Here is a 54708-nt window from a genome sequence, read left to right as displayed (position 1 = left end):
TGCCGAGCAAGCCGCGCGCCTTGACCACTGAGGAGGTCAAGCGGGTCATCAAGGATTTCGCCTCATCGGCACGGCGGGCAATGGCGGCAGGTTTCGATGGCGTTGAACTGATGGCCGCCAACGCATTCCTGTTCGATCAGTTCCTGAGTAGCAAGCTCAATACGCGCACCGATCAGTACGGTGGGTCGATCGAGAATCGCCAGCGTCTACTGCTCGAGACCGTCGATGCACTGATCACGGAGTTTGGAGACGGAAAGGTGGGAGTGCGGGTTTCTCCATTTGGTCGCATCTACGACATGGAAGCCTTCGAAGGCGAAGCCGAGACCTGGAAAAGCGTTGCAGCGGCTCTAAATGAACGGAAGTTGGCCTACGTGCATCTGAATTACCAGACCACGATTTCGGCAGCCGGTACCCCCGCTGGCTTTGGCGCGTCGTTCCGGAAGCCCTACCAAGGCACGCTGATTGGTGCGGGTGGTTTCACTCAAGAAATTGCCGAAGCCGAGTTGGTAAAGGGAGAACTCGACCTAATCGCATTCGGCACCCACTTCATCTCTAACCCAGACCTGGTGGAGCGGATGAAAAATGGGTGGCCGTTGACCGAGCCAGACCGTTCGACGTTTTACGGCGTTATTGGCTCCAGGGGGTATACGGACTACCCGGTTTACCAACACAATGCCTGAGCGTGAACAGGGCACGAACGACAATGCACCACCGCACGCTGCGGCATTGGAGCGCCGCAAATGGCAGTAGGGGTGATCGACCCTGGGAAAACATACTCCCAGGGGCCCTAGGCTAGGGGTGTGAGTGTGTCTCTCGTGGTAATGGGTGCGGACACGCATCAAGGCCATGACAACTGGCGCGCTTCAGCTGATTGTTCCTGTGCTGAGCATGTTGAAGGGAGTGGCCTTGGTATGAGAAAGCATGCCCGTGGCACGGAGCGTTGACCTGGTTGATTTGTGCTTGCGGGTGCGTCGATATCCACGCTTGGCGGGGAAAAAGCGTAGTGTCCTGGTTGCGAGGCAGGGAGAAAGTCCTGAAAAGCTCGGGACCAGGGGCGTTTAGACGCCCCTGGTCTTATTTACTGAGCGAGTACGAACCGGCCCTTCATGATGGCCGAGTGGCCGGGGAAGGTGCAGAAGAACGCATAGTCATTGCCGCTGGCCAGCTTGTACATATCCACCTTAACGGTGTCCTTTTCGCCGCCGCCTAGCATCTTCGTGGCGGCAATTATCCGTGCGTCGCCTGATTTGAGATATTCGTTGGAAGGCCCGGCGGACATAGCGTCAGTCACGACGCCCAGCATATCGCTGGCGGCCGTAAGCACCCAGTTGTGCCCCATGACCGTCTTCGGCATTTTTCCGGTGTGATTCAGCGTCACAGAGAACTCTTTGCAATTTTTTGGCACCGAAATTTCCTTGGCACCGAACTGCATCTGATCATTGGCTGTGATTTCCACGGCGCAATCCGCGGCCATTGCCGAGGCGGACCCCAGCGCGAGTATCGCGCAGACGGCATATTTATTGAACTTCACAGGATGACTCCTTAATTCACGTTTGTGGTTTTGGACGTATTCATTGTTCGTTTTGCAAACAGTCCTTCATGCAACGCGGGTTCTTCGCGTCCGGGCGGTCATCGACGTAAAAGTTGTCCCGGTTGGGCATCTTCACTGCCGCAAGGTTTGAGGCATCGAGCTTGGCATCCGCCGAGACGATTTCATTCTTGTAAAGTAGATAAGCCGTGACGCTGTAAATGTCTTCGTGGGACATCGACTGTGGCGACTGGAACGGCATTGCACGTCTGATGTAGTCGAATAGCGTTGTGGAGTAGGGCCAATAGCTGCCAATCGTCTTCAGCGGTTTCGCGGTGGCCAAGGATCCTTTGCCGCCTGCCAATGCGGGACCAAGTCCCCCTTCGAGCTGCGAGCCGTGGCATGCCAGACACATAGTCTGATAGACCTTCTCGCCTTGCATGACCGTGCCTTGTCCGGGGGGAAGACCCTTGCCGTCAATGGCGATGTCGATGTTCCAGCCGGCCAACTCTTCCTTGGTCAGGTGCCGGCCCAAGCCCTCGTAGTCGGCGTATGTCGAGCCAGCCCAAAGTGTCGCGGCAAGCCCCAGAGCCCGCGCGTATGCAGTGAAGTTATGCGCGCCCATTTGTCACCTCGCCGCTTGCGGCAATCCGCCAGGGTTGAATTGCGTTGTTGTGATAGAACGAGTTCTTGCCACGCGCGGCGATCAACTGTGCGATTGACGGTTGCACGTAACCGGTTTCATCCATGGCGCGGCTCATGATCACCATTTCCTCCCCGTTCCAATCGAAGGGGGCTCTGAATGCTGTCAGCGCCTTTGAAAGAACAGGTTCCTGCAGCGCCGCGGGGTACCAGGTATTGCCGCCATCAACGGATACATCGACAGCCGTGACCTTGCCCAAGCCGCTCCATGCGATTCCCCGGATTTCGTGCGTCCCCTTCCGGGACAGGCGATGCGTTCCTGATGGGGAGGTGATGATGGACTTGCATTCCATGACAAATGAGAACTTGCGCGACTTTCCGTCCGCCATGAGGTCGGTGTACTTTGCTGTCTCTTCGCGGGTGTATCCGGCCTCTGCGGTGACATGTAGCCGTCGCAACCATTTAATGCTCATGTTGCCTTCGAAGCCCGGAACAAATAGCCGGATCGGATATCCCTGCTCTGGACGCAAGCGCTCCCCGTTCTGGCTATAGGCAACAAGCACGTCGTCCAGGCACTTCTCGAGTGGGATGCTGCGGTTCATGCCCGCGCCATCGGCACCCTCCGCGACGACCCACTTGGCTTTGGAATCAAGGCCGGCATGCTCCAACAGCGTTTTGAGTGGTACGCCGGTCCACTCTGCGCAACTCACCAGACCGGACACTTCGGCGGCAGTCTTTCCATAGGGCGGCAAGAATGAAGGATTGCCGGAACACTCGAGGAAGTAGATTTTGCTTACGCTGGGAAACTGGCGAAGTTCCTGCATGTCGAAAATCATCGGATTACGCACCAGCCCGTGAATCATGAGGCGATGCTCAGCCGGGTCGATCTCAGGAACGCCTGCATGGTGACGTTCATAGAACAGGCCATTGGGGGTGATAGTGCCGTCCAACTCCTGCAGTGGGGAAGTACTGTACGCCGACATGGGCTCCTTCACCCCGGGGTACATGTTCCGAATTACCTTTGTTTCGAACTTCGAGGGTTTTCCGTAGGGCGACGCGGTGGGCGCCCCGAGTGCCTTGGACCAGCTCGGAATGTTTGGAGGAAGATTGGATGGCGCTGCCGTGGCCGCCGGCGCGGTTTGCCCCCTGGCAGCGTCAGTAAAGCCAAGCGCCGCTATCGAAGATGCGACGACTGTGGTGCGTGCGAGAAAATTCCGGCGCCCACGGGTGGGCTGAATTCCAGCCCCGGCAGCATCCTCTCGCACTTGTGGGTTCTTCATGTTGTCTCCTCGTCATGGCAGAAAGATCGTTCTCTTTTTTGATCTAAAACAGACCGACCGATCGGTCGGTTTGCTTGGCAAGTGTACATGCCTGACGCCGCATGGCCTAGACTGATCTTCGTTACACTTGTGCCGTGCGCGGATCACGCAGTCAGAGGTGCGGGTGAACAAGACGAAGGAAGAACTTTTGGCCAATCGGCTCCGGATACTCACCGGCGCTGCTTCGCTATTTGCCCGGCGTGGGTTTCACGCCGTTGGCATGGCTGAACTCTGCGACAATTTGGGGCTGAGCCGCGGGGCCTTCTATCACTACTTTGCGAGCAAGGAAGCTCTGCTGGATGAGATCTGTCGGCAATACGTCACTCAACTGCTGCAAATGGCGCGGCAGGCGCAGAAGGACATTCCAGATCCCAAAGAACGTCTCCAGCGCCTTGGCAAGGACCTCATTCAAGTGATTGGCGAGCACCGCAACGAGCTTGCGGTTTGCTTCAGAGAGACGCTATCCCTTGGTGACGATCGCCGCCAGGCGGTGCTTGCCATCCATGCGGAATACGAAAGGATCTGGAAGCAGACGTTGATTGAGGGAGAGGAAGCGGGCGTGTTTCCGCCGTTCTCGCGAGATCGGCTAAAGGCAATGCTGGGGATGTATTACTACAGCTATTTGTGGCTCGAACCGGAGTCCGAGTCCAGCATGCGGCGCGCACACGAGGTGTTCGACTCGATCCTTTTGGCGGTTAACCTGCCGGAACACGGCGGACGGCGATAGGTCGATCACTAAGATCGAAGTGTCCAAGCAACCCAAGCGGATCACAAGCTCATTGCCATTTGCTCGATGATGCGCATTTGTAGTCATCGCAGGTAAGCTGCTTCCCAGAAGGGGGAATAGCGGAGCATACGACGTTCCCGCATCGGGCGGATACGCAGTGACCGAGATTACCTTTCATTATGTTTTCAGGGGTCTCACTCTGATGAAGAGGCGGACTTCCTCCCCGTTGATGTTTAAGGTCACGACGAAATATTCAGAGGAACGCTTTCTGAGACTAGCGTGTATCGACGCGAAGTCGTCAAGGCGGCGATTCGGCATAACGCGCATTCCATCTTGATTGCCCATACCCACCCCTCCGGCTCATCGCAGCCGAGCAGGGCGGAGGTTGAGCATACTCGGCGCTTGAAGGAAGCTGTGGCTCTGGTGAATGTCTCATTCGTCGACCACGTGATCGTGGCGGCCGGTAGCGACCACTCTATGGCCAATATGGGCTGGATCTAGACTTGCCCGTATGCGCCCAACAGCCGAAGACCGAACGGTCTTCGTTTTTTTTTACGCGGCTAGTAGAGGTGCTTGGCGGTTAGCCGCTTCTAAAGCTCGGCCGGCACCACGGCTCCCGAAAGCAATCTTTCCAAATATTCGCCTACCTTCGCCCATGCCGCTCGCTTCTCATCGGCGTAGTCGTAGAGCAGGTACTGCCGCCTGACCCGCTTTTTGCCTGTGTGAATAACGTGTTTCTGGCAGCGGTGCCGAGCGTAGTAGGCACAGCCGTCGTGGAACGGTGTTGCGTCGTCGACTCAAACATCGCTGAACGCCTAGCTCTTATTGCAAGCTGGGTTATTGCGAAGCGACGAGACCGTGGCAGCCTGAGTTCAGCTCCTGCTATACAGGCCCTTCCCAAAGCGAAGCGCATTGCTCTTCAGCTCAGCGTTGAGGTCTACGCCGCTACGGCGTGACTTCGGAGGCGCTTTGAGTGGAGCTTTTGCCCGCGTTGCGCTGGGGCTGTCCCTTGTTGGTGGCAGAAATTCCAATGATGCACGGCGGGCATGCGAGGCATCTGTCTGTCGGCACTCGCTGTGTCGCTTATGGAAAACGCGCTGGCAGAGAGCCTGCCGCATCTGGGCGTCGTGGTACTCGATTCGCCGCTCAAAGCCTATGCCGACCCGAAGTCGGCCGAGGTCAAGGATGTTCCGTCAGCCACTGATGTCGACCGCTTCTACAGATGGCTGTCGATGTGGAACGGTTTGGGGCAGATAATTGTCCTAGAGAACGAGGAGGTCGAGCCCGTCACCAGCGCAACGTTGAACCCGACTGTGTTCACGCGCATATTTGGTTACGGCAGGTACGGTTTCTACCCCCTTCGAGACGACGTGCGCACAAAGCCGCCGATCAACGACGCACAGCTGTAGCTCATCCCAACTGAGGATCGCGAGGAATCTGTTATTGGTTCTTCGCGGCCGTCTGCCGACACGGTATGTCAACAGTCAGAACGAGGGTGGCGAGTTGCGAGCGAAAGGATTTACTGCTCAATGACCTTTGGTTCTCTGACTTACTATCGACCATTTACGGTATGAACCGGACGTTCGTCTTTATTGCCGAGACGACCGCCTCTGGCCGGGATCTGTCCTTGATGACAGACCGCACCTGACCCATGTCAGTCGGTTGATTAAGCAAGCCACGCTCGTCAAATGATCAGGCACAACGGACGTTCGTCAGCGACTACGTTGTTGATGGCCCATTGGGCCCCGCTGGACAGCTGTGGCAGTTCTTCCCAAGAGATCGGCACGGAGACACCGAGTCCCGGCCGCGCCCTTGCTGACCACGCCGAAGCGGTCGTGGCGCTAAATCCGATGCGAAGGTAATCGACAAAGATTATACCTATTCGGATTTTGGGCCCGCTCTTAGCAACGAACAGTTGTGGCAGCGTCTGCGACAAAGGGCGGTCGCCAGCCAAGGCTGGGGATGCGTTGCTTCAGCGTGGGGGCGACGAGAAGTGCTTCCGGAGCGCGTCGACGGAAACGCCAACTTCCTTTACGGCCTGCCTAAGCTTGTCCTCGGTGACGTCGAATTCACGCGTCCAATATTTGAGCTCGTGAGCCTCATTGACGTTCACCCGGGCGCGGTCTTGCGGGCCGCGGTTACTCAGATCGTCAGACATTGCCGCTCTTTGAGAAAGTGGAACCGAGTCAAGTCAGCAAATGGCGTGCCCGGGAAAGCTGGCTTGTTAGGCGTGAACTCTAGGTATAGCCCAATGTCCATTGGTAAGAGCTGACTGCGCATGGCGAGTTCCCAAGTCTGACACCCTCCATTGTTGACGACCGATCATTAATGGGTTGGTAGGCAACCCTTGCTATTGGAGAGAGCAATGCAACTAAGTTTCAGTCGCGCCTGGGCAGGAGAAAGGCAGGTGCCGCAGGATGTCCAGGGCACCCCGGTTGTATGCGAGGCGGGCGGCCTCTATCGAGCCGCAACCCCGGAAGAGCTGCTACGTGCGGCTGCACAGCAATTGGAGGGGGCGCTGGGTAGTCGCTTGCCAGTGGATAAGCCGTCCGCCGCCATCGACTATATCGTGTCGCGCCTGGCGCTGTCGGACGTGGAGGTGTTCGGCGTAATGTTCCTTGATGCGCAATTGAGAATGATCGCTTTCGAGGAAATGTTCAGAGGCACGCTGTCTGAGACGAGCGTGTATCCACGCGAGGTCGTCAAGGCGGCTATTCGGCACAACGCGCATTCCATCTTGATTGCCCACAACCATCCCTCGGGTTCGTCGCAGCCAAGCAGGGCGGACGTTGAGGTTACGCGCCGCTTGAAGGACGCCGTGGCTCTGGTCAATGTGACATTGGTCGACCACGTGATCGTGGCGGCAGGTAGCGGCCATTCTATGGCCAAGATGGGCTTGATCTAGGCTTGCCCGCCTGCGTCCAGCAGCCGAAGACCGAACGGTCTTCGGCTTTTTTTACGCCGCGAGTAGTTGCTTGGCGGTTAGCCGCTTTTGAAGCTCGGCTGGCGCCACGGCCCCCGACAGCAGTCTTTCCAAATAGTCGCCGAGCTTCGCCCATGCTGCTTGCTTCTCGTCGGCGTAGTCGTAGAGCTGGTAGTGCCGCCTGACACGGTTCTTGCCCGTGTGAATGACGTGATTTTGGCAGCGGTCGATGATGTTTGGATCGATTCCCAGTGATTCCATGATGGTCGACCCCGTTCGCCGTAAATCATGAGGCGTCCAATTGCCGTTTTGGCCTTTGCTGAGCACCAGGGAGTTGTCCGAAGCGCGGCGTGCTTTGGGCTTTCCGTTGAACATGGCTTGCCGATCTTTGATTTGCTTAGTAAAGGCCTGCTTGTACATCGGTTGGTCTACCCCCGCGTCATCATTGTCGCGCGAAGGTAGGAGCCAGCGGGACGATCCTGCCAGGCTGACAAGGGTCTCGAAATGCTTGACTGCGAAGGGTGACAGAAAGACCAGGTGGTCGCGCTTCTGTGATTTTCTGCCCTTGACGTTCGCCTTGGGAATGAACCACGTACCCTCTCGGAGATCGAGATGCGTAATTTCGGTTAGGTGCAGTTCCCCTATCCGGCACAGCGTGCTCAAACAGATCCAGGAAACTGCCTGCAACGCCTTGGATGGAGGCTTCCTCTTTCGCTTGTCATCCGAAGCGAGATACTGCTCCTCCAACTCGCGGTATCGAGTCTGGAGCTCGACAATCTCAATAGGCGGGAGAACGCGTTCGCGCGCGTTATCCGGGTCGTAATCGTCCGCCAGGAGCACCCCGAGCTCAACCAGCTCAACCGGGTTTCCTTCCGAAAGCAGCTTTCGCCATGGTTGGCGCTTTTCTGCCCAATGGAACATCTGGCCCAGTATTTGGTAGGTCACCTCGGCAAGCCGATTGCAACCGCGGCCGACAATCGAGCGGATCACTCGCTCGATATCCTTCTCGCGAATTGATCGCGCGGGAGTATCACCGATCAAGGGAAGCACGTCTTTTTCAACGATGCGCTTCACCTCGGTGTTGCCATCTGCTCGCTTCACTCCCGATTCCAGCCAGCTTTTATACATCTCTTGGAACGACAGGGCGTCGGTCGTGGCCTCTTCTTCAGCGGCGGTTACAGCGGCAGATTCAGCTGCCATAGCTTCCCGCACCTGGGCTTTTTCCAAGTCGCGGACGGCTGACGGATTGCGGCCCGCCTTAATGTCCGCCCGCGCTTTGTTCCTGGCGGAGCGGATCTCGTCGAGTGTGCGCTCCGGCCATGAGCCGCAGTAGAATCTCTTTACCTTGTCGCCCATGCGATAGGCGTATCGCCACACCACGGCCATCGTGCCGCGCTGAATGCGGATTTCTCCTGTCAGGCCGTCCCCATCAGCCAGGTGATCACCGACCCATTCCGCCGGTACCGCTTCCAGTTCTTTGACGGTCCACCGCGCACCTTTTCCGCGTTTTGGGTATCTCGTCATATTTCCTCGAATCTTTCCGTTCTTCTGCCTCATGCGCCATATGGGACAACATATGGGACAACATTTTTGCGGCTGTCAGCGTATATTAGCGAACGTCGACGAACAAGGAAAATTTTATAAAGCCTTATGAATCAGTTGGTTATTCGTTCGCTGACGTTCGCCGACGTTCGCGCGTTTCTAATTTGGGAGCAGAGGGTCGTGAGTTCGAATCCCACCGCCCCGACCACATACGGCAAGGCCGCTAGCGATAACAGTCGCTAGCGGCCTTTGTTCTTGTGGTGTTCGAAGAACGGCAGGAGATGCGCAGAGTCGGTCGGGTTGTGGACGCAATCGTCAGTCTTCCGTCGGCCGCAACCGCGGCCATTGCCGCAGGCAAGCTGTGGGGGGATGCCAACCAATCAGTCGGGTTGCGCCAGGGTTTCCTTTTCATCGCAGTGAGGATGTTCCTGGGCTACCTCATCCTGGCTTTCAAGAGGCAGTGTTGGCCAGGCCGCCATACGTCCGCCGAAGCGATTCCCCCAGCGGTGTGATGAGGTCGTCCAATCGCCAGCACTGTAACGCTTCGCGCTTTAAGACCAAGTGAACGATCTGCGGTGTCTGCGGGCCGCCGGGCTCGAGCGCGAAGGGGTATCGCATTGCCACGATTGCCGTGCCGGGAGATTCGGTTTCGGTGTCGAAGACGGGCCTGGCCGCCATATCGCCGTCTTGGGCGCCAAGCCAGGGGTTGTAGTCCAGATGACCCACCTCGCCCTTGGCGTAGTCCCATTCCTTGCGCAGCGCCTGGTCGAACTCGGGAGTGAACAGCGACGGGTCATGGCTATCCGGCTTCCAGTAGAAATCGGCGTGCCTTTCATGAAAGGTGCGCGTCCACTGCGCCGGTGCCTGGCAGTCGGCATGTGCAGGCCAGGCCAAGATGGACAGCGCGAACAGTAAAAGAGCCTTCATGCGTGGGGTTCCTTGTGCGAGTTGCCAGGCGGGGGGAGTGTTGCCTGCCAGATTCCCGATTCGATCAGACTGCGGCATTCTTCGATGACCTCATCGGCGACCAGTTTGATAGGAGTCGAGGCTTTGCCCACCTTACGGTGGGCCAGGCATACGGTGCGGGCCAGCGGCGGTTCGATCGGTCGGGCCACCAACAGCCGCGCTTCGATTTCGTCCCTGACCGCGCAGGGGGCCAGCACGCTATGGTACCGGCCACTGGCGACGAGTTTGACCAGTTGGTGTCCGGCGTCGATTTCCAGCGCGACATCCAGGGCGGCGCCGTACTTTTCGGCATGCGATTCCAATGCCGCGCGAAAGCCGTTGGCACGTGACGGCATGGCCAGGGGATAAGCGCCCAGCTCGGCCATTTTCACGGGCGCATGGCGGGCGCGGGTACCGCGGCGGCTGACCAGGTGCATGGTTTCCTGAGCCAACGGCAGGCAATGCAGGTCGACCGTGGCCGAGCGGTCGAACACCACGGCCATATCGATCTCGCTGTTCTGCAGCCATTTCCACAGGTACCCGGAAAAGGCTTCCACCACGCGCAGCTTGATTTTCGGGTAGCGGCTGGACAGCCGCTCGATGATGGGTAGCGCTGCCACCGCCGCCGTCGAGGACGGCAAGCCGATGGCCACGTCACCTTGCGGTTCCTGGCGTAGCCCGTCCAGCTCGCGCAGACTGGTCTGCGCCAATTCCAGGATGTCGTAGGCGCGCGCAAGCAGCAATTGGCCGGCCTGGGTGAGCTGGACGCCACGGGGTTCGCGATGCAGCAACGCCATGCCAAGCCTGGCTTCAAGTTTGGCGACGGCAATGCTCAGCGCGGGCTGGGCCATGCCCAGGCGCTGTGCAGCGGCGGTCATGCTGCCCGCCTCGCTGATGGCAATCAGCGAGGCCAGGTGCTGCATCGTCAGCGGAAGCTTGCCGATCTCATCCATTGATTATTTATATGGAAGAATAAATTTGGCATATTTTACATTTATGGGTTGCCTGGATACAGTCGCCGCTTCCTCGCATAACAATAAGGACGCGCAATGAGACAGGCTGAACAGGCGGCCGCGCCGCCGCTGGCGGTTGACGGCTCGCAAGACAGGGCGGGCAAGCCCTGGCTGCGCGGGTGGCTGAAGCTGATGAGCATCGAGATCGGGGTGGTGCCGCTGCCGATTTTCCTGGCGTTGCTGGGCGTGATCGGCATCATGACGCTGAAAGGCAAGGTGCCCTCCGACCTGTCGATGTCGATCGGCGTACTGGCAGTCGGCGGCTTCATCTTCATGGAGCTGGGCAAGCGGGTCCGCCTGATTTCGGTGACGGGCGTGGCGGCGATCATGGCGTTCGTCGTGCCTTCTGCGCTGACATTCCATGGCGTGATTCCGCCGCAAGTGGTGGAGTCGGTGCAGACCTTTACCAAGGTTTCCAATTTCCTGTACCTGTACATCGCCATCATCATTGTCGGCAGCATCATGAGCATGCCGCGCGATGTGCTGGTGGCTGGATTCCTGAAGATCTTCGTACCGCTGGCGGCCGGGTCGGTCGTGGCGGGTGGGGTCGGCACGGCGGTAGGCATGGCGATGGGCTTTGACTGGATACACAGCCTGTTCTTCATCGTCATTCCCATCATGGCGGGGGGATTGGGCGAGGGGGCGATTCCCTTGTCGCTGGGGTATTCGATACTGATGGCGCAGCCGCAGGAAGCGCTGTTCGCCCAGATCATCCCGGTAGTCATGCTGGGCAGTTTTACCGCGGTAATGCTGGCGGGGCTGTTGAATATGCTGGGCAAGCGATATCCGCACCTGACCGGCGAAGGGCAACTGCAGCCCGGGGCGGATCCCATGCAGGCCGCAGCGGACCGCAAGCCGGTGCCGTCGGTGTTCGACCCGATGGCGCTGGGCAGCGGCCTGGTGACGGTGGTGGGCCTGTATCTGCTGGGTACGTTGAGCCAGAAGCTGTTCGATTTCCCGGCCCCCATCGCCATGCTGATCCTGGTGGTGGCAATGAAGCTCCTGCGCATGATTCCTCCGAAGATCGAAAGCGCGGGCAAGGACCTGTATGCCTTTACGTCCAAGGTCGTGACCTATCCCTTGCTGTTCGCCATGGGCGTGGCGTTGACGCCGTGGGACAAATTTGTCAGTGCGTTCAATGTGCCTACGCTGGTGACGGTCTTCGCCACTGTTTTTTCGATGATCGCGACCGGCTTCCTGGTGGCGCGTCGGCTGCGCATGTACCCCATCGATGTCGCCGTGGTGAATGCTTGCCATAGCGGACAGGGCGGTACCGGTGACATCGCCATCCTGACGGCCGCCAACCGGATGTCGCTGATGCCGTTCGCGCAAATCTCCACGCGGATCGGCGGCGCCATTACGGTAACGCTCGCGCTGGTGGCGGTTCGCTATGTCGTGTGACCTGCTGACCGTGCCGCCCGCTGCACCTGATGAAGTGATTGCGCTGCGTCGCGTGCGTGGCTTTCACGTCGGCGGACGGGCGGTGGACCTGCACGGCCTGCCCCGGAAGACGATCGAGACCGTGCCCGGCGAGCCGCCACGCCGGTCGGATCCCAATGGCCGCTATCAGGTCGGCCAGCTGTACGCGCAGCATTTCGAACTGGCCAACGCAACCCGCCAGACGCCCGTGCTGTTCTGGCACGGCGGAGGCATGACGGGGGCGACCTGGGAAGAGACGCCGGACGGCCGGGCGGGCTGGCATGAGTGCTTCATGCGGCGCAGGTTTCACACCTGCGTCACCGACGCGGTGGAGCGCGGCAGGGCTTCCTGGGCGCCGTATCCCGACATTACTCCCGAGGCGCCGGAGCATCGGACGCTGGACCAGGCGTGGTCCATCTTCCGCTTTGGTCCACAGGGCGGGTACCGATCGGCGTTGGCCCATGCCGGGATGCGCTTTCCGATTCATCGCGCGGACCAGTTCGCCAAGCAGTTCGTGGCACGCTGGACCTGCAACACCGAGGCGACGCTGGCGGCCTATGGTGAGCTATTGCAGCATTTCGGGCGTAGCATCGTCGTGGCCCACAGCGAAGGGGCGCGCCACGCGGCGCAACTGGCGGCCCGAATGCCCGCGGCGATCGCCGCCGTGGTCCTGGTGGAACCTGCCGGTGCGCCGGCGTTGGACGCGGCTGCCGCCTGCGCTGCCGCAAGCGTGCCGCACCTGGTCATCTGGGGCGATCATTTTGCCCACAGCGAGTTGTGGCGTCGGTACCGAGCGGGGGCTGATGATTGGCTGGTGCGGATTCGGGCTGCGGGGGGACGTGCGGACGTGTTGGATCTGCCTGCTGCGGGTATCCACGGCAATTCCCATTTGCTCATGATGGACGATAACTCCGCGGACCTCGCGGCCCTGGCGGCCGATTGGGTTCTGGCCCGGGTGCCTCAAGGCTGACGGCAACCGGGGGCCACGTGTCGCCGGGGCGGACAAGGCCCGGCGCATCATGGCCCAGCACGCAACCCGGTTCTTGGATCTATCGAAAAACGTCGTCGGGGCGCACCATGGAGGCTTCGATATCCCTCCATCAGGACCCATCATGAGCAATCGCATCGACTACGCCCAGGCCTCGCCCGAGGGCTACAAGGCCTACGGCGCCGTCTACACCTATCTGCGCCATTGCGGCCTGCCGGAAGTGCTGGTCAATCTCGTGTATTTGCGGGTGTCGCAGATCAATGGCTGCGCCTATTGCATCGACATGCACTCGCGCGACCTGCTCAAGCAGGACGTGGCCGTGGACAAGCTGGTGCTGGTGCCCGTGTGGCGCGAAGCCGGCGCGGTGTTCAGCGCGCGTGAACAAGCCGCGCTGGCCTGGGCCGAATGCGTGACGCGGGTGGCTGAAACCGGCGTGCCGGACGCCGACTACCAGGCGGCTGCCGCGCAGTTCAATGACAAGGAACTGGCGGACCTCACCTATGCGATCGGCCTGATGAATGCCTTCAATCGGCTGGGCGTGACGTTCCGCAATGTGCCGGCCGCCGCGAAGAAGGCGGCGCAGGCGCAGTAAGGGGCCGGCGGGCTCCGCGGGATCGGGTCCGCGCCCGCCTCAGGGCCAGATCAGCTTCAGCGCGATCGCCAGCATGGCGACGCCGACCAGCGCATCCAATACCCGCCAGGCGGTCTGGCTGGCAAACACGGGCCGCAGCAGTCGGGCGCCGAAGCCCAGCGTGAAGAAGAACAGGAACGACGCCGTCATGGCGCCCAGGGCGAAGGCGGTCTTTTGCCCTTCGTATTGGCTGGAAATCGATCCCAGCAGCACCACGGTGTCCAGATACACGTGCGGGTTCAGCCAGGTGAAGGCCAGGCAGGCGGCGAGCGTGGCGCCCAGCCCGGCGGCTTGCCGCGAGGACGGGGTGAGGCTGCCGTGGTTGCGCAGGGCCGACCGCAGGCTGCGAGCCGCATAGACGAACAGGAACAGCGCGCCGCCGTAGCGCAGCACCGGTTCCAGCCAGGGCAGGGCGTTGGACGCCAGGCCGAAGCCCGCAATGCCCGCCGCGATCAACAGGGCGTCCGAGACCGCGCACACCAGGCAGACGGCAAACACGTGTTCCTGGCGCAGGCCCTGGCGCAGCACGAAGGCGTTCTGTGCGCCGATGGCAAGGATCAGGCTGAGGCTGAGGAGAAAACCGGGCAGGAAAGCGTGAGTCATGTGGCACCTTGAAGCAAGGGCGACAGACTAGCGGTTGTGGCCTGGTTAGAGAATCTAAAGATACTAATCTATCTTTAGTACTGCTGAAGTCGGCGCTGGGCCGCGCAGCCGGGGCGCGGGCGCGGTCAGCCGAGCTAGTGGCGCGCGGCGATGGGGCCGGGTTGCAACTTGTCGAGCTGGGCCTGCAGCGAATCCAGCAGCAATTGCAACTGCTCGGACGTCATGGCATAGACGCGGCCACGGGCGCTGCCCTCGGCGGCCGAAGGCGTCGGGGCGGGCAGAAAATCCAGCCGCAAGAGCAGGGAGTCGTGTTCCACGAGAGGCAGCATGGCCCAACCGGTTACAGGCGACACGGCCTCGCCTGGCTTGAAATCTCTGTCATGCACCTTGCACCACCTTGCGTATGCCTCCGGCAACGGGCCGGACACGGGAATTCTATTCGTTCAGCTAAACGTCAGCAAGCGAGGGGCGGCACGAGGTGCAGATGCAAAAAGGGCGCCGAGATCGGCGCCCTGGCGGGGGATGCGCAAGCAGGCGCGTACGCTAGCCTGCTTTCTGGTCCGCGGCGAGCAACAGGCTGTACAGCTTGTCCTTGAGCAGCAGTTTCTCTTTTTTGAGCACTTCGACGGCGCCATCGGACGCCGGGATAATGCCGGCCTCCATGTTCTTGATTTCCTGGTCCAGGTCATTGTGCCGCTGGAACAGGGCCGAGAAGTGGCCGTTTTCGGCTTTCAGTTGGGTAATCAGTTGGCGGTACTCAGGAAACATGGCGGCCTCGTGCTGTGATCCGGTTGAAAAACGACTGCGCTGCGGCCGGCAGGCCGGCCCGCAATGAACGGTCGATTCCATGACATCGCACCGGCCAGTCAAAGTCAACCGACCTTCCTTCGCCATCGGGGCCACTATTTGGGGGGATTTGACGCAACACAAGGATTGGCGCGGTTTTGGGACGAATAGGGATGGTCTTATCCACTCACGTTTAATTACATGCTCTGCGAGGGCGGGGGGGATACACTCGCTTCCCCGTGGTCTGCCATAAGAGTGCAATGAATCAGCGCGCGCCCCTTCACCGTCAGGTTGTGAATTTGTTCAAGCAGGACGGTCGCATCCACCCGGGTACCGGCATGATCACCGGCGTGATTGCGCTGTTCCTGGCGATCCTGTCCGTGCTGGGCGTGCTGGCGTTTCACTTTCCGGCGTATCTGACAACACCCGAGCTGCGCAGCTTCTATACGGTCGAAGCGATGCGCGCGCTGCTGTTCGGCGCCTTGCTGGTGTCGGGCACGATTGCGTTGACGAATATTGTCTTCGGCCGCCAGCGCTGGCTCAATATCGCTGCATTCGTCCTGGTGTGCGGCGCAGTGGCGGCCGGCGGCAGCCAGGTCGTGGTGACCAGCACCAATACCGGCCACACCCCCTACCTCGGGCTGGACTGGTTCATCCTGGACCTGCTGGCGTCCAGCACCGTGTTCATCATCTTCGAGAAGCTGTTTCCGCTGTACCCCGGCCAACCGGTGTTCCGCGGTGAATGGCAAGTGGACATGAAGCATTTCCTGTTCAACCACCTCTCGGTGGGGGCGGTGCTGCTGTGCATCAACTTCTTCGTGCACAGGCTGTTCTCGTGGGCGGCGTATGAACCGCTGCAGCAGGCCATCCAGTCGTTGCCCTACCTGGCCGAGTTGTTCCTGGCCGTGCTGGTGGCCGATCTGGTGCAGTACGCCGCGCATCGGGCGTATCACGAGGTACCGTTCCTGTGGCGCATCCATGCGGTGCACCACAGCACCCGCACGCTGGACTGGCTGGCCGGCTCACGCTTGCACATCGTCGAGCTGCTGATCACGCGTGTGGCGGTGCTGGGCGTCCTGTTCGCGCTGGGGTTTTCCAAGCCGGTGCTGGACGCCTACATCATCATCGTCGGGTTCCAGGCGGTGCTGATTCACTCCAACGTCAAGCTGCCCTGGGGCTGGCTGCGCTACGTGATCGTGACGCCGGATTTCCATCACTGGCACCATTCGTCCGACACGGAAGCCATCGACAAGAACTACGCGGCCCATCTGTCGTTCATCGATTACCTGTTCGGCACCGCCGTGCGCGGCGCCGGCAACCGTCTGCCGCAGAACTACGGCATCCTGGACAACGACATGCCCGGCACATTCCTGGCGCAGCAGGCCTACCCATTCCGCAAGAAGTAGGCCGATCGACTCGGCTCGCCGAGCGCCGCCTCACTGGGGGCGCATGGATCGGCCGCGTGGATACTGGAAATTTCCAGGGTTCAGAAAAACCGCAGCTCGCGCAGCGCGTTATATAGCTCTGAATCGTTTCTGGCGCCGATTTTCCGCATCGCGGATACCTTGTGCGCGCTGGCGGTCTTGACGGTGCGGTTGATCTTGACCGCCACCTCGGTCATGGACATGCCCGCCGCGAACAGGCGCAGTACTTCCAGTTCCTTGTCGCTCAACGCGGTACCGCGGACCGTATGCCAGCTTTCATTCAGCAGGGTCAATATGGTGGGAGACTGGTAGGCCAGGCCACCGTCGACCCGCTCCAGCGCAATGGCAATATGGGTCAGCGGGTCGCGCTTGCTGACCACCGCCGCCACGCCGTTTTCGATAATGACGCGAATAATGGCCGCGTTGTCCTGCATGGTGAAGACGACGATCTTCATGTGGGGATACTGCCTCTGGATCCATTTCACGAGGGTGAGGCCGTCCGCCGCATCTTCCCGAGGCAGCGAGTAATCGGCGATCAAGACATCGGCGGCATGGCGGGCCAGCAGGTCACGCAGCCCGATGATGGTGGATGCGCAGCCGACCAGCTGAACAGCGGGCAGGTCGCCCAGGATTTGTCCAAGTGCGGTAAGAACCAAGGGGTGGTCGTCAATGGCGATGACTCGCATGATGTCTATGCTCCTGATGGTTGGGACAAGGGAGGGCACGCGGTGGCGCACTGCGTGTGCGGTCGAATGCGCGAGGCAATGGCAGGAAGCGGAGCGCGGGCAGGCCGCACGGGTGAGGCAGGATCGGCCAGGCGCGTGGGGCCGCAGAGGAACGGATGCCAGGCATGGACCGACCGCAGCAGGACGCAAAGCGGAGGCGGCAGCGCAGCCCTTGGGGAAGAAGGAATGCGGGTCCCCGGGCCAACTGCGGGCAACGCATCGCGGGGCGATCCGATCGATCGCCGTGTGGCTAGGTAGCGCGAACCGGGCTCGGATGAGGGCGCGTCTGCTCGCGCGATTTTCTGATCGTCAATCTGGCTTGAAATGCACCAGAAATACGCTCGCGATTTCCGGTGGTGCAACCTTATGTGGCAGTAGAAATATCGGCCGCTTGCAGCATCAAGGCAAAGGGCAGTGGATTTTTAAAATAAATGAATTCTTGCGCATGCCGAGCGGTTTGGCGCGTGTGGAAGATTCTAATTTTCTAATATCCAGGCGCTGCGTCGATCGCCGCGCCGCGCGATCCTGTCACTGTCCGGGGAATATCCAATACTCGGAATCGACCGCCCCGGCATTATGGTTTGGCCTGTCATATCGTCTTGCCACAGAGGCAGGGGCCACGGCGCAAAAGGCATTTTGGCGAGCCTTGCGTTCGCCGATCGTCAACCGTTGTCCGCCTTCAGGCGCAGTGCGGTTGACGAGGCATATGTCGTGCCGCCGATAAAATGATGCGGGGCGGGGAACCGGTCGAAGTTGCGGCCGGCATTTTCCAGAAAAATGCCACGCGCTCGACGCTACATTACTTTGACGGCCCGGCCGATGAATTGAATCGGACCGGTCGGCTTGCCGATGGGCGAGCCGGTGGCCGGTTCCAGCGTCAATTCGAACAACTGGTTGGGTTCCAGCGGGGGCAGTTTGTCCAGCGGAATACGCACCGGTTCGCCCGGTTTGACCAGGCCCAGCGACACCGGACCGGCCCAGCCGTCGGCCTTGGTCCAGAATTCCAGCGCGCGATCGGCCGGCACCTGCATGGCCGCGATCGGCACCAGTTGCACCTCGCGCTCGCCCGCCTGCGCCTGCACCACCCAGCCCGGCGTCTGCGACTGCGGGGCGACCAGCACCACCATGTATTGCATCGGGCCGGGCGTTTGCGCGGGCCGTAGCGCCAACGTGCCGGCCAGGACCAGGGCGGCGGCCAGGCCGCTGGCGGCGACCCCGCGCCAGAAGAACAGGCTGTCCCACCACCGCGGGCGCGACGATGCGCCGGCCCGGGCGGCGGCTGACTGGCCGTTCAGTGTCTTCTCGATACGCGGCCACAGGCCGGGCGACGGCTCGACCGGCGCGGCCAGGTTGGCCAGCGGCAGCAGGCGCGCTTCCCAGCGGTCGACGGCGGCACGCAGCGCGGCATCGTGCGGCAGGCGGGCATCGACGTCGCGACGGCGCGCGCCGGACAGGGTGCCCAGCACGTACTCGCCGGCCAGTTCGTCCAGGCCTTCGGGGGGTTCAGGCAGGGCGCTCATGCCAGGCATTCCTTCAGCGCTTTCAGGCTGCGCTTGATCCAGGCTTTGACGGTGCCCAGCGGGGCGCCCAGGCGTTGCGCGATTTCACCGTGCGACAGGCCTTCGACGTAGGCATGCAGCACGCAGTTGCGGCGCACGGGTTCCAGTTGTTCCAGGCAGGGGCCGATGCGGCCGGCGCTGTCGCGCCAGTCGAAGGCTTCACGCGTGTCGTGCCAGGCCTCGATCGCATCGCGGGCGTCCAGCGCGGCGGCGGTGTCGTCGTCGACGGCGGTCTCGTGGCGGCCGTCACGCACGGCGTTCAGCGCCAGGTTGCGGGCAATGCTGTAGATCCAGCCGCGGGCCGAGCCGCGCGCGCTGTCGAAGCTGCCCGCACGGTTCCAGATATTGACGAAGGCGTCGTGCACGATGTCTTCGGCCCGGGCGCGGTCGCGCAGGATGCGCTGGGCCACACCCAGCAGCCGTGGGCCTTCTTGGCGGTACAGGGCTTCCAGCGCCGAGCGACGCCCCGCGGCGCACTGGTCAAGGGCCGCTTCGTAATCGAAATCCGGAACAGGTCGGTTCGGCATGCGCGCGGGGGCAGGGGCGGTGGGCGGGGACCCGGGCAAGGCCCGGGCGGCGGCGGATGCAGGCATGTTACCGGACTCCCGCCGCCGTGGCCCGTTGCACGTCGCCGTTGCACGTCGCCGTTGCACGTCGCCGTTGCACGTCGCCGTTGCACGTCGCGTCAGTTCGCTTTCCAGAAGATGTAGTCGGCCTGGTACGAGACCTGGCTGCGCTGGCCGGCCGTGGTGCAGGGCGTTTGCGGGGCGACGCCGCCCTTGAGCGCGGTGCGCTGGATGTAGGCGACGCCATTGAGCGCGCCGGCGCCCATGGCGGGATTGGCCTTGACCAATTGGTACGGCAGGTTGCCGGCGCCGGCGGGCGCCACGGCGACCTGGGTACCGGTCAGCTTGGAGCCGTCGGCGGCCTCCCAGGTGGCGGGCGGGCCGTAGTAGGTGCCGACCTGTTTGCCCTGGCGATCCTTCAGCACGGCTTTCGGGCCGGCGAAGACCCATTCCAGCTGGTCCTTGGCGTCTGCCTTGGCGCGGCATTCATAGGTGATTTCGCCCGCGCCGACGGTTTCCCAGGCGACCTTGTGGCCGGCGGGGACCTGGACGGGTGCGGGCAGGGCGTCCTGCGAATACGCCATGGCCGGGGCAGCGGGCATCAGGCCGCAGGCGGCCAGCAGGGCGGCGGCCAGCAGGCCGGTGGCGGGGGTGGGGCGAGTGGTCATGAGCGGTCTCCTGGGGATGTCCCTGGGGGATACGGCGGGCAGGATGCGCGCCGTTGCAGGTACTACCCGCCGGAGCCGCATTTGGATGCAGGCCAATTGGAATTATTTTTTTGGCCAGCGGGCGTCTCGAAGGAACCTCCTGTTTGCCGGAGAATCAGGCAGCCGCCAGCGCCTCGTCCTTCCAACGCTGCTTGTCGCGCAAGGGCGGGGTGCCGAACAGGCGGCTGTATTCGCGACTGAACTGCGACGAGCTTTCGTAGCCCACGGCGTGCGCGGCCAGGGCAACGCCGGCGTCGTCGGTCAGCATGAGGCGGCGCGCCTCTTGCAGCCGCAGGTGCTTCTGGTATTGCAGCGGGCTCATGGCGGTGGCCTGCTTGAAATGGTGGTGCAGCGAGGACACGCTCATGTGGACGTCGCGGGCGATTTCCTCGACCCGCAAGGGCTGGGCATAGTTGTCGCGCAGGATGCGAATGGCCTTGGCCACGCGGTTCAATTGGCTGTCCTGCATCACGCTCTGGCGCAGCACCACGCCCTGGCCGTTCATCAGCAGGCGATACAGCAGTTCGCGCTTGACCATCGGCGCCAGGATCGGGATGTCGCGCGGCGTGTCCAACAGGCGCAGCAGTCGCAGCACCACGTCCAGCAACGTGCCACCCAGCGGATTGACGCACAGCGCGCGGGACGCCTCGGCCGGCACCAGCGGCGGCAGGTTTTCGTCGCTGATCAGCTCGGAAATCTCTTCCGGGTTCAGATCCAGGCGCAGTCCCAGGTAGGGCAGGGTCGGACTGGCCACCGATACCTTGGCCACCACGGGCAGGTCGACCGACGAAATCAAGTAGTGGAAGGGGTCGTACTCGTAGGTTTCGTCACCGATCCACAGGCGCTTGGATCCTTGCGCAATGACCGCCAGCGCGGCTTTCTGCAGGCCGGGCTTGGCGCCGGTGGGCTGCGAGATACGGTGCAGGTAGAGGCCTTCGATGGGGGTATCGAGCGATCCCTCCATGGTGCCGGTCATGCGTTCCAGCAGGCCCAGCAGTTCGCGCCGGGCGGGCTCGAAGGCGGCATCCAGGAGGGCGGCAGAGTCGGGAATGGGCAGGTCGGAAGTAGGAGGCATGGGGGCTCCGGGTGGGCGGCCTCGCGCACGCGCGTGCTGCGTGGCCGCCAGAGGATCAGGCGGTATTGAGTGTAGACCCGGGCTGGGCCTCATGGTGCACCCGGATGCGCGGCGCGGAGAATCAGGCAAAGAATGCGGAGGATCGGGCGGATGCCCGGCGTGCGGGTCGAGGGCCAGAGAATCAGGCAAAAAAAGGGCAGGATCGAGCATCCATCCGAAGGGCCCGGCGACGCATACTGTTTCCACCCCGGCCACGCGCCTGCTGCCTTCCCATCCCGGGATGGGCGACGCGCCGCGCCCACGAAGGAGTGCAATGATGCGGTACAAGAAATTCGGCAGCACCGGCCTGTTCGTCTCGGAACTTTGCCTGGGCACCATGACCTTCGGCGGCGAAGGCGAATTGTGGAGCAAGATCGGCGACCTGCAGCAGGAAGACGCCAACCGCCTGGTGGGGCGCGCACTGGAAGCGGGCGTCAACTTCATCGACACGGCGGATGTCTATTCCGAGGGCCGCTCTGAAATCATCACCGGCCAGGCGCTGCGCGACCTGAAGGTGGCGCGCGACGACGTGGTCATCGCCACCAAGGTGTTCGGGCAGACGGGCGCCGGCGTCAATGCCCGTGGCAATTCGCGCTTTCACATCATGGACAGCGTCAAGAAAAGCCTGTCGCGGCTGCAACTGGATCATATCGACCTGTACCAGATCCACGGCTTCGACCCGGCCACGCCGGTCGAGGAAACCGTGCGGGCGCTGGACAACCTGGTGCAGCACGGCCACGTGCGCTACGTGGGGGTGTCCAACTGGGCGGCCTGGCAGATCATGAAGGCCCTGGGCATTGCCGAGCGCCTGGGCCTGGCGCGCTTCGAATCGCTGCAGGCGTACTACACCATCGCGGGCCGCGACCTGGAACGCGAGATCGTGCCGCTGCTGCAGAGCGAAGGCGTGGGCCTGATGGTCTGGAGCCCCCTGGCGGGCGGCCTGCTCAGCGGCAAGTACCGCCGCGACGGCCAGGCCGAGGCCGGCAGCCGCCGCGCCCAGTTCGACTTCCCGCCGGTTGACCGCGATCGTGCCTTCGACAGCATCGACGTCTTGCGCCAGGTGGCGGATGCGCGCGGCGTGTCGGTGGCGCAGGTGGCATTGGCTTGGCTGCTGCACCAGCGTTCGGTGACCAGCGTCATCATCGGCGCCAAGCGGGTCGATCAGCTGGACGACAACCTGGCGGCCACCGCCATCAAGCTGACGCCGGACGAGCTGGACCAGTTGGACAAGGTCAGCGCGTTGCCGCCGGAATACCCGGGCTGGATGCACGTGCGCCAGGGCGAATTCCGCCGCAGGCAACTGGCCGAGTCGGACGCGGGCTGACCCGCCAGCCCGAGGGGAAGGCGCGGCGGCTGACACCGCCGCCGCTTGGGAAGGCAGCTGTAGAATCCTGGGGATCGGAGGCGGTCGCTGGCGTTGACCGCCCACTCATTGTCCAGGGAGCTTTTTCTATGAAGCGCTATGCGCGTGCCGCCGGTTTCGCGGCGGTCATGGCGGTTGCCGTGCAGGGGGGCGCCAGGGCGGCGTCCACCCCGAGCTTTGACTGCGCCCGCGCCACAAGCAGCGCTGAAAAGGCGATCTGCGCCGATGCCAGCCTTGGGGCATTGGACGTCAGTATTGCCAACCAATTTGGCAAGGCGCGCAAGGCCTTTGACGCCGAAACGGCCCGGGCCCTGTCGTCCGAGCAGCGGCAATTCGTCCGTGTACGCGATGAGTCCTACGAGCACCCGACAGATAGCGCGACGGGCGCCGAGGAAATCGCCGAGCGCTTGCGGGATCGCGAAGCATTCCTGACGGCGCTTGAACTGGCGCCACGAAAGGGTTTCGAAGGAAATTGGGGCAACTTCAGCGGCGAGCTCAAAGTGACTCGGCTTGCCGATGGCCGTCTGGCTGCCAAGGTTTCCGCAGCGGCGCCTTACAACGCCAGCTGGGTTTGCGAAGCCTCGGGGGTGGGCGCACTGAGCGGCGATACGCTGGTGCTCCAGGAGCAGGACGGCGACGGGTGGACGCTGGTGTTGCGCCGCGTGGGCTCGGGCCTGGGGCTCGAAGAAGTGCCGCCTCCCGGTGACAAGAGCGAAGCCAGTTCGCCCAGTTGCGGCTTCAATGGGTCGTTGGCCGGTATCTACTTCCCGTTGCGCTGAGGCGCTGCGCCATCGTGCCCATTCCCTTCCTGCGCCAGCTCACCGCCGTCAGCCGTACGCCGCAGGCCAATCGGCGGCTGGCCTATATCCTGACCTTCACCGCGGGTGCGGTTAACGCGGGCGGCTTCCTGGCCGTGCAGCAGTACACCTCGCACATGTCGGGCATCGTCTCGATGATGGCCGACCACATGGCGCTGGGCAGCCTGGCGGTGGTGCTGCAGGGGCTGGCTGCTCTGCTGTCGTTCCTGGCGGGGGCGGCCACGTCGGCCTCGCTGATCCACTTCGGGCGCCGTTCGCACCTGGCCAGCGAGTTCGCGCTGCCGCTGCTGGTCGAGGCCGTGCTGCTGCTGGTGTTCGGTCTCTTGGGTGCCAACCTGGAAACGTTACGCTGGTTCTACGTACCGGGCACCGTGATGCTGCTGTGCTACATCATGGGCCTGCAGAATGCGATGATCACGAAGGTGTCGAAGTCCGAAATCCGCACCACCCACGTGACCGGCATGGTCACCGATATCGGCATCGAGCTGGGCAAGCTGTTCTACTGGAACCTGGCGCGATCCGACGCCGCGAATTCGCCACCCGTGCGGGCCGATCGCGGCAAGCTGATCGTCTTGGGCGCGATGGTCACGTTGTTTTTCACCGGCGGCGTGGTGGGCGCGTATTCGTTCTTCCATTACGGCTTCGGGTCCACGTTGCCGCTGGCGCTGTGCCTGATGGTGCTGGCGGCAGTGCCGGTGGCCGACGATATCCGCGGGTTCTTCTCTCGGCCGTGATGCCCCGCGGCGTCCGGCATGCCGCCATTGTGTGAACCGTCGTTGCCGCGATGCCGGCCTAGGCTTTCGCGTGGGCCAGGAAGACCTGCAGCGCGGCGGCCGTCTGCCCGTGCAGGCTGGCCAGGCGCGCGTCCTTGGCCGGCTCGGTGATGGCACGGCCCTGGGCGTCGAGCGCATAGGGCTGGCCCAGCACGCGTGCCATATCGATCTGGAAGAAGCTGCTGTCGCCATACGGGCGCTTGCCGTCGATGTACGGCATGGGCCAGTAGGCGTCGCCTTCGCGCAGCACGGCTTCCAGCGCACCTTTGCCCGCTTCACGCCAGTTGGCCGCACGCAGCAGGGCAAGGTGCTCGCGATGCAGCCGGAAAAAGCCCTTGGCGTCCACGCCACTATCCGGAAAGTCGAAGGCCTCGCGCCGTTGCGGCGGCAGGGCATAGCGGCCGGGCGGCAACTGACCGATACCGCGCACATAGGCGGGCACCAGCCGGCAGACCTCGGCCATGCGCTGCGTCGCCAGGCGGCTGTCGGCCGTGCCCAGCAACGCCATCGCCTCGGCCACCGTGTCCTTGCCGCCCAGCGGATATTCGAATTCGATGCCGGGCGCGCCGGATTCCACGGGAATCCAGATCACGCCCAGGTGGCGCATCAGCTTGGCGTGGTCTGCGCCGTAGCGGATGCCTGCCAGGTCCGCCTGGAACACGCGGCGGATGATGGCGTCGCGGTCGTTCGGCGCTGCGCTACCCGCGGCAGTTGCCATGCGAAAGGGGGCGCAGGCCAGCGCCGCCATCGCCAGTGCCAGGGCGCGGCGGGGCGGGCAAGCGAGCGGTTCAGGGGGCGGCATGGACGTGTCGGACGGCATAAGGGGCATGAGGGCGATTCCAGGGGCTGCGGGCGGCTGTTGCGCCGGGGGGGGCATGGCCTTGAATGAAGCGGCTAGCGCGGCAACGACGCCCGTTCGGCCTCGGCTCGCGCATAGCCGGGCTGCACCCGTAGCGCGGCCTCGAAACTGGCGCGGGCGTCGGCCTGGCGGCCCAGCCGCCGCAGCAGCAAGCCCTGGTTGGTCAGGATCTGGGCGCTGGGCGGCGTGGCCGCCACCGCTTGTTCGTACGCTTTCAGTGCCTCCGGAATGCGGTCCAGGCCGTCCAGCAGCGCGGCTTCCAGGTTCAGCCCGATGCTCCATTGCGGATAGCGCGCGGTCAGGGCGCGCGCCGTGGCCAGTGCGTTGGGCAGGTCCCGCAACTCGGCCTGCGCACCGGCCTTGTTCACGTAGAACCAGCGGTTGTCCGGGGCCAGCGTGATCGCCTCGTCGAACAGCTTCACCGCGGCGGCCTGCTGGCCGTTGATGGATTGCAGCTTGCCCAGGAAGTTCTTGACGTCGGCATTGGCCGGCTCGCGCTGCGACAGGGCTTCGGCAATGCGCTGCGCCTGCGCCGGATCGTTGGCGCGCAGCGCGGCGGAGATCTGCTGGTTCATGTCCTGCAGCGGCGCGGGCCATTGCTGGATGCGGGCGCGCAAGGCGGCGCTCTCCGAAGCCAGTTCGGCCTTGTAGGCGTTATCGAATTCCAGCGGCTGCGCTTGCGCGGGGGGGCCGACAAGCAGCAAGACGGCCAGCAGGCCGGATACGGCGGCGAGAGGTAAACCGGACAACGATCGAACCGTACGAAGCAGCGTTGCGGTCATGAGCGGGCGGGTAGGGGTCACAGGGACCCCTACGATATCCCGGATGCGACTACTTGGGCATCAACACGCTGTCGATCACGTGGATCACGCCGTTGGATTGGTATACGTCATAGGTGCTGATATTGGCCACGCCGCCCTTTTCGTCCTTGACGGTCAGGTTGTGCTTGCCGTTCATCATGACCCAGAGCTTGCCGCCGCTGGCCGTGGTCAGTTCGGTCACGCCGCCCTTTTTGGCCTTGGCGGCCAGGGCGTCGAAGTCCAGTTTGCCCGGCACCACGTGGTAGGTCAGGATCTTGGTCAACGTGGCCTTGTTTTCCGGCTTGACCAGCGTGTCGACCGTGCCGGCGGGCAGCTTGTTGAAGGCGGCATTGGTGGGCGCGAAGACCGTGAACGGACCCTTGCCCTGCAGCGTATCCACCAGGCCGGCGGCTTTCACGGCCGCGACCAGGGTGGTGTGGTCGGCGGAATTGACCGCGTTGGCAACGATGGTCTTGCCGGGCATCATCGCTTGTCCACCCACCATGACGTCGGCCGCGTAGGTCGGCGACAGGGTCAGGGCGGCGCTGGCGATGGCAATCGAGGCTAGCAATTTCATGACGATCTCCTTTGTGTTGGCCGTCACGAACACATACGGGGCTGGCGTTGGCCTGGATGCAAAACAAGAGTTGGGATAAACCCTAGGAGCGTGCCCCGACGCCTGTGTCGCCAAGCCTTTGCCTTGACGCCGCGCGAGTATGAGCATTATTCGGGTGCTTGTTCCCGATGCTGCCCTGACGCCAGACAGGTAGTATCAAGGGGTCTTGCCAAGCCGCGCACCGGCGCGCGGCACCGCCCGCGAATGGAGTAATTCGCTATTTTCAGGAGGATAAATACAAAGCATGGACGCGGAATTCTGGTTGGAACGCTGGCGCGACGGTCGCACGCATTTTCATCAAACGCGCGTGACGCCTCTGTTGCAGAAATACTGGCCGACGCTGTCGGTGCCCCCCGGGGGCAAGGTGCTGGTGCCGCTATGCGGCAAGTCGCTGGATATGGTGTGGCTGGCGGCCCAGGGCTTTCAGGTATTGGGTGTGGAACTGTCCCAATTGGCGGTCGAGCAATTCTTCACCGAAAACGAGCTCAAGCCCGTCATCCACGACACCGCCTACGGCAAGCATTATGTCGCGGGCAATATCGAGATCATCTGCGGCGATATCTTCAAGCTGGATGCGCAACTGCTGTCGCACTGCGTGGGCGCCTATGACCGGGCGGCCCTGATCGCCCTGCCGGCGGACATGCGCGGCGCCTACGTGCGCCACGTCTACGGGCAGTTGGCGCCGGGCTATCGCGGCTTGCTGATCACCCTGGACTATCCCCAGGAAGAGATGGAAGGCCCGCCGTTCGCGCTGGTCGATACCGAAGTGCGGGCCTTGTTCACCGGTGTGTCGCCGGCCGTCATCATCGACCGCCGCGACATCCTGGCCAAGGAACCCAAGTTCGCCGAACGCGGGGTCAGCCGGCTCGATACCGTGGTGTATCGGCTGGGCGTGCAGGCCTGAGCGCGCCCCAGGGGGCGGCGCGAGCCGCTTCCCTTGGCAAAAGCCGCTTAGAAAAACCAGCCGCCGCGCGTCAGGTCCTTTTCGCAGCTTTTGTACTGGCTGGCGAATTTGTCGGCGCGCGCCTGCACCTTCTTCGATACCGTCTTGAGCCAGGCCTTGCGGTCGTAGCTGCGGTTGCGGTAGCCGGTCCAGCCTTCGTGGTAGTTCAGGTACTGACCGTAGGCATCCGACTTGGACACGCCGTTCAGGCGCTGGGTCTTGTTCATGTACCAACCCATGAAATCCAGCGCGTCGGCGAAATTGTCGCGGCTTGAACCCCAGCCGCCGGCGTCTTTCTTGTAGTCGCCCCAGGTCTCGTCCTTGGCCTGCGCGTAACCGTAGGCGGAACTGACCCGACCCCAGGGGATGATGCCCAGGAAGTAATAGCGCGGCGGCACGGCGTCCTGCTTGAACGAGGATTCCTGGTACATCATGGCCATCGGCACCTGCACCGGCGCGCCCCATTTTTTCTGCACCTTCAACGCGGCATCGTGCCAATCGGGCTTTTCGCGGAAGATGGCGCAGATGTTCTCGGGGTTCGAGGGCGGCGCCGTGGCGCAGCCGGCCAGCGCCGTCAACAGCGGCAGCGGCAACAAGAGCCGTGTCATTGGCAGTCTTCTCCTGGGGCCGGCGGGCGGCAGTGAGGGGTTTGTGTCATTGGTTACGGTGATTGTATGAAAACGTATCGCCAAATAAGTTCCGTCCCCGACTAATTTCCTGCCTGGCCGGGCGATGCCCCTTGCTTGCCTTGCGCAGCGTCAAATAAAAAACGGCCCCGGATCGCTCCGGGGCCGTCTGCAGGCAGGCCTGGCTGGCGGATGAGGCTTACACCTCGATCACGTCGGCCACGTCCTTGTAGTCAGCGATCTTGTCGAAGTTCAGGTACTGATAGATCTGGTCGCCGCTCTTGTTGATGACGCCCATGTCGGCCATGTACTCGTCCTTGGTCGGAATCCGGCCCAGCTTCGAGCAGATGGCGGCCAGCTCGGCCGAACCCAGGTACACGTTGGTGTTCTTGCCCAGGCGGTTCGGGAAATTGCGGGTGCTGGTCGACATGACCGTCGCGCCTTCACGCACCTGGGCCTGGTTGCCCATGCACAGCGAGCAGCCCGGCATTTCGGTACGTGCGCCCGCCGTGCCGAACACGCCGTAATGGCCTTCTTCGGTCAATTGCGTGGCATCCATCTTGGTGGGCGGGGCCACCCACAGCTTGACGGGGATGTCGCGCTTGCCTTCCAGCAGCTTGGACGCCGCGCGGAAGTGGCCGATGTTGGTCATGCAGCTGCCGATGAACACTTCGTCGATCTTGGCGCCGGCGACTTCCGACAGCGTCTTGACGTCGTCCGGGTCGTTCGGGCAGGCCACGATGGGCTCGTGCACGTCGGCCAGGTCGATCTCGATGACGGCGGCGTATTCGGCGTCGGCGTCCGGCTCCAGCAGCTTGGGGTCGGCCAGCCAGGCTTCCATTGCCTTGATGCGGCGGCCCAGCGTGCGTTCGTCTTCGTAGCCGTTGGCGATCATCCACTTCAGCATCACGATGTTGCTGTTGATGTACTCGATGATCGGTTCCTTGTTCAGGCGCACCGAGCAGCCGGCGGCCGAACGTTCGGCCGAGGCGTCCGACAGTTCAAAGGCTTGTTCGACCTTCAGGTCGGGCAGGCCTTCGATTTCCAGGATGCGGCCGGAGAAGATGTTCTTCTTGCCTTGCTTGGCCACCGTCAGCAGGCCTTGCTTGATGGCGTACAGCGGAATGGCATTGACCAGGTCGCGCAGGGTCACGCCAGGCTGCAGCTTGCCCTTGAAGCGGACCAGCACCGATTCCGGCATGTCCAGCGGCATCACGCCGGTGGCGGCGGCAAAGGCGACCAGGCCCGAACCGGCCGGGAACGAGATGCCGATGGGGAAGCGGGTGTGCGAGTCGCCGCCGGTGCCGACGGTGTCGGGCAACAGCATGCGGTTCAGCCACGAGTGGATCACGCCATCACCCGGGCGCAGCGACACGCCGCCACGGGTGCTGATGAATTCCGGCAGCGTGTGGTGCGTCTTCACGTCCACGGGCTTGGGGTAGGCGGCGGTGTGGCAGAACGACTGCATCACCAGGTCGGCCGAGAAGCCCAGGCAGGCCAGGTCCTTCAGCTCGTCGCGGGTCATCGGGCCGGTGGTGTCCTGGCTGCCGACCGAGGTCATCTTCGGTTCGCAGTAGGTGCCCGGGCGAATGCCGCGGCCTTCCGGCAGGCCGCAGGCGCGGCCGACCATCTTCTGGGCCAGCGTGAAACCCTTGCCGGTGTCGACCGGGTCCTTGGGCAGGCGGAACAGCGTCGACGGCGGCAGGCCCAGCGCTTCGCGCGCCTTGCCCGTCAGGCCACGGCCGATGATCAGCGGAATGCGGCCGCCGGCGCGCACTTCGTCGAACAGCACGTCGGACTTCACTTCGAATTCGGCGATGACTTCGCCGTTCTTGAGGGCGCGGCCTTCGTAGGGACGCAGTTCAACCACGTCGCCCATTTCCATCTTGGACACGTCCAGCTCGATCGGCAGGGCGCCGGCGTCTTCCATCGTGTTGTAGAAGATCGGGGCGATCTTGTTGCCCAGGCAGACGCCGCCAAAGCGCTTGTTCGGCACGAAGGGGATGTCTTCGCCCGTGAACCACAGCACCGAGTTGGTGGCCGACTTGCGCGAGGAACCGGTACCGACCACGTCGCCCACGTAGGCGACCAGATGGCCCTTTTCCTTCAGCGATTCGATGAACTTGACCGGGCCGCGCTTGCCGTCTTCTTCCGGCTGGAAGGCCGCGCCGTCGCGCTTGTTCTTCAGCATCGCCAGGGCGTGCATCGGAATGTCGGGGCGGGTCGTGGCGTCGGGAGCGGGCGACAGGTCGTCGGTGTTGGTTTCGCCAGGCACCTTGAAGACCGTGATGGTCAGGCTTTCGGGCAGTTCCGGGCGGCTGGTGAACCACTCGGCATCGGCCCAGCTCTGCATCACGGACTTGGCGTTGGCGTTGCCCTTGTCGGCCTTTTCCTTCACGTCGTGGAAGGCGTCGAACATCAACAGCGTCTTTTTCAGCGCATCGGCGGCGATGGTGCCGATTTCCGCATCGTCAAGCAGTTGGACCAGCGGGCCAATGTTGTAGCCGCCCAGCATCGTGCCGAGCAGTTCGGTCGCCTTGGCGCGGCTGATCAGGGCACAAGCTTCCGAGCCCAGGGCCACGGCGGCCAGGTACGACGCCTTGACCTTGGCGGCGTCGTCCACGCCAGCCGGCACACGGTGGGTCAGCAGCTCGACCAGGTTCTGCTCTTCGCCGGCAGGCGGATTCTTCAGCAGTTCGATCAGTTCAGCGGTTTGTTTGGCCGTCAGGGGCAGCGGGGGAATCCCCAGAGCCGCGCGTTCGGCAACGTGTTGGCGGTAAGTATCCAGCATGTGAGGCCTGCTTAAAGTCGGGTTGGAAGAAGGGTTGTCGGCAGGAATTGTAGAAGGAAGAGGGGGCGCAAGCAAATGTCTTATATCTTATATAAGACTTGAGTCGATAGCCGTTGCGGGAAGGCCACGGCGTCTGCGGATGACGCATGCCAGACGGGGTTGGCCGGGGCGTCTTGCAGGGAGTTGTCCGGTGGAGACAGCGCCCTGAAGGGAATAAATGGGGACGGAAAAGGGGGGCTGGCTGCCCCCTGATGTACCGGTATCGGCGAGCGCGGATGCGGGGCGCGCCCGGTCCGCGCCTAGTTCGCCTTGGCGTCGTAGACCACGGCCACCCGGGCGAAGTTGCCGCCGTATTGTTTGACGTCCACCTTGAACGGCGCGCTTTCGCCGGGCTGGAGCTTGGGCAGTTTCAGTTCCGAATACTGGGCGCCCGACAGCTTGTCCTGCGCGTCGTACAGGCTGACCCACACCTTGACGCTCTCGACTTCGGCCTTGTCGTCGTTGCGCACCCGACCGTGCACCGCCACATACTTGTAGCGGAAGCGGTAGGTGAAATTCAGCGTGCCGGTACCGACGGCCGCCTCGGTGTTGTCGACGGTGATGTCCAGCTTGGGACGCGTGCCGGGCAGCGCGGCGCGCTTGGCGGGCTGCCAAGCGGTCTTGATCTCGCTGTAGCGCTCGAAAGCCTCGCCTTGCAGCCGCACGGGAATGCGCTCGCCGGGATACAGCATGGACGGCAGCGGCCATTCCTGGCGCAGCTTCAGCGGGCGCGAGCCGTCGAACACCGACAGCGTCAAGCCGGGCGACAGGGCAATGTAGCCATCGCTGCGGTTGACGACTTCGGCCAGCAGCAGCGGACGCTCGATCTCGTCCAGCAGGCGGCGTGGCGGCGACAGCGTCAGCGCCGCCGGGTCGAACAGCGCGAAGCCCGGGTCCAGCAGCTCAGCCGTGGTCAGGCGCACGTGGTCGATGACGCGCGTATCGGCGGGGCTGACCCGCACGACGCGGCTGGCGGGGGGCGCGGGCTTGGCAGCCGGCGTCTCGGTGGCCATTGCGGCCTGCGTCGTGGTCGTGGCCTTGGTCTGTTCCCAGGGCAGCAGGCCGTTGTACTTGGCCAGCGCGTAACCGCTGGCGGCCAGGATGACCAGCACCAGTCCGGCCTTGGCGGGCAGGGACAGGCGCTTGGGTTCGGAACGGCTAGCTTTCACTTTGCACCATGTAATCGTAGGACCCGACCTTGCCCTCGGACAGCATGTCGCAGTTCACGTCGAACGTGGTCACCGCGCCGGGGGCGAGCGAGTTGGCCGAGCCATACCCGGTGCCGGTGCCGATCAGCTTGCCGTCTTCGCCATACAGCATCACCGTCACCTGCGTGCTGTTGGATGCGGTCGTGCCCTGGTTGCGCAACAGGCCGACCAGGCGATAGTCGCCGGCGTTGCGCACCAGTTGCACCTTGTCGGCGGCAATCTCCAGCGCGGTGCTGCGGGCGCGGGACGGCACGCTGGGCTCCAGGGTGTAGCGGGTGTAGGACGTGTCGGGCAGCGAGATCACCACCGGCGTGTATTCGCCGGGCTGCAGCGTGCGTGCCAGTGGCGACCCCGTCGCCGACGACAGCGTCAAATCGCCCTGGTAGAAGGTGGCGGTGACGCGAGGGCTGTCGATCTTTTCCCCCGTCTCGTTGCGCATCACCATGACCAACTGGTTGCGGTTGCGCACACGCCTTTCCTGTACGTCGGTCAGCTTGACCAGCGAGGCGTCCAGCGGGGGGATGACCGGCGACGGACGGTAGGGGGCCCGGGTTGACGAGCCAAGATTCAACGTCAGCGGCACCAGGATCGCCGCCAGCACCACCAGCACCATCGCCACGATGGCGGCCGGTTGCAGCTTGGCCGCCGGCGCGGGTTGTTGCATGCCGCGCAGGATCTTCTCCAGCCGCTGGGCGACATTGTCCTCGACCAGGGTCACGGCCTGGCAGTGGCTGCACTGGTACTCGTTGGTGTCCAGCTTGATGAACTGCGCGCTGCCGCAAGTGGAGCAGGTCAGTGTCACCGTATTGATCGTGGTCTGTTTGGGCGTCATGCTGGGCGGAAAACGCGCCGGGCTCGGCGCGGCGCCGGGATGGCGCGGCAAGACCCGGCAGAGCGTGGCTTACAGGGCGGGAAGGATAGCGGGGGGAGACGGGGGGCTGGGTGCATGAACGCATCCAGTTATGACAAGATGTGTGGATGGGCCCCGGACGCCGGCTTTCCGGTCGCAGCCCTGGCGGCGGCCGCAGCCAGGGGGCCGGCAAGGGAGCCAGGCCCTTGCCCCCCGGTGCTATCATCGCCCGCGTCCAATCGCCTTATTGAATACGCCGTTTCCAGTCGTTCCGCCCTGGGCCGCCTTCTGCCGCGGTCGGGCCGAGCCGAGGCAGGTCAGGCTCCGCCCGAAGCATGAGCATCTTCCAACACGTCTTGTTCCTCGCCTGCGTGGCGCTGGCTACCTATGCCCAGACCATGACGGGTTTCGCCTTCGGCCTGGTGCTGCTGGGCCTGTCCGGCGTGTTCCAGCTGGCGTCCGTGTCCGACGTGGCCAACGTGGTCAGCGTGCTGTCGCTGGTCAACGCGGTCGTCACGCTGGCCCGCGCCAAGCCGCAGGTCAACTGGCGGCTGATGGCGCCGGCCCTGGCCAGCAGCCTGGTCGGCGTGGGGGCGGGGGTGGCCGCGCTGGCGTGGATCAGCGGGTCCATGGCGGTGCTGCTGCAATTGCTGCTGGGCGTCACCATCATGGCCTGTGCCGTGCTGCTGGTGGCGCGCACCCAGCCGCTGGCGCGCGTGTCATCGCGCGCCTCGTTCCTGTTCTTCGGCGGCGTGTCGGGCGTCTTGGGCGGCCTGTTTTCCAGCGCCGGCCCGCCCATGGTGTATCACCTGTACCGCCAGCCCCTGCCGCTGGCGTCCATCCGCAACAGCCTGCTGGTGCTGTTTTCCGTGAATGCGGTGGTGCGCCTGGCGCTGGTGACCGGGCAGGGCGCGTTCAAGGCAAATTCGGTCTGGCTCAGCCTGCAGGCCCTGCCGGTGGTGATTGGCGTGACCTGGGCGGCGCGCCGCTATGGCACCGCCGGGTCCATGAAGACCATCAAGCGGATGGTCTTCGTGCTGCTGGTGGCGGCCGGGCTGGGCTTGGTGGTGCCCGCGACCCGAACCCTGGCGGGCGGATAGCCGCCAGGGCGTTGCGGCATGGCGGTCGGCCGCCGCGTGGCAAGGTCAGTGCGGCTGGCCGGAAATATAGCGTTCGAGTTCGGTGATGATGAACTTCTGTTCGCTCATGACATCCTTGACCAGATCGCCGATGGACACCAGGCCGACCAGCTTTTGCTCGTCGATGACCGGCAGATGGCGGAAATGCCGTTCGGTCATCAGTGCCATGCAGTGTTCGCGGGTGTCTTCGGGACGCACGTAGAAGACCGAATCGGTCATGATGTCGCGCACTTTGGTCGTGCGCGACGAGCGGTCCTGCAGCACGATCTTGCGGGCGTAGTCACGTTCGGTCAGCATGCCCAGCACCTCGGTGCCATCCACCACCACCACGGCGCCGATGCCGCGCTCGGCCATGGTCTTGATGGCGTCGTACACCGAGGAATCCGGCGAGACCGTCACGACGGCGGGGTTGGCCTTTTCCCTGAGAATCTCAGCAACTTTCTTCACGATGTGCTCCCGAATCGCTGGCAAGGTTCAAACGCCGGCCCCTGCCGTGCGCCTGCGCGCGGCGAGCGGTGTGGCCGTGGCTCCATCCTAAGCCCGGGGCAGGGATTGCTGCAAGCGTCCGATAAATGGCGAGCCGGTATTGGGGCAGGGGCTCCCGGAGCAGATGGCTGTAGTCACGTCCGCCGTAGAAAATGCCAATGATGGTCACAGATGCATGTTCGCCCACTTTATAGGCAATCGTGCAGCGTCGTTGGTGGTGCAGAAATCGCACATCGGGAGTGACGGTATCGCGCTGCGCACCCCTGTTGGGAAAACCCACCAAGTCCAGACAGGCCCGTACAACATCATCGATGTATCGATCCGCCGCACGGGCTGATCCCGCAGCGCTGAAGTACCGCTGCATTTCAATGATGTCGCGCAAGGCATCGGGGGCAAACACGACGTGTGTCATGTCAGCGCGATGGGCAAGATGATGCGCGCTCGGCGGCGAGCGCGGCCCGAACGTCGTTGATGGTCAGCAGTCGAGAGGGATCTGCCTGGCAAGCCGCACTGATCGCCTCGATTTGTCTGATCCAATCTTGTTCAGTGAGATGTTTTTCCCTGTGAACATATCGGGGCGGGAGTGGCACGGATTTGCGGTTGGCCGTCAACGCAGTGGAATAGGGGGGGATTGGGCAGCGCAGCATGGAAGGCTCCTTGTCGTTTAGGACAAGGACAGGCTACGTGTTGCTCTATGCCGCTACAAGCGTTTCGACCCCGTCAATACGTCCGATCTTTATTCCGATGATGTCGTGCGCTGAAAACAAGGGATCTATTTTCGGAGTCTGCGGCCATCCACAATAGCGAATACTGTCAACATCGCCGATTATGGGACATCACTTTCGTTCCAAGGAGTCCCCGGGCCATGGACTTGATCTCTTGCCCGCCATTGGCCGCTAGCATATGTCACGCGTGCGAAACGATTGCGGAATTACGTGCATACACCGCGTTCGCAGACGAATACAGGAAAGCGGCGCTAACAGAGTTAAGCCATCCTGAATATCGTGAAGCGGGTTTGATGGCCCTGTATGAACTGGCGCAGGCTGAAGGTCAGATACCGTTTCACACTTGCGCCATAAGGTCATGCCAGCTCGGCGGCGGCACGCAAGCGCAGGCCGCCGCCCCACATCACCTCAACGAATCAGGAACCCCGCGCCCACCGGGTCATTCTTGTCGATGACCCAGCGTGCCGTACCCAGGATGCTGGCGGTGCCCTTGACCGTGGGGCGCACCGCGCGGGTGCCGTTCAGGTTCACCTCGCCCAGCAGGCAGCCTTCGAAGGTGCCGCTGCCCAGCAGGCCTTCCGACCTGATCGGCTGGTTCAGGCCCATCTTGCCGCGCGCCTCGAACATCGCCATCATCGCGCTGGTGCCGGTGCCGCCGGGCGAACGGTCCAGTTGCCCGGCGCTGAACACGTGCACGTTCTTGTAGAACGCGCCTTCGATCGTCGGCTGGTGCCAGAACGTAATGAAGTTCAGGTTGTTGATGTGCGCTTCGGTCGGGTGCTGGATGCGGTGGCGTGCATTGAGCTGGTCGCGCACCAAGAGGCCCATGCGCGACAGTTCCGTGCCGTTATCAGGCGAAATGCGCAGGTCGCAGTTCGACAGGTCGACGATGCCGAAGTAATTGCCGCCCCACACGATGTCGGCCGACAGCTTGCCGTAGCCCGGCAGTTCCACCGGGATGTCCTGCGCCGCCACGTAGGCCGGCACGTTCTCGAAGCGCGTCCACAGCACGTTGTCGCCTTCGGACGCCACTTCCGACACCACCAGCCCCGCGGTGGTCTCGAAGCGGATGCGGGTGATGCCGTCCTTGCCGCGCGGCACCAGGCCGTTGGCCACCATGGCCATGCTGACCGCGATGGTGCCGTGGCCGCACATGTGCGAATACTCGGTGCCGTCGATGTAGATCAGGCCGGCGTCGTACTCGGGGCTGGACGGCGGCGTCAGGAACACGCCGAACATGTCCTTGTGGCCGCGCGGTTCGCGCATCAGCGCCTTGCGCAGCCAGTCGTAATGCTGTTCCAGGAACGCGCGCTTTTCCAGGATGGTCGAGCCGGCGGGGTACGGAATGCCGCTGTGCACGATGCACAGGGGCTCGCCTTCCGTGTGGGTATAGATGACATCGAACGCGTCTTGCTTGCGCATGACAGAAGCTCCAGGCGGTAGATAGAAGAGAAAAGTTATTTGCCGCGTTCGGACAGCATGTCCAGCCCGACGGTCAAATCCAGGATCACGATGGCGACGACCGCAGCCACGATCGTGGCGCCCGATACGGCTGCGATGGTCGGATCAATCGTGTATTGCACATAGTTGAAAAGCTTCACCGGAATCGTGTTCAGGTCCGCGGTGGTGTTGAAGATGGACAGCTCCACGTTGATCCACGACGAGATGAACGCGAAGATCGAGCCGGTCACGATGCCCGGCCGGATCTGCGGCAGCACCACCAGGAAAAACGTCGTCCAGGGGTTGGCGCCGAGGTCGGCGGAGGCTTCTTCCAGCGCCCGTTGTTCGGGCGTCAGCAACGTCAGCGTGGATCGCAGCACGAAGGGCGCGATGATCACGACGTGGCCGATCAGCAGCGACAGGAAGCTGCGCGTCAGCCCGAAGTACGCGCCGAACTGCAGCAATGCCGCGCCCAGCACGATGTGCGGCAGCACCAGTGGCGACATCAGCACCGAGGTCAACGCGGCCTTGCCAGGGAAGTCATAGCGCGCCAGGGCCAGCGCGGCCGGCACCGTCAGCAGCACCGCCGCCACGGTCGCGGCCAGCGCCAGCACCGTGCTCGTGGTGAACGCGGCCACGTAGCCGGCTTCCACCAGCAGCGTGCGGTACCACTCCAGCGTCCAGCCCTGCGGCGGAAATGCCAGGTACGGCGTGGCGGTGAACGACGCGCCCAGGATCACCACGAGCGGCAGCGCCAGGTAGGCCAGCACGACCAGCGCGGTCAGGCGGATCAGGTGGCGGGCGATCATCGTGCAGCTCCCGGCAAGGTGGCGGCGCGGTTGGCCAGCGCCACCAGGATCAGGGTGAAGACCAGCAGCACCATGCTCAGCGCGCCGCCGTAATGAAAGTCGAACACCGTGCTGTATTGCTGAAATATCAGCATCGACAGCACCGTGACGCGGCCGCCCGACAGCAGCGCCGGCGTCACGTAGGCGCTGACCGCCAGCGTGAAGACGATGATGGCGCCCGAGACCACGCCGGGCAGCGTCAGTGGCCAGGTCACATGGAAAAAGGTCGCGGCGGGGCTGGCGCCCAGGTCGGCGGACGCCTGCTCGCAGGCCGGGTCCACCCGTGCCAGCGCATTGCCCACCGCCAGCACCACGAAGGGCAGCAGCACGTAGACCATGCCGATCAAAATGCCCAGTTCGGTGCCGATGAAGCGCATCGGCCGGTCCACCGCGCCGGTGGCCATCAAGCCCTGGTTGACCAGGCCGTTGCGGCCCAGCAGCACCATCCAGCCAAAGGCGCGCACGATGTTGCTGGTGAACAGCGGCACCACCAGCAGGATCACGCAAGCGCGGCGCCAGGCCTGCCAGCGCACCACGCGCACCAGGTACCAGGCCAGCGGATAGCCCAATACCAGGCACGCCAGCGTCGTGAACAAGGCCAGCCGGAACGTCACCAGGATCACGTCCCAGTGGTATTGATCGGCCAGCACGCGCAGGTACTGGACGGCCGTGGGCGTCAGTCCGTCGGGCCCGCCCGTGGCGCTGGCCAGCGCCACCACGGCCAGCGGCGCCAGGAAGAACGCCGCGAAGAACAGGACGGGCGCCGCCAGCAGCAGGCCGGGGGAAAGCCAGGCGCGCCGCATCATGGCTGCCCGCCTATCAGGTGCAGGTGCTGCGGCGCGAACGCCAGCGTCACCTGGGCGCCGCCATGCAGCCCCGTGGGCGCGATGCCGCCATGCCGCGCCACCAGCGTCTGCGCGCCGATGTCGACGTGGATCATGCAGTGGCTGCCGACGTTGATCACGTCGGTCACCTTGCCGGTCAGCATGGCCTCGGCCGCCTCGCACAGCTTCAGGTCTTCAGGCCGCAATACCGCCAGGCCGCGCGCGGCCGCCGGTTGCGGAAAATGCGGCACGCGCAGGCCCTGCGCGTCCAGCACCAATGCGCCGTCGTCGGTGGCGGTGTAGGCCAGGAAATTGGCGTCGCCGATGAATTCGGCCACGAACTGCGTGGCCGGGCGCCGATAGATCTCGGTGCCCGCGCCCACCTGCTCGATGCGGCCCGCGTGCATCACCACGACACGGTCGGCCATGGTCATCGCTTCTTCCTGGTCGTGGGTGACGAAGATGAACGCGATGCCCAGCCGCGCCTGCAGGTGCTTGAGTTCAAGCTGCATGCGCTTGCGCAGCTTCAGGTCCAGCGCCGACAGGGGCTCGTCCAGCAGCAGCAGCTTGGGCTGGTTGACGATGGCGCGCGCCAGCGCCACGCGCTGCTGTTGGCCGCCGGACATTTCCCGCGGGTAGCGGGCGCCGAAGTCGGCCAGCCCCACCATGTCCAGCGCGTCCCGGGCGCGGGCCGCCGCCAGGGCGCGTGACGCGCCCTGGCGCCGCGGGCCATAGGCCACGTTTTCCAGCACCGTCATGTGCGGAAACAGCGCGTAGTTCTGGAACACCGTATTCAGCGGCCGGTGGTGCGCCGCCAGGCGGCTGATGTCCTGGCCGTCGATGAGGATGCGGCCGGACTCGGGCTTCAAGAACCCGGCGATCGACTTGAGCAAGGTGGTCTTGCCGCAGCCGCTGGGGCCCAGCAGCGCCACAAACTCCCCCTGCTGGATGGCCAGGTCGATATGGTCCAGCGCCTGGTAGGCGCCAAAGCGCATCGACACGCCTTCGATAGTGAGCAAAGCGGACATGGGAACAGGACCTTGCTCAGCGCTTGCGGGCAACCTGCCGGTTCCACGCATCGGTGACCTCGGCGCGGCGGGTGTTGATGATGTTCCAGTCGAACAGGCTCAGGTTCTTCACCGAGCCTTCCGCGCCCCACGGCAGCTTGCGGGCGACGTCCGTGGACACCTGCACGTCCTTGACCGCGGGGCCCAGGTACAGGCGGGTGGCCAGGCAGGCGGCCGCGTCCGGCGTCAGCGCGGTGTCGATGAACTTCTGGGCGGCGGCCTTGTTGGGCGCGCCCTTGACCAGGTGCAGGCGGGCGTCGGTGGCCCAGGCGCCTTCCTTGGGCACCGTGAAGCCAATGGGCAGGCCCTTGTCGATCAGGTCCCAGGCGCCCACGTTGAAGTGCGCACCGATCACGGCTTCGCCGCTCTGGTAGGCGTTGGTGGCGGCGCCCGAACTGTCAAAGAACAGGGCCGTGTCCAGCGAGGCCAGCTTGGCGTACAGCGGACCCAGGTTCGACGGATCGATGGCCCAGACCCGGGCCAGGAAGAAAATGAACGGCACGCCCGACGAATTGGCGGGCGAGGGCACCGCCACCGCGCCCGCATACTCGGGCTTCCACAGGTCTTTCCAGCTGGTCGGCGGCTGCTTCACTTCCTTGGTGCTGTAGGTGATGCCCAGCGAGTAGTAACCGGTGCTGACGGCGAACACGGAGGCACCCTCGCGATACACGCCCTGGTCGATCACGTTCTTCAGGTTGGGCAGGGCGGCCGGGTCCAGCGCGTCCAGCACGCCGGCCTGCTGCGCCAGCTCGCTGATGCCGCCGTCCATCCAGGCCACATCGATGGTCGGGGCGGCCTTCTGCTGCTGCAGCTTGGCCAGGGTGGTGGTGGACGTGCCGACTTCCGGGACCACCGTCACGCCGGTCGCCTTGGTGTAGGGATCGGCCACGCAGGTGCGGAACGCGTCGCCCCAATTGCCGCCGTACCAGGCGACGGTGATCTTCTGTTGCTGCGCCAGCGCTGCCTGCGACGCCAGGATCAGCCCCGCGCCCAGCGCAGCGGCGCCCAGCGCGCTGCGGGTGTTTGTTGCCATGTCGGATTCCCCTTGTAGATTTGTCGATCCGTGACTCATTGACTCAAGTACCACAGCCACATCTTGGGCGATGCTCGGGAAAACGAGCTTGAAGGCGCGGGACATAAACTTGAATAATTGCGTCATGACTGTCGCCGCGCCCCCTTCGTCCGCGCCGCTCTCCTATGAAGACGGCGACGACCTCCAGCCCCCGGGGAAACCCGCACTGACCGTCGGCCTCGTGTTGCTGGACCAATTCACGCTGGCCGCGTTTGCCGGTTTCGTGGACGTGCTGCGCCTGGCGGGCGACCACGGCGGGCGCAGCCGGCAGATCCACACCGCCTGGCGTGTGATGAGTTGGGATGGCAAACCACGCTGTTCCAGCGCCGGCCTGACCCTCGACGTCGCCGCGGGCCTGCCCGATGACCCGACGCAGTTCGACTACATCGCCGTCTGCGGCGGCAATGACTATTCCAGCGGTCGCATGCCCGAGCCGCTGCGCGACTGGCTGCGGCTGGCGGCAGCGCTGCGGGTACGCCTGCTGGGCATCTGCACCGGCACCTTCGCCCTGGCCCAGGCCGACGTGATCGGCCCGCGCACGGTCTGCGTGCACTGGAACGTGCTGGAAGCGTTTCGCGAGCGCTTTCCGCAGACCCGCGCCGTGGTCGACCGGCTGTTCGTCGACGAAGGCGACCTGATTTCCTGCGCAGGGTCCACCGCTGCGATCGACTTGGGGCTGTACCTGGTGGCGCGCCACTGCGGCCGTGACAAGGCCCAGCAGGCGATGCGCCACATGATGCTGCAGGGCGCGCGACCCGGCCGTGTGCCGCAGGCGCATTTCCGCACCGATCTGTCGGGTATCCAGGACCTGCGGGTGCGCCAGGCCGCGCATTTCATCGAACAGCGCATCGATAATCCGCCGCCGCTGGATGCCATCGCGCGTTATGTCGGCGTAGGCCGCCGGCAATTGGAAAGAGCGTTTCGCCTGGCCACCGGCATGTCGCCCATGGCCTTTCAACGGCAGCTGCGGCTGGAATACGGCAGCTGGTTGCTGTTGAATAATGCCTGCAGCATCACGCAGATTGCCCTGGACTGCGGCTTTGCCGACGGCGCGCATTTTTCTCGCGATTTTCGCGCCCATTTTGGGCAGTCGCCACGCCAGTATCAACAGATACATGGACGCCAGTCCGCTCAGGTCGACGGCGAAACCAGCGTCTTCCCGGCCTAGGCTGGTTACCTCCCGAAACTGCCTGGGCCGGTGCGGTCATCAGCCCTTGCAGGCCACTGCCTTAGCATGGGCGGGTATTGGCATTCCGTTTGGAAGGAGACCTGCATGACCTACGATCTTTGGTATTGGGACGGCATTCCCGGACGTGGAGAATTCGTGCGCCTGGCACTCGAGGCGGGCGGCATACCGTATCGCGAGCGAGCCCGGGAACCCGGCGGTGAAAACGCGTTGCTCAAAGACATGCTGTCCGAACGCAAACACCCGCCCTTCGCGCCGCCTTATCTGGTGGCCGGCAAAATGACGCTGGCGCAGACCGCCAATATATTGCTGTTCCTGGGCGAGAAACACGGCCTGGCGCCGGACACCATCGAAGGCCGCCTGTGGGTGAACCAGTTGCAGCTGACCATCGCCGACATGGTGGCCGAGGCGCACGATACCCATCATCCCATTTCGGCCAGCGATTATTACGAAGACCAGAAGGAAGAGGCCGCCCGGCGGGCACGCAGCTTCCGCGAAGAGCGCATACCGAAATTCCTGGGCTATTTCGAAGGCGTGCTGGGCGGACCGGACGCCTGGTTGGCAGGCGGCAAGCGCTGGACCTATGTGGACTTGTCCTTGTTTCACTTGGTCGACGGCCTGCTGTACGCATTTCCCAAGCGCATGGGCACCCAGGCGGCGAAATTTCCCAACATCATGGCGTTGCATCGGCGGGTGGCGGAGCTGCCCGCGTTGCAAGCCTATTTCGCCAGCGGCCGGCGCTTGCCCTTTGGTGAAGGCATATTCCGCCATTACCGCGAATTGGACGCGGAATGAAAAACCGCCCGGGCGGATATGCCGACTGATCGGGTGCAATTTTTATTTGCGCGCTAAATAAATGGGGCCGTCATCACGACGGCCTTTTCATTATGACGCAGGCATGCGAGAAAAATACGAGGCGGATTCGTATTAACCCCTATTAATTTCCCTGCCTTGGGTTATGCCGTCGCCATGCGGCTTACGTGGTGGTCGGCATACAGAAGCGCCGTGAAACTTTTTTCTGCGGCGACCTTCTTAAAACATTGAGTATGCGTGGTTTTTGGGATTAAATATTTTCGACTGGATACATTCTTCCGTTTTTCTGTAATTCACTGACCTGCCGTCGCTGCGATGGTGACGGATATGCAGGCAAGCGTGTGCATGCGGCGCGGCGTGCACTGCCTGATCGTTGGGACGCGCCAAGCAGTCTGCTTCAGATAAGCCGCCGTTTCTTTATCCGTTTCAGAACATTCGTCCCATCCCATGGCAGGAGACGTCAACATGCAATGGCTTACCCTAAACCGCCTGCTCCGTGGCGAGCGCGGCATGCAGAAAGCAGACCTGTATGGCCAGATCGCGGCCATCCACAAGGCTCAGGCGGTTATCGAATTCGATCTCGAAGGCCACGTGCTGATGGCGAACCAGAATTTCCTGGACACCATGGGCTACGAATTGGACGAGGTGCTGGGGCAGCATCACCGCATGTTCGTCGACCCTGGCGAGCGCGAGTCTGCGCAATACCTGGATTTCTGGCAGCGGCTGGGCCAGGGCGCCCACGACGCCGGCCGTTACCGGCGCATGCGCAAGGATGGCGCGGATGTCTGGCTGCAGGCCAGCTACAACCCCATCTTCGACAAGCGCAGCCGCCCGTTCAAGGTGGTCAAGTACGCCACCGATATCACCGCGCAACAGCAGCGCCAGGCCGATACCGAAGGCCAGCTCGAAGCCATTTCCAAAGTCCAGGCCATTATCGAATTCGAATTGGACGGCTCCATCATTCGCGCCAACGATTTGTTCCTGAACGCGGTGGGTTATCGCGAAGACGAGGTCGTGGGCCGTCACCACAGCATGTTTGTCCTGCCCGAAGAGGCCCGCGGTCAGGCCTACAAGGATTTCTGGCGCAAACTGCGCAGTGGCCAGCACGATACCGGCCAATATCTGCGCATTGGCAAAAATGGCCGCCAGGTCTGGATCGAAGCCAGCTACAACCCGATTTTCGATGCCGAAGGCCGGCCCTTCAAAGTCGTGAAATTCGCCACCGACATCACCAAGCGATTTACCGCTGCCCAGACGCTGCGCGTGGCCGTGCAGGGGCTGACCGAAAATGCCGGGCGCGCCAGCCAGGCCAATACCCTGGCGCAGGACGCCTGCAAGGTTGCCGAAGAGGGGGGCAAGACCGTACAGGGGGTGGTGCGCACCATGAGCGCCATTACCGACAGCTCCAGGCGCATTTCGGAAATCATCGGGGTGATGGACGGCATCGCGTTCCAGACCAATATCCTCGCGCTCAATGCCGCGGTCGAGGCCGCACGTGCGGGCGCACACGGCAAGGGCTTCGCGGTGGTGGCGGCCGAAGTGCGCAGCCTGGCACAGAACAGCGCCGCCGCGGCCAAGGAAATCAAAGGGTTGATCACCACCTCCGTCGAGCAGATCGAAAGCGGCGCCAGCCAGGTCCAATCGGCCGGCGCCACCATGGAAGACATCGTGGCGTCGTCGCGCCGGGTCACCGAGATCATGGGCGAAGTGGTGGAGGTATCCCTGGCCCAGTCGGGCAAGTTGGGCGAAGTCACTGAAGACATCACCCAGATGACCGCCGAAGCCGCGTCCGCCCTGCAGGCGGCCCACGAATTGCATGGCGGCCATGCCGTCTTGAAGCCGGCGGTCAAGCCGGTGGCGCCGTCCGTGCGGGCGCGCCCCGCCGCCAATACGCCGTTGCCGCCCAAGCCCGTATTGGAATACGTGCGGTACTGAACCCCGCGGCGGGCATGCCTGCCGCCCGAGTGCGCTATAAATACGGTCTTGTTTGAACCCGTCGGCCCAGGCAGGCCCCCTGCCCGGGCCGTGTCTTTTGCGGCAAAAATTCAATGACCGAATCTGAAGCCCTGGCGCTAGCCACCCATCGCCACTACAAGGGCGGCCTGTACCGCTATGTGGACACCGCCCGCCATTCCGAGACGGAAGAAACGATGGTGGTCTACGAGCATCTCTGGCCGCACGCGCGCGGCCTGTGGGTGCGGCCGGCCGACCTGTTTTTCGGCCAGTTGGCTGACGGCTCGCCGCGTTTCGCCCCGCTGCGCACGGCGGAGTAGGCCGTGGCCTTCTATTACCGCAGGACACGCCAGACGGGCGCCACTGCCCGACCCGCCGGCGCCGCCCGCCCGCCGTCAGCCGCGCTATCCGCGGCGCTGGACGCCTTGCGCGGCCCGTTCATCGTGGCCGACTTGGAAACCACGGGCTTGTCGACCTCGACCTGCGAGATCCTGGAATTCGCGGCAGTCCGGGTGGGGCCGGGCGGTGCGGCCGAACGGGAATATGCGCAGGTGGTGCGCACCCGCGGCGCGGTGCCGCCCTTCATTTCGCGGTTGACCGGCATTACGCAAGCAGAGGTCGACAGCCAGGGCCTGCCGGTGGCGCTGGCATTCGCGCGGTTCCTGGAGTTCGTCGAAGACCTGCCGGTGTTCTTCCACAACGCGTCGTTCGACCGGCGTTTCCTGGAAGCCGCCGCAGCGCAGACCGGCATGCCGTTCGCCAATGCCACCCATTGCACGCTGGCGCTGGCCCGGCGGGCCTGGCCTGAGCTGCCCTCGCACAAACTGGACGTGCTGGCGCGGCATGTCGGCGCGTCCGAACCCACCCACCGGGCGCTGGCCGATGTGCGCACCACGGTTGCCGTGGCGCTGGCGGCCAGTTCAAGGCTGGCGGCGGCCTGACGCCGCCGCTATGTCAGACGACTTTCTGTTCGTGATGCACCTGCGGCGGTTCGACGAAGAAGCCCGCCACCAGTTTGCGCCATTCTTGAAAATCGGGCGATTCCCGGAAATCCACCATATGGTTTTCGACGGTTTCCCAATCTACGACCAGCGTGTAGCGCTGCGGTTGCTCGATGCTGCGGTACAGCTCCATGCCGTGGCAGCCCCGGGCACGCAGAAAAAGCGGCTTGGCCTGTGCCACGCCGGCTTCGAACAGCGCTTCCTGGCCTTCGCGGACATGGATGCTGGCGATCTCCTGGATCATGATGGTGTCTCCGGATGAAAGGGGCCGGGCAGGCCCCGGCCGGGCGGAGTAGTATGGCTGAAAATTCCCCTCGCGTCGCCGGGCGGGCAGCAGGTTCGCCCTGCCGGCCTCCCGCCATTCCGATGAACCGACAAGCTGTCACCCTGCCGCGCCTGATCGTTGTCCGCCTGTTGTGGTACGCGGCAGTTGGCGCGCTCGCCGTCATGGCGCTGGCCTCGCAGACCCAGTTCAGTGTGGCCGCCGTGCTGTCGGCCATTGCCGTCTATGTGCCGCTGTCGATGCTTGGCCTGCCGTTGATGGCCTGGCTGGGATTGAGTCGCGCCAACGGCATGGCGACCAGGGGGCCGGCGCCTGTGTGGCCATGCTGGCTGACCGGCGGGGCAGGCATCGCGCTGCCGGCGGGCTACCACTTGTCGGCGCGGCTGGAGCTGGCCGAGTGCGGCGTGCTGTTATTGCTCGTCGCGGTGGACCTGGCGCTGGTGCGCCGAGAATCCCTCTGCCTGGCCGGGCGCTTGGGTGCGAACCCACGGGCCTGACCCCGCTGCAAGCGACGTCAGCAAGCATCGCTTGGTCGTGATACGGCTTTGCTCCTTCCATCCTGACAGTCAGCCTAAAGGCTGTCGCCGCTCGGCCTGCCGCCGTGCGCGCTAGGTTACTTGCGCGAGATCGCAGCTCGCCCCCCCATCCTAAAAGCTGAGAAGCGCCGCAGCAATGTCACGCGCGGCGCGTTTCGGCTCGTCCATCTGCATGGCCTGTAGCGGGGTGATCGCAGATTGCACGACATCTTTTACGTCTTCTTCCCCACTCTCTTGGGACCGGTCGCCCGTTTAACCGATATCGACATCCTTAGTGCGGCGCAATCATTCCGTACCAATACGAAAGTCCCAAGCGCCATGTTGCCGGAAGGGCGTACTGCGTCGGGGGGGTAAAGGTCCGCGCCGGTCGGCCACCGGCACCTGTGCATCCGCATGAAGCGGATCAGGAGGAGCTCAAATGAAACAGCTCGCAGCAGTCGCAACTCTGTCCCTCGTCGCGTTCTCCGCCTACGCGACCGGGCCGAGCCCGACCATTTCCGCATCGGGTCACGTCGGTACCATCACCGGCACGGTCTCGTCCGTATCCACCGGGACTTCGGTGGTGTCGACACAGATCAATGGCTACGGCTCTTCGAGCCAGACGTCGTTTGGCGAGACCGGCGGCGTCGCCACTGCCGGTGGCAGCTTCAACAGGGACGGCACCACTGTGGTGACCAGTACCCGCCAGTACGCCACCAGCGAAACCTACGGCCATATCACCGGCAACGCACCGATCATGGTGGGCGACAGCGTCGCCAATGGCGGCGCCACGTTCGGCAGCACCACCACGAACGCCTCGGCAACGGGCACGTTCAAGGCGGGCGCGATCGGCGCCACGGCGGCGATCCACGGTATCGGTCACGTGGGTGGGTTCGGTCACTGAGCAGCAGGCAACCCGGACGGCCTCGGCCGTCCGGCTGGAGGACATCATGAAAACCATTGCGCTTGCCTTATCCCTGTCGCTGGTCGCGTTCTCAGCCAACGCCCAGACCAGCTCTTCCGCTGCGACGACCTCCGCGTCGTCAGGCTCCACCAACGCGGGCAACAACCAGGGTATTACGCTTAATTCCAACAACAGCGGTTCGAGTACCTTGCGCACCGCACCGCCGATCGGCGCGCAGAGCTTCTACGGCTCGTTCTCGTCCGACAGCTGCATGGTGTCGGCCGGCGGCGGCGGTTCTGTCGTGGGGTTTGGCATGAACGTTGCGTTCCCGGTCGAGGACACGAAATGCAGCCTGCGCCGCAACTTCGAACGGACCATGCAGGCCGCCGCATCGACCAAGGACCCCGACCGTTCGCGCCGGCTGGAAACGGCTGCGGTCGACATCCTGTGCCAGACCGACGACCGCACCAAGGCGGCGCTGACCGCGCAGGGCCTGTGCACCAATCCGTCGCTGACGACGGCCGACCATCGTTTCGAAAATCCGACCGTGGCCCAGGCAGCCCCCGCGGCCCCGAATCAGGCAATGTACGCGCCCGCGCAGCCGCCGATGCAGACCGCGCAATATGCACCGCCCGTGTCCGCAACAGCCGCGCAGGCTTATCCGGTGCCGTCGGTACAGAACACCATGCCCAATTCGCCGGCGCTACGCAATCCGCGCATGGATCGCCAGGGGTTGGTGGACTTCTATTCGCCGGGCTGAGATCGTGGCCGGCGAACAGGCGTGCGAAGCGTCAGGGCGTGGCGGCAGGCGCGGCCGCGGCGCCCGGCCCTTCAGCCGTGGGCGGTTGCAGGGCGGTGGCTTGCGGGGCAGAGGCCAGCAGCATCGTGGGCGGCGACGACACCTCCAGCCCGGCCTCGTGCAACCGCTGCAGCAATGTGAACAACAAGGCGCTGCGCACACCGTAGGACGAGCGTGGCGACGACACATAGCCCTTGGCGTTGAACACCAGGTTGCCGCCTTCGATGCCATCCAGGAACACGTTGGGCGCCGGCGTATCAAGGACGTCCTCGTGGTCGGCAAACGCCTGCAGGATCAGTTCACGCACACGCTGTGCATCCGTTGACAGCGGCAGGGGCAGCTTGATCTGCACCAGGCCCAGCGGATTCGAGCGCGTCACGTTTCGAACCGTCTTGGTCACGAATTCCGAGTTCGGCACGATGACCGTGGATCGGTCTCCCATCTGGATTTCCGTTGCCCGCACATTGATGCGCAGGATGTCGCCTTCGACGCCGCCCAGTGACACCCAGTCGCCCACCTTGACGGGGCGCTCGGCCAGCAGGATCAGGCCCGAGACGAAATTCTGCACCACCGCTTGCAGGCCAAAACCGATCCCCACCGACAAGGCGCTGGCAATCCACGCCACCCGTTCCAGCCCGATGCCGGCGGCCGACAGCGACAAGGCCACGGCGAGCACGAAGCCGGCATAGCCGAACAAGGTGGCGGCCGACAGCTGCATGCCGGGGTCCAGCTCGGTGGTCGGCAGATAACGGTTGGACAGCCAGCGCTTGAGCATCTTCACGCTCAGGAGCGACACGCCCAACACCAGCAACGCTTGCAGCACCGCGCCCGGACGAATGTTGGCTTCGCCGATGGCCAGCCCCTTGCGCAGTTGGTCAAAGCGCTGCAGCAGGTCCATCGGTCCTTCGCCAAACGGGGCCAGCAGCAGGATCACTGCCAACAGGCCTACCGCCACCCGGCCCACGCCGGACAGCAGCACCGCCGCCTGGTCGCGCAGGCTGGGTCCTTCGTTGTCGTCGCGGTGCGAGGTGCCCAGCAGGGTACTGAAGCCGTCTTCGATCAAGGTCGACAGCAGGTAGGCCGATGCGAGAATGATCGCGACCCACAGCACCTGCTTGGTCAGGAAGCTGCCAAACGCCACATACCCCGCCAGCAGGCTGGCCAGGCTGATGATCAGTACCGTGCCCATTGCCGTGAGCAGCAGCGAGATCCAGAACGGCGTGGGGGCGTCGTCCGCCTGCTGCGCCTGGCGTCGCAGGCGGCGGCCGATGGACAGCGCCACCGCCATGGTCGCCATCACGAACACCGCCACGATGCCCGTCAGGGTGATCGTCGTGGTCAGGCTGGCGTTCAGCAGTACGGGCAAGCGTTCGGCCAGCCAGATCATCACCACCAGTACGCCCAGCACCCCGGGCAGCCAGCGCAGGCGCTGCGCCACCGCATCGGTAATGGGCGGCAGGCGCCAGGACGGCCGGTTGGTCGACATCAGTGCATAACCCAGGCCGGACACATAGCCGCCAAAGCACACGGTCGCCACCAGGTTGGCCAGCAGGGCACCGGTGCTATCGGACAACTGCGAATTCCAGTCCAGGCCGGCGTGGATCAGCACGGCGATGACGCCGGGCGTGGCGACCGCCAGCGCCAGCAGCGCCACCGCCAGGAACGACCGGCGCAAGCGGCCGGGCGGCACCCGGGTCGCGGTGATGCGCAACAGCACGCGGCCAATCCAGACGCGCAGGGCGATCGCCACCGCGGCTGCGGCGGCCAGCAACAGCCAGCCCCACTTGGGCGTCTGGCCAACCGCGGTGGTCAGGTCATCGCGCAGCGCCACCAGCCGCTCCAGGTCGCCGGGGAATTCTTCGCGGAATTCCGCCCAGAACTGACCGGACAGGAACGAATCGCGCCGCTCACCCAGCCGCGCCTGGAACTGCGTGCGGCGCAGGCCTGAGATCTGCTCGGCGGTCTGCGCGGCGTCTACCGATAGCAGCCGCGCCAGCTTGATCTGTGCATCCAGCGCCCGGCTGGTCTTTTCCAGCTGCATGCGCTGCGCCGCAACGTCCGGGGCCTCCTTGACGCCATCGGGCGGGACGCCCAGCTCGCTCAGGCGGGCGGTCACGCTGGCCAGTTGCGGCGTCAGGGCGTCGGCAGTCGCGTCGGCCTTGGATTGGATGTCCTGCGCATCGCCGCGCTGTTTGAGCAAGGCGGCATCGTCCGTTTCGTCGGGCACGCGCTTGCGGATCTCGTCCAGCTGCTTGCGGGCATTGGCCAGCGTGGCCTCGGTATCGGTGGGCGCGGCGGGAGCCGCGGCATAGGCCGTTGACAGACTGAGCGCCAGCAGCAGAAGGGCGATCAGGGCGGCAAGGGAAAAACGGCGCGGCCGGGTGGTGCGCGAAGACAGGTGTTGCAGGTTCGGGGTCATTTTTCTTAGGGCGATTCGCTCGCATCGAGGCGGCAGCATAACAAGCCGTGGACGGGGCCGTTGCAACAAAAACTCAGCTGCGTCCCTGATAGATATCGGGGCCTGGACGCGCCGACAGGCGACCGTCCGGGCTATAAAAAAGGGACACATTTCGGTCGAGCGGGGTCCGGCCGCCAGAAGCCGGCTGCGGCGGCAAACTACGGTCGCAAAATCGAGCGGGTAGCGGGGCTTAGCGGGGCGCCGCAGGCTTGCGTGCCGGCGCCGGCCGCGACTTGCCCAGCACCGCTTCGCATACGGCCAACCAGGCTCGCGCGGCGTGGGACAGGTAGCCGGACTGCTGCCAGATGTGGCCCACCTCCCATTGCAACCCGGACTTGGCCAGCTTGGCAGTGCTCAGGCCGCGAGTCTTCATCCTCTGCATCAGGGGTTCGGGCAACAACGCCGCGCCCAGGCCGGCGGACGCCATCGCCACCAGGAAATCCCAATGCGCGCTCTGGGCTGCAATGCCGGGCTGCAGGCCGGCGTCGGCGAAGGCCTGCCGCAGCCGCCGCGTCATGGCGAAATCGTCTGTAGGTATCAACAACCGGGTGTCGCGCAGCGCGCTCAGCGGCAGCGATGTCTTGCCGGCCCAGGCGGCGTCCGGCGGCCCGATCACCCAGATGGGATAGCTGCCGAAGGCCTGCACGGCAAGGCCGCTGTCGGGCGCGACCGGCAAGATGGTGGCGCCCACCTCCAGTTCGCCGCCGGCCACCTGGTCCTCGACCGCGCGCCCCGTGCCCTCACGCAGGGTCAGGTGGATGCCGGGGTGCAGCTCGCGAAAGCGCTTGACCACCGGCGTGAACAGCAGATTGATCATGGGCGGAATGCCGACCTCAAGCGCTCCGCGCTGCAGGTCGGCGGTCTGGCGCATTTCCTCGGTCAGCTGTCGCATGGTTTCCAGCACCTGCAGGCCGCGCTGGTACATCACGCGGCCGGTATCGGTGGGCCGCGCCGTATGACCGTCACGCACCAGCAGTGCGGTGCCGGCTTCTTCCTCCAGCTGGCGGATCATCTTGCTGACCGTGGACTGCGTCACGAACAAGGCCCTGGCTGCCTGCGTAAAGCTGGCGTGCCGCACCGTTTCCACGAAATACCGCAAGGCTCGCACGTCCAAAGCCTGTCTCCTGCGCAAGGTGCGCCACATTCAATCAATGAAAAAAACGACTGGATTGAATGATTTTAAGTCATTACGAGATTTGGCTCGACCTTCCTATACTGCGAAAAAAATCTGGAGACACCATGCATCTCGACCGTATCCGCCATCCTGGGCTGCGCGCCAAGATCACGTCCGCCGAACAGGCGGCCCTGCTGGTCCAAGACGGCATGACCGTCGGAATGAGCGGCTTCACCCGCGCCGGAGACTGTAAATCCGTGCCGGCGGCGCTGGCCAGCCGGGCCGAGCGCGAACCCTTGTCCATCACGCTGATCACTGGCGCCTCGCTGGGTCACGACACCGACAAGATGCTGGCGCAGGCCAATGCGCTGGCGCGCCGCATGCCCTTCCAGGTCGACACCACGCTGCGCCGCAAGATCAACCAGGGCGCCATCGCTTTCATCGACCAGCATCTGTCGGAAACGGCAGAGCAATTGCGTGCCGGCCACATCGGCCCGATCGACGTGGCCATCATCGAGGCCGCCGCCATCACTGAAACCGGCGCGATCGTCCCGACCATGTCGGTGGGCAATTCCGCGTCGTTCGCCCAGCAGGCGCGCACCGTCATCATTGAATTGAACCTGGGCGTGCCCGCAGCCATCGAAGGCCTGCACGACATCTACGTGCCTGCCGACCGGCCGGGCCGCGAGCCCATCGGGCTGGTCTCTGCGGACCAGCGCATCGGCCTGCCGTTCATCCAGGTGGATCCCGATCGCATCGCCGCCATCGTCATCACGCAAGAGCCGGACAGCCCGTCCAACGCCTTGCCGCCCGATGCCGAGACCAATGCCATCGCCGCGCACATCAACGCCTTCCTGCGTCGCGAAGTCGACGCGGGTCGCCTGACCAATTCGCTGCTGCCGCTGCAGGCAGGCATCGGCACCATCGCCAATGCGGTGCTGCATGGTTTCGAGTCGTCGGAATTCGACGGCCTGACCATGTATTCCGAAGTGCTGCAGGACAGCGCCATCGAACTGCTGGACCAGGGCAAGCTGGCGTTCGCGTCGGCGTCGTCCATCACGGTGTCCAAGCCGGTGTACGAAAAGATCCTGGCCAATATCGAGCACTATCGCGAGCGCATCGTGCTGCGGCCGCAGGAAATCAGCAATGCGCCTGAAATCGTGCGCCGCCTGGGCATCATCGCTATCAACACGGCGCTGGAATTCGACCTGTACGGCAACGTCAATTCCACCCATGTCGGCGGCACCCACATGATGAACGGCATCGGCGGCTCGGGCGACTTCGCCCGCAATGCCCACCTGGCGATCTTCGTGTCCAAGTCCATGGCCAAGAACGGCGATATTTCCAGCGTCGTGCCCATGGTGTCTCACGTGGACCATACCGAGCACGATGTCGACGTGCTGGTCACCGAATGCGGTCTGGCCGATCTGCGCGGCCTGGCGCCGCGCGAGCGCGCCCGCGCGGTCATCCAGCACTGCGTGCATCCGTCGTATCGCGACGCCCTGCAAGACTACTTCGATCGTGCCTGCCAGCGCGGCGGCCAGACGCCGCACCTGCTCGAAGAAGCGTTTTCCTGGCACCAGCGCTTCAACGAAACGGACAGCATGCGCGCGGCGCCGTCCGCCGAACGCAAGGTCGCTTGACCCTGGCGCGGATCAACCGCTGCCGCTGTCGGGGGTAAAGCCGGGCCGCTTTACCCCTTTTTTTCCTGTGCAGTCTGGGCCGCCTCGTGGCGTGCTGGCGTCACCAGCGTCTTGCTCGACCGCTCCAGCTCGTCGCGCAGCCATTGCTTGAACGCGACCAGCGGCGCCCAATCGCGCAGGCTGGGTCGGTAGACCAGGTGATAGGTCTGCGCCTGCTCGTAATGCACGCTGATGGGGGAGACTTGCACCAGCCGGCCCGAGCAAATCGCGTCTGCGGCCAGCAATTCGCGCCCCAGCGTAATGCCCAGCCCCTGTTCCGCCGCTTGCAGCATCATGCCGGCATCGTTGAAGGTCGCCACCGGCGTAACCGGCACGCGCAGCCCCGCTGCGGCGAACCAGTGCTGCCACATGTCCCGTTCGCCCAGCAGTGGCTGGCGCGCCAGTGTTTCGGGCGTGTTGTCAGGCAGCGCGCGCGCCGTCTCGGGCGAGGTCAGGGCAATCAGCGGTAGCGGCATATCGAATAACGGTTCGGACTCCACGCCTGGCCAAGGCCCGCGGCCAAATCGCAAAGCGGCATGAAAGCCATCGCGCAGCAGATCCACGACCTGCTGCGATGTCTCGATTTCCAGCGACAGTCCGGGATGCTGGGCGTGCCAGCGTGCCATGCGAGGCAACAGCCAACGCTGCGCAAATGACGGCAGCACCGACACGCGCATCCGCTGCGCGCTACCGCTGGCCGCGGCGGACGCCGCCATCAGCCCCTCATCCAATAGCGCCATCGCGCTTTGCACGCTGCACAGCAGCGCCGCACCAGCCGAATTCAGCACAATGCCGCGCCCGCTGCGCTCGAACAGCGCAAAGCCCAGTTGTTCTTCCAACCCCTTGATCTGCTGGCTCACCGCGCTGTGCGTCAGGTGCAGTCGGTCCGCTGCGGCGCGCAGGTTCTGCAGTTCGGCGACGGCGCGAAAAGCCGGCAGGGTGTTCAGAGGCAGGCGCATAAGGTCGGCATGGCGAGAGAGTCGGTGGGATCAGGGCGGGCAAGGGCTCTTGATTGGTTAGCTTAACTGACCGTATCGGGTAAAACAATTCGATTTTCAGGCGGGGTTTGGGCGACTACGCTTACCAAAAGGATCGAAACAAGGAGATCACCCATGACCGCGCACTCTTGCCCCCCGATTGCTCCGCCCTTTGGCAACGTGCCCCCGGCAGCTCGCTCGGCGCGTCCGGCCGAAGATTCCCTCCATCCTGCAGCGAAAGTCACCGCCTCTCAAGCGACGATAGTCGAGACGGTTCCGGCGGTCACCGTGGCCGATCCACAGCCCAAGGAGGCGGGCAGCCTGATTGGACGGCTGTGGCGTGCCTATCGGCAGAAACGGGCCGAAGCCGTGCTGCGCAACCTGGCTCATGAATTGGATGCCCACATGCTCAAGGATGTGGGCGCCCCGCAATGGCTGGTGAACCAGACCACGCTCGAGCAGTCCCTCAAGCGGATCACTCGTATCGACACCCTGCGTTGGTGACGGTCGGGCGAAGTGAGCCCGAGCCGGCCAGGCTTGTCTCTGTGGGCTGGGCGTCTCTCTATATAGAGAGA

At 63.9% G+C, this 54708-nt stretch carries 56 protein-coding genes and 2 pseudogenes (1 of these 58 only partly in view); 24 read left to right on the top strand and 34 right to left on the bottom strand.

Features of this window, described 5'->3' with window-relative positions:
• On the top strand, window positions 1-680 hold the 3' portion of the coding sequence (locus tag AC6LJ2_RS15940; protein ID WP_498151721.1) for an alkene reductase. It extends 424 nt beyond the left edge of the window; the window shows 680 of its 1104 coding nt (coding positions 425-1104); its start codon lies off the left edge, out of view; its stop codon occupies window positions 678-680.
• A gap of 398 nt (window positions 681-1078) precedes the next feature.
• Here AC6LJ2_RS15940 and azu read toward each other — a convergent pair whose 3' ends face one another.
• The 3 genes from azu to soxC form a co-directional block, all read right to left on the bottom strand.
• Window positions 1079-1474, bottom strand: a complete 396-nt coding sequence (gene azu / locus AC6LJ2_RS15935; RefSeq protein ID WP_054457959.1) for an azurin — start codon at window positions 1472-1474, stop codon at window positions 1079-1081.
• Window positions 1475-1571: 97 nt separating this feature from the next.
• The gene (locus AC6LJ2_RS15930; RefSeq protein ID WP_498151720.1) at window positions 1572-2153 is read right to left on the bottom strand and encodes a c-type cytochrome; all 582 of its coding nucleotides are present in this window, start codon (window positions 2151-2153) and stop codon (window positions 1572-1574) included.
• Entirely contained in the window at window positions 2140-3450 is a 1311-nt protein-coding gene (gene soxC, locus AC6LJ2_RS15925) for a sulfite dehydrogenase (RefSeq protein WP_054457882.1), read from the bottom strand. The genes AC6LJ2_RS15930 and soxC overlap by 14 nt, the downstream gene beginning before the upstream one ends.
• Window positions 3451-3613: 163 nt before the next feature.
• On the opposite strand from soxC, the gene AC6LJ2_RS15920 reads away from it, so the two are divergent.
• The 3 genes from AC6LJ2_RS15920 (at window position 3614) to AC6LJ2_RS15910 (ending at window position 5625) form a co-directional block, all read left to right on the top strand.
• Window positions 3614-4216 carry a TetR/AcrR family transcriptional regulator gene (locus AC6LJ2_RS15920; RefSeq protein ID WP_181953351.1) on the top strand — a complete coding sequence of 201 codons (603 nt, stop codon included), beginning with the start codon at window positions 3614-3616 and terminating at the stop codon, window positions 4214-4216.
• 249 nt (window positions 4217-4465) lie between these two features.
• A complete protein-coding gene (locus AC6LJ2_RS15915) occupies window positions 4466-4717 on the top strand; it encodes a JAB domain-containing protein (protein ID WP_082401246.1) in 252 nt (83 codons plus the stop codon).
• A 584-nt stretch (window positions 4718-5301) separates the two neighbouring features.
• Window positions 5302-5625 (top strand): hypothetical protein, encoded by a 324-nt coding sequence (locus tag AC6LJ2_RS15910; protein ID WP_156337445.1) that lies wholly within the window; start codon window positions 5302-5304, stop codon window positions 5623-5625.
• Between the two features lie 311 nt (window positions 5626-5936).
• On the opposite strand, the pseudogene ligD reads toward AC6LJ2_RS15910, so the two are convergent.
• Together ligD and AC6LJ2_RS15900 are read right to left on the bottom strand one after the other, a co-directional pair.
• Window positions 5937-6152 (bottom strand): annotated as a pseudogene (ligD, locus tag AC6LJ2_RS15905) (non-homologous end-joining DNA ligase LigD); the annotation flags it as partial.
• A 36-nt stretch (window positions 6153-6188) separates the two neighbouring features.
• Window positions 6189-6374 carry a DUF3606 domain-containing protein gene (locus AC6LJ2_RS15900; protein WP_054457879.1) on the bottom strand — a complete coding sequence of 62 codons (186 nt, stop codon included), beginning with the start codon at window positions 6372-6374 and terminating at the stop codon, window positions 6189-6191.
• 207 nt (window positions 6375-6581) lie between these two features.
• On the opposite strand from AC6LJ2_RS15900, the gene AC6LJ2_RS15895 reads away from it, so the two are divergent.
• Complete coding sequence (locus AC6LJ2_RS15895; RefSeq protein ID WP_054457878.1) at window positions 6582-7121, top strand: JAB domain-containing protein; 540 nt, start codon at window positions 6582-6584, stop codon at window positions 7119-7121.
• Between the two features lie 51 nt (window positions 7122-7172).
• On the opposite strand, the gene AC6LJ2_RS15890 is transcribed toward AC6LJ2_RS15895, so the two are convergent.
• The 3 genes from AC6LJ2_RS15890 to AC6LJ2_RS15880 form a co-directional block, all read right to left on the bottom strand.
• Window positions 7173-8696 carry a tyrosine-type recombinase/integrase gene (locus AC6LJ2_RS15890; protein WP_082401245.1) on the bottom strand — a complete coding sequence of 508 codons (1524 nt, stop codon included), beginning with the start codon at window positions 8694-8696 and terminating at the stop codon, window positions 7173-7175.
• Between the two features lie 435 nt (window positions 8697-9131).
• Entirely contained in the window at window positions 9132-9608 is a 477-nt protein-coding gene (locus AC6LJ2_RS15885; RefSeq protein ID WP_498151719.1) for a hypothetical protein, read from the bottom strand.
• Window positions 9605-10579, bottom strand: a complete 975-nt coding sequence (locus tag AC6LJ2_RS15880; RefSeq protein ID WP_263911547.1) for a LysR family transcriptional regulator — start codon at window positions 10577-10579, stop codon at window positions 9605-9607. The genes AC6LJ2_RS15885 and AC6LJ2_RS15880 overlap by 4 nt, the downstream gene beginning before the upstream one ends.
• Window positions 10580-10675: 96 nt before the next feature.
• Between AC6LJ2_RS15880 and AC6LJ2_RS15875 the strand changes: the two genes are divergently transcribed.
• The 3 genes from AC6LJ2_RS15875 to AC6LJ2_RS15865 all read left to right on the top strand — a co-directional run bounded on the left by AC6LJ2_RS15875 (window position 10676) and on the right by AC6LJ2_RS15865 (window position 13638).
• A complete protein-coding gene (locus AC6LJ2_RS15875; RefSeq protein WP_263911548.1) occupies window positions 10676-12040 on the top strand; it encodes a 2-hydroxycarboxylate transporter family protein in 1365 nt (454 codons plus the stop codon).
• Window positions 12030-13028 carry an alpha/beta hydrolase family protein gene (locus AC6LJ2_RS15870; RefSeq protein WP_498151718.1) on the top strand — a complete coding sequence of 333 codons (999 nt, stop codon included), beginning with the start codon at window positions 12030-12032 and terminating at the stop codon, window positions 13026-13028. The genes AC6LJ2_RS15875 and AC6LJ2_RS15870 overlap by 11 nt, the downstream gene beginning before the upstream one ends.
• A 142-nt stretch (window positions 13029-13170) precedes the next feature.
• Window positions 13171-13638 carry a carboxymuconolactone decarboxylase family protein gene (locus AC6LJ2_RS15865; RefSeq protein WP_263911551.1) on the top strand — a complete coding sequence of 156 codons (468 nt, stop codon included), beginning with the start codon at window positions 13171-13173 and terminating at the stop codon, window positions 13636-13638.
• Window positions 13639-13677: 39 nt separating this feature from the next.
• Here AC6LJ2_RS15865 and AC6LJ2_RS15860 read toward each other — a convergent pair whose 3' ends face one another.
• From AC6LJ2_RS15860 to AC6LJ2_RS15850, 3 genes are all read right to left on the bottom strand, one after another.
• Window positions 13678-14280 (bottom strand): LysE/ArgO family amino acid transporter, encoded by a 603-nt coding sequence (locus AC6LJ2_RS15860; protein WP_263911552.1) that lies wholly within the window; start codon window positions 14278-14280, stop codon window positions 13678-13680.
• A gap of 134 nt (window positions 14281-14414) precedes the next feature.
• A complete protein-coding gene (locus tag AC6LJ2_RS15855) occupies window positions 14415-14633 on the bottom strand; it encodes a BssS family protein (protein WP_263911554.1) in 219 nt (72 codons plus the stop codon).
• A 190-nt stretch (window positions 14634-14823) separates the two neighbouring features.
• On the bottom strand, window positions 14824-15048 hold the full coding sequence (locus AC6LJ2_RS15850) for an HP1242/YdcH family protein (RefSeq protein WP_263911614.1): 225 nt from the start codon (window positions 15046-15048) through the stop codon (window positions 14824-14826).
• Window positions 15049-15326: 278 nt separating this feature from the next.
• Between AC6LJ2_RS15850 and AC6LJ2_RS15845 the strand changes: the two genes are divergently transcribed.
• The gene (locus AC6LJ2_RS15845; RefSeq protein ID WP_263911555.1) at window positions 15327-16472 is read left to right on the top strand and encodes a sterol desaturase family protein; all 1146 of its coding nucleotides are present in this window, start codon (window positions 15327-15329) and stop codon (window positions 16470-16472) included.
• 80 nt (window positions 16473-16552) lie between these two features.
• On the opposite strand, the gene AC6LJ2_RS15840 is transcribed toward AC6LJ2_RS15845, so the two are convergent.
• The 5 genes from AC6LJ2_RS15840 to AC6LJ2_RS15820 form a co-directional block, all read right to left on the bottom strand.
• Window positions 16553-17176: a response regulator gene (locus AC6LJ2_RS15840; protein ID WP_263911557.1), complete on the bottom strand. Its 624-nt coding sequence runs from the start codon at window positions 17174-17176 to the stop codon at window positions 16553-16555.
• Between the two features lie 833 nt (window positions 17177-18009).
• Complete coding sequence (locus tag AC6LJ2_RS15835) at window positions 18010-18735, bottom strand: anti-sigma factor (protein WP_498151717.1); 726 nt, start codon at window positions 18733-18735, stop codon at window positions 18010-18012.
• A complete protein-coding gene (locus tag AC6LJ2_RS15830) occupies window positions 18732-19301 on the bottom strand; it encodes a sigma-70 family RNA polymerase sigma factor (RefSeq protein ID WP_445659204.1) in 570 nt (189 codons plus the stop codon). The genes AC6LJ2_RS15835 and AC6LJ2_RS15830 overlap by 4 nt, the downstream gene beginning before the upstream one ends.
• 158 nt (window positions 19302-19459) lie before the next feature.
• Window positions 19460-20008, bottom strand: coding sequence for a DUF3455 domain-containing protein (locus tag AC6LJ2_RS15825; protein ID WP_263911560.1), 549 nt, complete (start codon window positions 20006-20008; stop codon window positions 19460-19462).
• A 154-nt stretch (window positions 20009-20162) separates the two neighbouring features.
• Window positions 20163-21122 (bottom strand): AraC family transcriptional regulator, encoded by a 960-nt coding sequence (locus AC6LJ2_RS15820; protein ID WP_498151716.1) that lies wholly within the window; start codon window positions 21120-21122, stop codon window positions 20163-20165.
• 316 nt (window positions 21123-21438) lie between these two features.
• Between AC6LJ2_RS15820 and AC6LJ2_RS15815 the strand changes: the two genes are divergently transcribed.
• The 3 genes and pseudogenes from AC6LJ2_RS15815 to AC6LJ2_RS15805 form a co-directional block, all read left to right on the top strand.
• Window positions 21439-22485, top strand: coding sequence for an aldo/keto reductase (locus tag AC6LJ2_RS15815; RefSeq protein WP_263911562.1), 1047 nt, complete (start codon window positions 21439-21441; stop codon window positions 22483-22485).
• A gap of 128 nt (window positions 22486-22613) precedes the next feature.
• On the top strand, window positions 22614-23303 hold the full coding sequence (locus tag AC6LJ2_RS15810) for a lysozyme inhibitor LprI family protein (protein ID WP_498151715.1): 690 nt from the start codon (window positions 22614-22616) through the stop codon (window positions 23301-23303).
• 14 nt (window positions 23304-23317) lie between these two features.
• Window positions 23318-24055: pseudogene (locus AC6LJ2_RS15805) on the top strand (YoaK family protein); the annotation flags it as partial.
• A 79-nt stretch (window positions 24056-24134) separates the two neighbouring features.
• On the opposite strand, the gene AC6LJ2_RS15800 reads toward AC6LJ2_RS15805, so the two are convergent.
• The 3 genes from AC6LJ2_RS15800 to AC6LJ2_RS15790 all read right to left on the bottom strand — a co-directional run bounded on the left by AC6LJ2_RS15800 (window position 24135) and on the right by AC6LJ2_RS15790 (window position 26351).
• Window positions 24135-24944: a hypothetical protein gene (locus AC6LJ2_RS15800; RefSeq protein WP_498151714.1), complete on the bottom strand. Its 810-nt coding sequence runs from the start codon at window positions 24942-24944 to the stop codon at window positions 24135-24137.
• 65 nt (window positions 24945-25009) lie between these two features.
• Window positions 25010-25777 (bottom strand): tetratricopeptide repeat protein, encoded by a 768-nt coding sequence (locus AC6LJ2_RS15795; protein WP_498151713.1) that lies wholly within the window; start codon window positions 25775-25777, stop codon window positions 25010-25012.
• Window positions 25778-25805: 28 nt separating this feature from the next.
• Window positions 25806-26351 carry a fasciclin domain-containing protein gene (locus AC6LJ2_RS15790; protein ID WP_498151712.1) on the bottom strand — a complete coding sequence of 182 codons (546 nt, stop codon included), beginning with the start codon at window positions 26349-26351 and terminating at the stop codon, window positions 25806-25808.
• A gap of 283 nt (window positions 26352-26634) precedes the next feature.
• Between AC6LJ2_RS15790 and AC6LJ2_RS15785 the strand changes: the two genes are divergently transcribed.
• Window positions 26635-27294, top strand: a complete 660-nt coding sequence (locus AC6LJ2_RS15785; RefSeq protein WP_025139514.1) for a thiopurine S-methyltransferase — start codon at window positions 26635-26637, stop codon at window positions 27292-27294.
• 47 nt (window positions 27295-27341) lie between these two features.
• Here the strand turns inward: AC6LJ2_RS15785 and AC6LJ2_RS15780 are convergent, their stop codons facing one another.
• From AC6LJ2_RS15780 to AC6LJ2_RS15765, 4 genes are all read right to left on the bottom strand, one after another.
• Entirely contained in the window at window positions 27342-27941 is a 600-nt protein-coding gene (locus AC6LJ2_RS15780) for a transglycosylase SLT domain-containing protein (RefSeq protein WP_025139513.1), read from the bottom strand.
• A gap of 217 nt (window positions 27942-28158) precedes the next feature.
• Window positions 28159-30750, bottom strand: coding sequence for a bifunctional aconitate hydratase 2/2-methylisocitrate dehydratase (gene acnB, locus AC6LJ2_RS15775; protein WP_263911570.1), 2592 nt, complete (start codon window positions 30748-30750; stop codon window positions 28159-28161).
• 299 nt (window positions 30751-31049) lie between these two features.
• Window positions 31050-31958 carry an FxLYD domain-containing protein gene (locus AC6LJ2_RS15770; protein WP_498151711.1) on the bottom strand — a complete coding sequence of 303 codons (909 nt, stop codon included), beginning with the start codon at window positions 31956-31958 and terminating at the stop codon, window positions 31050-31052.
• Window positions 31948-32829 carry an FxLYD domain-containing protein gene (locus AC6LJ2_RS15765; protein ID WP_445657221.1) on the bottom strand — a complete coding sequence of 294 codons (882 nt, stop codon included), beginning with the start codon at window positions 32827-32829 and terminating at the stop codon, window positions 31948-31950. Before AC6LJ2_RS15765 ends, AC6LJ2_RS15770 begins: the two co-directional genes overlap by 11 nt.
• A 353-nt stretch (window positions 32830-33182) precedes the next feature.
• On the opposite strand from AC6LJ2_RS15765, the gene AC6LJ2_RS15760 reads away from it, so the two are divergent.
• Complete coding sequence (locus AC6LJ2_RS15760; protein WP_498151710.1) at window positions 33183-33947, top strand: TSUP family transporter; 765 nt, start codon at window positions 33183-33185, stop codon at window positions 33945-33947.
• A gap of 45 nt (window positions 33948-33992) precedes the next feature.
• Here AC6LJ2_RS15760 and AC6LJ2_RS15755 read toward each other — a convergent pair whose 3' ends face one another.
• From AC6LJ2_RS15755 to AC6LJ2_RS15725, 7 genes are all read right to left on the bottom strand, one after another.
• Window positions 33993-34433, bottom strand: coding sequence for a CBS domain-containing protein (locus AC6LJ2_RS15755; RefSeq protein ID WP_263911576.1), 441 nt, complete (start codon window positions 34431-34433; stop codon window positions 33993-33995).
• Window positions 34417-34884: a type II toxin-antitoxin system RelE/ParE family toxin gene (locus AC6LJ2_RS15750; RefSeq protein WP_263911578.1), complete on the bottom strand. Its 468-nt coding sequence runs from the start codon at window positions 34882-34884 to the stop codon at window positions 34417-34419. The genes AC6LJ2_RS15755 and AC6LJ2_RS15750 overlap by 17 nt, the downstream gene beginning before the upstream one ends.
• Window positions 34885-35605: 721 nt before the next feature.
• Window positions 35606-36619 carry a proline racemase family protein gene (locus AC6LJ2_RS15745; RefSeq protein ID WP_263911580.1) on the bottom strand — a complete coding sequence of 338 codons (1014 nt, stop codon included), beginning with the start codon at window positions 36617-36619 and terminating at the stop codon, window positions 35606-35608.
• 35 nt (window positions 36620-36654) lie between these two features.
• Complete coding sequence (locus AC6LJ2_RS15740; protein ID WP_263911581.1) at window positions 36655-37446, bottom strand: ABC transporter permease; 792 nt, start codon at window positions 37444-37446, stop codon at window positions 36655-36657.
• Entirely contained in the window at window positions 37443-38291 is an 849-nt protein-coding gene (locus tag AC6LJ2_RS15735; RefSeq protein WP_498151709.1) for an ABC transporter permease, read from the bottom strand. Before AC6LJ2_RS15735 ends, AC6LJ2_RS15740 begins: the two co-directional genes overlap by 4 nt.
• Window positions 38288-39337: an ABC transporter ATP-binding protein gene (locus tag AC6LJ2_RS15730; protein WP_263911582.1), complete on the bottom strand. Its 1050-nt coding sequence runs from the start codon at window positions 39335-39337 to the stop codon at window positions 38288-38290. Before AC6LJ2_RS15730 ends, AC6LJ2_RS15735 begins: the two co-directional genes overlap by 4 nt.
• Window positions 39338-39353: 16 nt before the next feature.
• Window positions 39354-40409 (bottom strand): ABC transporter substrate-binding protein, encoded by a 1056-nt coding sequence (locus tag AC6LJ2_RS15725; protein ID WP_445657216.1) that lies wholly within the window; start codon window positions 40407-40409, stop codon window positions 39354-39356.
• Between the two features lie 124 nt (window positions 40410-40533).
• On the opposite strand from AC6LJ2_RS15725, the gene AC6LJ2_RS15720 reads away from it, so the two are divergent.
• The 5 genes from AC6LJ2_RS15720 to AC6LJ2_RS15700 all read left to right on the top strand — a co-directional run bounded on the left by AC6LJ2_RS15720 (window position 40534) and on the right by AC6LJ2_RS15700 (window position 45341).
• Window positions 40534-41616, top strand: coding sequence for a GlxA family transcriptional regulator (locus AC6LJ2_RS15720; RefSeq protein ID WP_445657215.1), 1083 nt, complete (start codon window positions 40534-40536; stop codon window positions 41614-41616).
• 105 nt (window positions 41617-41721) lie between these two features.
• Window positions 41722-42429 carry a glutathione S-transferase gene (locus AC6LJ2_RS15715; RefSeq protein WP_263911586.1) on the top strand — a complete coding sequence of 236 codons (708 nt, stop codon included), beginning with the start codon at window positions 41722-41724 and terminating at the stop codon, window positions 42427-42429.
• 483 nt (window positions 42430-42912) lie between these two features.
• Entirely contained in the window at window positions 42913-44382 is a 1470-nt protein-coding gene (locus AC6LJ2_RS15710) for a methyl-accepting chemotaxis protein (protein ID WP_498151708.1), read from the top strand.
• Between the two features lie 113 nt (window positions 44383-44495).
• Window positions 44496-44720, top strand: coding sequence for a DUF1653 domain-containing protein (locus AC6LJ2_RS15705; protein ID WP_263911588.1), 225 nt, complete (start codon window positions 44496-44498; stop codon window positions 44718-44720).
• Between the two features lie 3 nt (window positions 44721-44723).
• A complete protein-coding gene (locus AC6LJ2_RS15700; protein ID WP_263911589.1) occupies window positions 44724-45341 on the top strand; it encodes a 3'-5' exonuclease in 618 nt (205 codons plus the stop codon).
• Window positions 45342-45354: 13 nt separating this feature from the next.
• Here AC6LJ2_RS15700 and AC6LJ2_RS15695 read toward each other — a convergent pair whose 3' ends face one another.
• Window positions 45355-45645, bottom strand: a complete 291-nt coding sequence (locus AC6LJ2_RS15695) for an antibiotic biosynthesis monooxygenase family protein (protein ID WP_175194581.1) — start codon at window positions 45643-45645, stop codon at window positions 45355-45357.
• A gap of 122 nt (window positions 45646-45767) precedes the next feature.
• Here AC6LJ2_RS15695 and AC6LJ2_RS15690 point away from each other — a divergent pair, with 122 nt between their 5' ends.
• From AC6LJ2_RS15690 to AC6LJ2_RS15680, 3 genes are all read left to right on the top strand, one after another.
• Window positions 45768-46181, top strand: a complete 414-nt coding sequence (locus AC6LJ2_RS15690) for a hypothetical protein (protein WP_498151707.1) — start codon at window positions 45768-45770, stop codon at window positions 46179-46181.
• 457 nt (window positions 46182-46638) lie between these two features.
• On the top strand, window positions 46639-47103 hold the full coding sequence (locus AC6LJ2_RS15685) for a hypothetical protein (RefSeq protein WP_263911592.1): 465 nt from the start codon (window positions 46639-46641) through the stop codon (window positions 47101-47103).
• A gap of 46 nt (window positions 47104-47149) precedes the next feature.
• Entirely contained in the window at window positions 47150-47863 is a 714-nt protein-coding gene (locus AC6LJ2_RS15680; protein WP_263911593.1) for a hypothetical protein, read from the top strand.
• Window positions 47864-47894: 31 nt separating this feature from the next.
• On the opposite strand, the gene AC6LJ2_RS15675 is transcribed toward AC6LJ2_RS15680, so the two are convergent.
• Complete coding sequence (locus tag AC6LJ2_RS15675) at window positions 47895-50321, bottom strand: DUF3772 domain-containing protein (RefSeq protein ID WP_498151706.1); 2427 nt, start codon at window positions 50319-50321, stop codon at window positions 47895-47897.
• 229 nt (window positions 50322-50550) lie between these two features.
• Entirely contained in the window at window positions 50551-51474 is a 924-nt protein-coding gene (locus tag AC6LJ2_RS15670; protein ID WP_498151705.1) for a LysR family transcriptional regulator, read from the bottom strand.
• A 125-nt stretch (window positions 51475-51599) separates the two neighbouring features.
• Between AC6LJ2_RS15670 and scpC the strand changes: the two genes are divergently transcribed.
• The gene (scpC, locus tag AC6LJ2_RS15665) at window positions 51600-53117 is read left to right on the top strand and encodes a succinyl-CoA:acetate CoA-transferase ScpC (protein WP_263911599.1); all 1518 of its coding nucleotides are present in this window, start codon (window positions 51600-51602) and stop codon (window positions 53115-53117) included.
• Between the two features lie 50 nt (window positions 53118-53167).
• On the opposite strand, the gene AC6LJ2_RS15660 is transcribed toward scpC, so the two are convergent.
• Window positions 53168-54115 (bottom strand): LysR substrate-binding domain-containing protein, encoded by a 948-nt coding sequence (locus AC6LJ2_RS15660; RefSeq protein WP_263911600.1) that lies wholly within the window; start codon window positions 54113-54115, stop codon window positions 53168-53170.
• 153 nt (window positions 54116-54268) lie between these two features.
• Here AC6LJ2_RS15660 and AC6LJ2_RS15655 point away from each other — a divergent pair, with 153 nt between their 5' ends.
• Window positions 54269-54637, top strand: coding sequence for a hypothetical protein (locus AC6LJ2_RS15655; RefSeq protein WP_498151704.1), 369 nt, complete (start codon window positions 54269-54271; stop codon window positions 54635-54637).
• The last annotated feature ends 71 nt before the right edge of the window (window positions 54638-54708 follow it).

Source organism: Achromobacter sp. 1014246743 (assembly GCF_059760725.1).
Note: the sequence above shows the minus strand (reverse complement) of the source record. Positions and strands in the feature narration are given on the sequence as shown.

Excerpts from the sequence above, each read along its gene's own strand:
- azu (WP_054457959.1), bottom strand. The coding sequence starts at position 1,474 with ATGGCCGCGGATTGCGCCGTGGAAATCACAGCCAATGATCAGATGCAG.
- AC6LJ2_RS15930 (WP_498151720.1), bottom strand. The coding sequence starts at position 2,153 with ATGGGCGCGCATAACTTCACTGCATACGCGCGGGCTCTGGGGCTTGCC.
- soxC (WP_054457882.1), bottom strand. The coding sequence starts at position 3,450 with ATGAAGAACCCACAAGTGCGAGAGGATGCTGCCGGGGCTGGAATTCAG.
- AC6LJ2_RS15910 (WP_156337445.1), top strand. The coding sequence starts at position 5,302 with ATGGAAAACGCGCTGGCAGAGAGCCTGCCGCATCTGGGCGTCGTGGTA.
- AC6LJ2_RS15900 (WP_054457879.1), bottom strand. The coding sequence starts at position 6,374 with ATGTCTGACGATCTGAGTAACCGCGGCCCGCAAGACCGCGCCCGGGTG.
- AC6LJ2_RS15895 (WP_054457878.1), top strand. The coding sequence starts at position 6,582 with ATGCAACTAAGTTTCAGTCGCGCCTGGGCAGGAGAAAGGCAGGTGCCG.
- AC6LJ2_RS15890 (WP_082401245.1), bottom strand. The coding sequence starts at position 8,696 with ATGAGGCAGAAGAACGGAAAGATTCGAGGAAATATGACGAGATACCCA.
- AC6LJ2_RS15885 (WP_498151719.1), bottom strand. The coding sequence starts at position 9,608 with ATGAAGGCTCTTTTACTGTTCGCGCTGTCCATCTTGGCCTGGCCTGCA.
- AC6LJ2_RS15880 (WP_263911547.1), bottom strand. The coding sequence starts at position 10,579 with ATGGATGAGATCGGCAAGCTTCCGCTGACGATGCAGCACCTGGCCTCG.
- AC6LJ2_RS15875 (WP_263911548.1), top strand. The coding sequence starts at position 10,676 with ATGAGACAGGCTGAACAGGCGGCCGCGCCGCCGCTGGCGGTTGACGGC.
- AC6LJ2_RS15870 (WP_498151718.1), top strand. The coding sequence starts at position 12,030 with ATGTCGTGTGACCTGCTGACCGTGCCGCCCGCTGCACCTGATGAAGTG.
- AC6LJ2_RS15865 (WP_263911551.1), top strand. The coding sequence starts at position 13,171 with ATGAGCAATCGCATCGACTACGCCCAGGCCTCGCCCGAGGGCTACAAG.
- AC6LJ2_RS15860 (WP_263911552.1), bottom strand. The coding sequence starts at position 14,280 with ATGACTCACGCTTTCCTGCCCGGTTTTCTCCTCAGCCTCAGCCTGATC.
- AC6LJ2_RS15850 (WP_263911614.1), bottom strand. The coding sequence starts at position 15,048 with ATGTTTCCTGAGTACCGCCAACTGATTACCCAACTGAAAGCCGAAAAC.
- AC6LJ2_RS15845 (WP_263911555.1), top strand. The coding sequence starts at position 15,327 with ATGAATCAGCGCGCGCCCCTTCACCGTCAGGTTGTGAATTTGTTCAAG.
- AC6LJ2_RS15840 (WP_263911557.1), bottom strand. The coding sequence starts at position 17,176 with ATGCGAGTCATCGCCATTGACGACCACCCCTTGGTTCTTACCGCACTT.
- AC6LJ2_RS15835 (WP_498151717.1), bottom strand. The coding sequence starts at position 18,735 with ATGAGCGCCCTGCCTGAACCCCCCGAAGGCCTGGACGAACTGGCCGGC.
- AC6LJ2_RS15830 (WP_445659204.1), bottom strand. The coding sequence starts at position 19,301 with ATGCCGAACCGACCTGTTCCGGATTTCGATTACGAAGCGGCCCTTGAC.
- AC6LJ2_RS15825 (WP_263911560.1), bottom strand. The coding sequence starts at position 20,008 with ATGACCACTCGCCCCACCCCCGCCACCGGCCTGCTGGCCGCCGCCCTG.
- AC6LJ2_RS15820 (WP_498151716.1), bottom strand. The coding sequence starts at position 21,122 with ATGCCTCCTACTTCCGACCTGCCCATTCCCGACTCTGCCGCCCTCCTG.
- AC6LJ2_RS15815 (WP_263911562.1), top strand. The coding sequence starts at position 21,439 with ATGCGGTACAAGAAATTCGGCAGCACCGGCCTGTTCGTCTCGGAACTT.
- AC6LJ2_RS15810 (WP_498151715.1), top strand. The coding sequence starts at position 22,614 with ATGAAGCGCTATGCGCGTGCCGCCGGTTTCGCGGCGGTCATGGCGGTT.
- AC6LJ2_RS15800 (WP_498151714.1), bottom strand. The coding sequence starts at position 24,944 with ATGCCCCTTATGCCGTCCGACACGTCCATGCCGCCCCCTGAACCGCTC.
- AC6LJ2_RS15790 (WP_498151712.1), bottom strand. The coding sequence starts at position 26,351 with ATGAAATTGCTAGCCTCGATTGCCATCGCCAGCGCCGCCCTGACCCTG.
- AC6LJ2_RS15785 (WP_025139514.1), top strand. The coding sequence starts at position 26,635 with ATGGACGCGGAATTCTGGTTGGAACGCTGGCGCGACGGTCGCACGCAT.
- AC6LJ2_RS15780 (WP_025139513.1), bottom strand. The coding sequence starts at position 27,941 with ATGACACGGCTCTTGTTGCCGCTGCCGCTGTTGACGGCGCTGGCCGGC.
- acnB (WP_263911570.1), bottom strand. The coding sequence starts at position 30,750 with ATGCTGGATACTTACCGCCAACACGTTGCCGAACGCGCGGCTCTGGGG.
- AC6LJ2_RS15765 (WP_445657221.1), bottom strand. The coding sequence starts at position 32,829 with ATGACGCCCAAACAGACCACGATCAATACGGTGACACTGACCTGCTCC.
- AC6LJ2_RS15760 (WP_498151710.1), top strand. The coding sequence starts at position 33,183 with ATGAGCATCTTCCAACACGTCTTGTTCCTCGCCTGCGTGGCGCTGGCT.
- AC6LJ2_RS15750 (WP_263911578.1), bottom strand. The coding sequence starts at position 34,884 with ATGACACACGTCGTGTTTGCCCCCGATGCCTTGCGCGACATCATTGAA.
- AC6LJ2_RS15745 (WP_263911580.1), bottom strand. The coding sequence starts at position 36,619 with ATGCGCAAGCAAGACGCGTTCGATGTCATCTATACCCACACGGAAGGC.
- AC6LJ2_RS15740 (WP_263911581.1), bottom strand. The coding sequence starts at position 37,446 with ATGATCGCCCGCCACCTGATCCGCCTGACCGCGCTGGTCGTGCTGGCC.
- AC6LJ2_RS15735 (WP_498151709.1), bottom strand. The coding sequence starts at position 38,291 with ATGATGCGGCGCGCCTGGCTTTCCCCCGGCCTGCTGCTGGCGGCGCCC.
- AC6LJ2_RS15730 (WP_263911582.1), bottom strand. The coding sequence starts at position 39,337 with ATGTCCGCTTTGCTCACTATCGAAGGCGTGTCGATGCGCTTTGGCGCC.
- AC6LJ2_RS15725 (WP_445657216.1), bottom strand. The coding sequence starts at position 40,409 with ATGGCAACAAACACCCGCAGCGCGCTGGGCGCCGCTGCGCTGGGCGCG.
- AC6LJ2_RS15720 (WP_445657215.1), top strand. The coding sequence starts at position 40,534 with ATGACTGTCGCCGCGCCCCCTTCGTCCGCGCCGCTCTCCTATGAAGAC.
- AC6LJ2_RS15715 (WP_263911586.1), top strand. The coding sequence starts at position 41,722 with ATGACCTACGATCTTTGGTATTGGGACGGCATTCCCGGACGTGGAGAA.
- AC6LJ2_RS15710 (WP_498151708.1), top strand. The coding sequence starts at position 42,913 with ATGCAATGGCTTACCCTAAACCGCCTGCTCCGTGGCGAGCGCGGCATG.
- AC6LJ2_RS15705 (WP_263911588.1), top strand. The coding sequence starts at position 44,496 with ATGACCGAATCTGAAGCCCTGGCGCTAGCCACCCATCGCCACTACAAG.
- AC6LJ2_RS15695 (WP_175194581.1), bottom strand. The coding sequence starts at position 45,645 with ATGATCCAGGAGATCGCCAGCATCCATGTCCGCGAAGGCCAGGAAGCG.
- AC6LJ2_RS15690 (WP_498151707.1), top strand. The coding sequence starts at position 45,768 with ATGAACCGACAAGCTGTCACCCTGCCGCGCCTGATCGTTGTCCGCCTG.
- AC6LJ2_RS15685 (WP_263911592.1), top strand. The coding sequence starts at position 46,639 with ATGAAACAGCTCGCAGCAGTCGCAACTCTGTCCCTCGTCGCGTTCTCC.
- AC6LJ2_RS15680 (WP_263911593.1), top strand. The coding sequence starts at position 47,150 with ATGAAAACCATTGCGCTTGCCTTATCCCTGTCGCTGGTCGCGTTCTCA.
- AC6LJ2_RS15675 (WP_498151706.1), bottom strand. The coding sequence starts at position 50,321 with ATGACCCCGAACCTGCAACACCTGTCTTCGCGCACCACCCGGCCGCGC.
- scpC (WP_263911599.1), top strand. The coding sequence starts at position 51,600 with ATGCATCTCGACCGTATCCGCCATCCTGGGCTGCGCGCCAAGATCACG.
- AC6LJ2_RS15660 (WP_263911600.1), bottom strand. The coding sequence starts at position 54,115 with ATGCGCCTGCCTCTGAACACCCTGCCGGCTTTTCGCGCCGTCGCCGAA.
- AC6LJ2_RS15655 (WP_498151704.1), top strand. The coding sequence starts at position 54,269 with ATGACCGCGCACTCTTGCCCCCCGATTGCTCCGCCCTTTGGCAACGTG.